Annotated in this window: 59 protein-coding genes and 4 tRNA genes (1 of these 63 running past the window's edge); 40 read left to right on the top strand and 23 right to left on the bottom strand. The window is 67.4% G+C overall.

The genetic code is table 11. The features are described 5' to 3' along the window. Together OC534_RS13420 and OC534_RS13415 are read left to right on the top strand one after the other, a co-directional pair. On the top strand, window positions 1–1510 hold the 3' portion of the coding sequence (locus tag OC534_RS13420) for an FMN-binding glutamate synthase family protein (RefSeq protein ID WP_136006342.1). The gene continues 113 nt to the left of window position 1, outside the view; the window shows 1510 of its 1623 coding nt (coding positions 114–1623); the start codon falls outside the window, past its left edge; its stop codon occupies window positions 1508–1510. A gap of 9 nt (window positions 1511–1519) precedes the next feature. After that, window positions 1520–1978 carry a GNAT family N-acetyltransferase gene (locus OC534_RS13415; RefSeq protein ID WP_136006344.1) on the top strand — a complete coding sequence of 153 codons (459 nt, stop codon included), beginning with the start codon at window positions 1520–1522 and terminating at the stop codon, window positions 1976–1978. Window positions 1979–1990: 12 nt separating this feature from the next. Here the strand turns inward: OC534_RS13415 and OC534_RS13410 are convergent, their stop codons facing one another. Beyond that, window positions 1991–3232, bottom strand: coding sequence for a TIGR03862 family flavoprotein (locus tag OC534_RS13410; RefSeq protein ID WP_262071961.1), 1242 nt, complete (start codon window positions 3230–3232; stop codon window positions 1991–1993). 9 nt (window positions 3233–3241) lie between these two features. After that, on the bottom strand, window positions 3242–3670 hold the full coding sequence (locus OC534_RS13405) for an FKBP-type peptidyl-prolyl cis-trans isomerase (RefSeq protein WP_136006349.1): 429 nt from the start codon (window positions 3668–3670) through the stop codon (window positions 3242–3244). A 64-nt stretch (window positions 3671–3734) separates the two neighbouring features. Between OC534_RS13405 and OC534_RS13400 the strand changes: the two genes are divergently transcribed. From OC534_RS13400 to OC534_RS13385, 4 genes are all read left to right on the top strand, one after another. Beyond that, entirely contained in the window at window positions 3735–4100 is a 366-nt protein-coding gene (locus tag OC534_RS13400) for a DUF6164 family protein (protein ID WP_136006351.1), read from the top strand. 46 nt (window positions 4101–4146) lie between these two features. Then, on the top strand, window positions 4147–4893 hold the full coding sequence (locus OC534_RS13395) for a sulfurtransferase (protein ID WP_153164318.1): 747 nt from the start codon (window positions 4147–4149) through the stop codon (window positions 4891–4893). 94 nt (window positions 4894–4987) lie between these two features. Further along, on the top strand, window positions 4988–5983 hold the full coding sequence (locus OC534_RS13390) for an LLM class flavin-dependent oxidoreductase (protein ID WP_136006355.1): 996 nt from the start codon (window positions 4988–4990) through the stop codon (window positions 5981–5983). A 94-nt stretch (window positions 5984–6077) separates the two neighbouring features. Continuing rightward, window positions 6078–6578, top strand: a complete 501-nt coding sequence (locus OC534_RS13385; RefSeq protein ID WP_136006357.1) for a pyridoxamine 5'-phosphate oxidase family protein — start codon at window positions 6078–6080, stop codon at window positions 6576–6578. A gap of 43 nt (window positions 6579–6621) precedes the next feature. Here the strand turns inward: OC534_RS13385 and OC534_RS13380 are convergent, their stop codons facing one another. Continuing rightward, window positions 6622–7278, bottom strand: a complete 657-nt coding sequence (locus OC534_RS13380; protein ID WP_136006359.1) for an exopolysaccharide biosynthesis protein — start codon at window positions 7276–7278, stop codon at window positions 6622–6624. Then, the gene (locus OC534_RS13375) at window positions 7262–8572 is read right to left on the bottom strand and encodes a hemolysin family protein (protein ID WP_136006361.1); all 1311 of its coding nucleotides are present in this window, start codon (window positions 8570–8572) and stop codon (window positions 7262–7264) included. Before OC534_RS13375 ends, OC534_RS13380 begins: the two co-directional genes overlap by 17 nt. A 283-nt stretch (window positions 8573–8855) precedes the next feature. Here OC534_RS13375 and OC534_RS13370 point away from each other — a divergent pair, with 283 nt between their 5' ends. Together OC534_RS13370 and OC534_RS13365 are read left to right on the top strand one after the other, a co-directional pair. Then, complete coding sequence (locus OC534_RS13370) at window positions 8856–9482, top strand: DUF47 family protein (protein ID WP_136006363.1); 627 nt, start codon at window positions 8856–8858, stop codon at window positions 9480–9482. A gap of 13 nt (window positions 9483–9495) precedes the next feature. Beyond that, window positions 9496–10617 (top strand): inorganic phosphate transporter, encoded by a 1122-nt coding sequence (locus tag OC534_RS13365; RefSeq protein WP_136006364.1) that lies wholly within the window; start codon window positions 9496–9498, stop codon window positions 10615–10617. 61 nt (window positions 10618–10678) lie between these two features. Here OC534_RS13365 and OC534_RS13360 read toward each other — a convergent pair whose 3' ends face one another. Further along, window positions 10679–11230 carry a GNAT family protein gene (locus OC534_RS13360; RefSeq protein ID WP_136006366.1) on the bottom strand — a complete coding sequence of 184 codons (552 nt, stop codon included), beginning with the start codon at window positions 11228–11230 and terminating at the stop codon, window positions 10679–10681. 135 nt (window positions 11231–11365) lie between these two features. Then, complete coding sequence (gene parE / locus OC534_RS13355) at window positions 11366–13255, bottom strand: DNA topoisomerase IV subunit B (RefSeq protein WP_136006368.1); 1890 nt, start codon at window positions 13253–13255, stop codon at window positions 11366–11368. A 160-nt stretch (window positions 13256–13415) separates the two neighbouring features. On the opposite strand from parE, the gene OC534_RS13350 reads away from it, so the two are divergent. The 8 genes from OC534_RS13350 (at window position 13416) to truD (ending at window position 20111) form a co-directional block, all read left to right on the top strand. Continuing rightward, window positions 13416–13655, top strand: coding sequence for a hypothetical protein (locus tag OC534_RS13350; RefSeq protein ID WP_017355626.1), 240 nt, complete (start codon window positions 13416–13418; stop codon window positions 13653–13655). A 380-nt stretch (window positions 13656–14035) separates the two neighbouring features. Continuing rightward, window positions 14036–15691 (top strand): CTP synthase, encoded by a 1656-nt coding sequence (locus OC534_RS13345; protein WP_017355625.1) that lies wholly within the window; start codon window positions 14036–14038, stop codon window positions 15689–15691. Further along, complete coding sequence (locus OC534_RS13340; RefSeq protein WP_017355624.1) at window positions 15688–16113, top strand: hypothetical protein; 426 nt, start codon at window positions 15688–15690, stop codon at window positions 16111–16113. The genes OC534_RS13345 and OC534_RS13340 overlap by 4 nt, the downstream gene beginning before the upstream one ends. A 65-nt stretch (window positions 16114–16178) precedes the next feature. Then, the gene (gene eno, locus OC534_RS13335; protein ID WP_017355623.1) at window positions 16179–17465 is read left to right on the top strand and encodes a phosphopyruvate hydratase; all 1287 of its coding nucleotides are present in this window, start codon (window positions 16179–16181) and stop codon (window positions 17463–17465) included. 4 nt (window positions 17466–17469) lie between these two features. Beyond that, window positions 17470–17820 (top strand): cell division protein FtsB, encoded by a 351-nt coding sequence (ftsB, locus tag OC534_RS13330; RefSeq protein WP_017355622.1) that lies wholly within the window; start codon window positions 17470–17472, stop codon window positions 17818–17820. Further along, window positions 17817–18515: a 2-C-methyl-D-erythritol 4-phosphate cytidylyltransferase gene (ispD, locus tag OC534_RS13325; RefSeq protein ID WP_026070710.1), complete on the top strand. Its 699-nt coding sequence runs from the start codon at window positions 17817–17819 to the stop codon at window positions 18513–18515. The genes ftsB and ispD overlap by 4 nt, the downstream gene beginning before the upstream one ends. 64 nt (window positions 18516–18579) lie before the next feature. Further along, window positions 18580–19074, top strand: coding sequence for a 2-C-methyl-D-erythritol 2,4-cyclodiphosphate synthase (gene ispF / locus OC534_RS13320; protein ID WP_262071960.1), 495 nt, complete (start codon window positions 18580–18582; stop codon window positions 19072–19074). Then, the gene (truD, locus tag OC534_RS13315; protein ID WP_017355619.1) at window positions 19071–20111 is read left to right on the top strand and encodes a tRNA pseudouridine(13) synthase TruD; all 1041 of its coding nucleotides are present in this window, start codon (window positions 19071–19073) and stop codon (window positions 20109–20111) included. The genes ispF and truD overlap by 4 nt, the downstream gene beginning before the upstream one ends. 17 nt (window positions 20112–20128) lie before the next feature. Here the strand turns inward: truD and OC534_RS13310 are convergent, their stop codons facing one another. Next, window positions 20129–20668 (bottom strand): Smr/MutS family protein, encoded by a 540-nt coding sequence (locus OC534_RS13310; protein ID WP_136006373.1) that lies wholly within the window; start codon window positions 20666–20668, stop codon window positions 20129–20131. A 187-nt stretch (window positions 20669–20855) separates the two neighbouring features. Here OC534_RS13310 and surE point away from each other — a divergent pair, with 187 nt between their 5' ends. Genes surE through OC534_RS13290 form a run of 4 tightly spaced genes read left to right on the top strand, consistent with a single transcriptional unit; the run spans window position 20856 to window position 23716 of the window. Further along, the gene (gene surE / locus OC534_RS13305; protein ID WP_136006375.1) at window positions 20856–21635 is read left to right on the top strand and encodes a 5'/3'-nucleotidase SurE; all 780 of its coding nucleotides are present in this window, start codon (window positions 20856–20858) and stop codon (window positions 21633–21635) included. Beyond that, window positions 21632–22309 carry a protein-L-isoaspartate(D-aspartate) O-methyltransferase gene (locus OC534_RS13300; RefSeq protein ID WP_136006377.1) on the top strand — a complete coding sequence of 226 codons (678 nt, stop codon included), beginning with the start codon at window positions 21632–21634 and terminating at the stop codon, window positions 22307–22309. Before surE ends, OC534_RS13300 begins: the two co-directional genes overlap by 4 nt. A gap of 19 nt (window positions 22310–22328) precedes the next feature. Then, window positions 22329–22943, top strand: a complete 615-nt coding sequence (locus OC534_RS13295) for a DedA family protein (RefSeq protein ID WP_136006378.1) — start codon at window positions 22329–22331, stop codon at window positions 22941–22943. Further along, entirely contained in the window at window positions 22940–23716 is a 777-nt protein-coding gene (locus tag OC534_RS13290) for a peptidoglycan DD-metalloendopeptidase family protein (protein WP_136006380.1), read from the top strand. The genes OC534_RS13295 and OC534_RS13290 overlap by 4 nt, the downstream gene beginning before the upstream one ends. Window positions 23717–23876: 160 nt before the next feature. On the opposite strand, the gene OC534_RS13285 is transcribed toward OC534_RS13290, so the two are convergent. Continuing rightward, complete coding sequence (locus OC534_RS13285) at window positions 23877–24251, bottom strand: Mth938-like domain-containing protein (RefSeq protein ID WP_017357614.1); 375 nt, start codon at window positions 24249–24251, stop codon at window positions 23877–23879. 14 nt (window positions 24252–24265) lie between these two features. Beyond that, window positions 24266–24571 (bottom strand): ribosome assembly RNA-binding protein YhbY, encoded by a 306-nt coding sequence (gene yhbY, locus OC534_RS13280; protein ID WP_017357613.1) that lies wholly within the window; start codon window positions 24569–24571, stop codon window positions 24266–24268. Window positions 24572–24636: 65 nt separating this feature from the next. Here yhbY and rlmE point away from each other — a divergent pair, with 65 nt between their 5' ends. From rlmE to OC534_RS13205, 15 genes are all read left to right on the top strand, one after another. After that, window positions 24637–25269: a 23S rRNA (uridine(2552)-2'-O)-methyltransferase RlmE gene (gene rlmE, locus OC534_RS13275; RefSeq protein WP_017357612.1), complete on the top strand. Its 633-nt coding sequence runs from the start codon at window positions 24637–24639 to the stop codon at window positions 25267–25269. Window positions 25270–25322: 53 nt separating this feature from the next. Further along, entirely contained in the window at window positions 25323–27263 is a 1941-nt protein-coding gene (ftsH, locus tag OC534_RS13270) for an ATP-dependent zinc metalloprotease FtsH (protein WP_017357611.1), read from the top strand. A 145-nt stretch (window positions 27264–27408) separates the two neighbouring features. Beyond that, a complete protein-coding gene (locus tag OC534_RS13265) occupies window positions 27409–27594 on the top strand; it encodes a hypothetical protein (RefSeq protein WP_017357610.1) in 186 nt (61 codons plus the stop codon). A gap of 63 nt (window positions 27595–27657) precedes the next feature. Continuing rightward, window positions 27658–28557 carry a dihydropteroate synthase gene (folP, locus tag OC534_RS13260; RefSeq protein WP_262071959.1) on the top strand — a complete coding sequence of 300 codons (900 nt, stop codon included), beginning with the start codon at window positions 27658–27660 and terminating at the stop codon, window positions 28555–28557. Continuing rightward, window positions 28557–29510 carry a tRNA (adenosine(37)-N6)-dimethylallyltransferase MiaA gene (gene miaA / locus OC534_RS13255; protein ID WP_262071958.1) on the top strand — a complete coding sequence of 318 codons (954 nt, stop codon included), beginning with the start codon at window positions 28557–28559 and terminating at the stop codon, window positions 29508–29510. The genes folP and miaA overlap by 1 nt, the downstream gene beginning before the upstream one ends. Before the next feature lie 107 nt (window positions 29511–29617). Further along, window positions 29618–29902: an RNA chaperone Hfq gene (gene hfq / locus OC534_RS13250; protein WP_017357646.1), complete on the top strand. Its 285-nt coding sequence runs from the start codon at window positions 29618–29620 to the stop codon at window positions 29900–29902. A 26-nt stretch (window positions 29903–29928) separates the two neighbouring features. Beyond that, window positions 29929–31239 (top strand): ribosome rescue GTPase HflX, encoded by a 1311-nt coding sequence (gene hflX / locus OC534_RS13245; RefSeq protein ID WP_262071957.1) that lies wholly within the window; start codon window positions 29929–29931, stop codon window positions 31237–31239. Window positions 31240–31330: 91 nt separating this feature from the next. Then, window positions 31331–31825 (top strand): CinA family protein, encoded by a 495-nt coding sequence (locus tag OC534_RS13240; RefSeq protein WP_017357644.1) that lies wholly within the window; start codon window positions 31331–31333, stop codon window positions 31823–31825. Window positions 31826–31860: 35 nt separating this feature from the next. Beyond that, entirely contained in the window at window positions 31861–33540 is a 1680-nt protein-coding gene (ubiB, locus tag OC534_RS13235) for a 2-polyprenylphenol 6-hydroxylase (RefSeq protein ID WP_017357643.1), read from the top strand. Window positions 33541–33651: 111 nt separating this feature from the next. Further along, window positions 33652–34302, top strand: a complete 651-nt coding sequence (lexA, locus tag OC534_RS13230) for a transcriptional repressor LexA (RefSeq protein ID WP_017357642.1) — start codon at window positions 33652–33654, stop codon at window positions 34300–34302. A 203-nt stretch (window positions 34303–34505) separates the two neighbouring features. Further along, window positions 34506–35546, top strand: coding sequence for a recombinase RecA (gene recA, locus OC534_RS13225; RefSeq protein ID WP_026071041.1), 1041 nt, complete (start codon window positions 34506–34508; stop codon window positions 35544–35546). Window positions 35547–35657: 111 nt separating this feature from the next. Next, complete coding sequence (gene recX / locus OC534_RS13220; protein WP_136006396.1) at window positions 35658–36149, top strand: recombination regulator RecX; 492 nt, start codon at window positions 35658–35660, stop codon at window positions 36147–36149. A 76-nt stretch (window positions 36150–36225) separates the two neighbouring features. After that, on the top strand, window positions 36226–38874 hold the full coding sequence (alaS, locus tag OC534_RS13215; RefSeq protein ID WP_017357639.1) for an alanine--tRNA ligase: 2649 nt from the start codon (window positions 36226–36228) through the stop codon (window positions 38872–38874). 148 nt (window positions 38875–39022) lie between these two features. Beyond that, a complete protein-coding gene (csrA, locus tag OC534_RS13210; RefSeq protein WP_017357638.1) occupies window positions 39023–39226 on the top strand; it encodes a carbon storage regulator CsrA in 204 nt (67 codons plus the stop codon). 81 nt (window positions 39227–39307) lie between these two features. After that, window positions 39308–39400: transfer RNA gene (locus OC534_RS13205), tRNA-Ser, on the top strand. A gap of 74 nt (window positions 39401–39474) precedes the next feature. Here the strand turns inward: OC534_RS13205 and OC534_RS13200 are convergent. Further along, a complete protein-coding gene (locus tag OC534_RS13200; RefSeq protein ID WP_017357637.1) occupies window positions 39475–39924 on the bottom strand; it encodes a hypothetical protein in 450 nt (149 codons plus the stop codon). Between the two features lie 268 nt (window positions 39925–40192). Here OC534_RS13200 and OC534_RS13195 point away from each other — a divergent pair, with 268 nt between their 5' ends. Continuing rightward, the gene (locus OC534_RS13195) at window positions 40193–42292 is read left to right on the top strand and encodes a TonB-dependent siderophore receptor (protein ID WP_262071970.1); all 2100 of its coding nucleotides are present in this window, start codon (window positions 40193–40195) and stop codon (window positions 42290–42292) included. 57 nt (window positions 42293–42349) lie between these two features. On the opposite strand, the gene OC534_RS13190 is transcribed toward OC534_RS13195, so the two are convergent. Beyond that, window positions 42350–43051: a pirin family protein gene (locus OC534_RS13190; protein WP_136006399.1), complete on the bottom strand. Its 702-nt coding sequence runs from the start codon at window positions 43049–43051 to the stop codon at window positions 42350–42352. A 140-nt stretch (window positions 43052–43191) separates the two neighbouring features. Here OC534_RS13190 and OC534_RS13185 point away from each other — a divergent pair, with 140 nt between their 5' ends. Next, complete coding sequence (locus OC534_RS13185; protein WP_017357634.1) at window positions 43192–44127, top strand: LysR family transcriptional regulator; 936 nt, start codon at window positions 43192–43194, stop codon at window positions 44125–44127. A 115-nt stretch (window positions 44128–44242) separates the two neighbouring features. Further along, entirely contained in the window at window positions 44243–45388 is a 1146-nt protein-coding gene (locus OC534_RS13180) for an alpha/beta hydrolase (protein ID WP_262071956.1), read from the top strand. 73 nt (window positions 45389–45461) lie between these two features. Here OC534_RS13180 and OC534_RS13175 read toward each other — a convergent pair. From OC534_RS13175 to OC534_RS13130, 10 genes are all read right to left on the bottom strand, one after another. Then, window positions 45462–45538 (bottom strand) — tRNA-Arg (locus OC534_RS13175). 38 nt (window positions 45539–45576) lie between these two features. Further along, window positions 45577–45653 (bottom strand) — tRNA-Arg (locus OC534_RS13170). Between the two features lie 55 nt (window positions 45654–45708). Continuing rightward, a tRNA-Arg gene (locus tag OC534_RS13165) sits at window positions 45709–45785 on the bottom strand. Between the two features lie 61 nt (window positions 45786–45846). After that, window positions 45847–46686, bottom strand: a complete 840-nt coding sequence (locus tag OC534_RS13160) for an alpha/beta fold hydrolase (RefSeq protein WP_136005834.1) — start codon at window positions 46684–46686, stop codon at window positions 45847–45849. Further along, complete coding sequence (gene thiD / locus OC534_RS13155; RefSeq protein WP_017356708.1) at window positions 46683–47492, bottom strand: bifunctional hydroxymethylpyrimidine kinase/phosphomethylpyrimidine kinase; 810 nt, start codon at window positions 47490–47492, stop codon at window positions 46683–46685. The genes OC534_RS13160 and thiD overlap by 4 nt, the downstream gene beginning before the upstream one ends. 43 nt (window positions 47493–47535) lie before the next feature. Beyond that, on the bottom strand, window positions 47536–48207 hold the full coding sequence (locus tag OC534_RS13150) for a YoaK family protein (RefSeq protein ID WP_017356707.1): 672 nt from the start codon (window positions 48205–48207) through the stop codon (window positions 47536–47538). 30 nt (window positions 48208–48237) lie between these two features. Next, window positions 48238–48717 (bottom strand): hypothetical protein, encoded by a 480-nt coding sequence (locus tag OC534_RS13145; RefSeq protein ID WP_166473649.1) that lies wholly within the window; start codon window positions 48715–48717, stop codon window positions 48238–48240. A gap of 23 nt (window positions 48718–48740) precedes the next feature. Then, window positions 48741–50138 carry a PhoH family protein gene (locus OC534_RS13140; protein WP_153164272.1) on the bottom strand — a complete coding sequence of 466 codons (1398 nt, stop codon included), beginning with the start codon at window positions 50136–50138 and terminating at the stop codon, window positions 48741–48743. Between the two features lie 82 nt (window positions 50139–50220). Further along, the gene (locus tag OC534_RS13135) at window positions 50221–50700 is read right to left on the bottom strand and encodes a peroxiredoxin (protein WP_166472864.1); all 480 of its coding nucleotides are present in this window, start codon (window positions 50698–50700) and stop codon (window positions 50221–50223) included. Between the two features lie 79 nt (window positions 50701–50779). Continuing rightward, entirely contained in the window at window positions 50780–51340 is a 561-nt protein-coding gene (locus OC534_RS13130) for a glycine cleavage system protein R (RefSeq protein WP_017356703.1), read from the bottom strand. A gap of 164 nt (window positions 51341–51504) precedes the next feature. On the opposite strand from OC534_RS13130, the gene dapA reads away from it, so the two are divergent. Then, window positions 51505–52398, top strand: a complete 894-nt coding sequence (gene dapA, locus OC534_RS13125) for a 4-hydroxy-tetrahydrodipicolinate synthase (protein WP_017356702.1) — start codon at window positions 51505–51507, stop codon at window positions 52396–52398. 29 nt (window positions 52399–52427) lie between these two features. Next, the gene (locus OC534_RS13120) at window positions 52428–52946 is read left to right on the top strand and encodes a hypothetical protein (RefSeq protein ID WP_017356701.1); all 519 of its coding nucleotides are present in this window, start codon (window positions 52428–52430) and stop codon (window positions 52944–52946) included. A gap of 85 nt (window positions 52947–53031) precedes the next feature. Here the strand turns inward: OC534_RS13120 and fdxA are convergent, their stop codons facing one another. Both fdxA and OC534_RS13110 read right to left on the bottom strand, forming a co-directional pair. Next, window positions 53032–53355, bottom strand: coding sequence for a ferredoxin FdxA (fdxA, locus tag OC534_RS13115; RefSeq protein WP_017356700.1), 324 nt, complete (start codon window positions 53353–53355; stop codon window positions 53032–53034). A 108-nt stretch (window positions 53356–53463) separates the two neighbouring features. After that, on the bottom strand, window positions 53464–54336 hold the full coding sequence (locus OC534_RS13110; protein ID WP_262071969.1) for an SMP-30/gluconolactonase/LRE family protein: 873 nt from the start codon (window positions 54334–54336) through the stop codon (window positions 53464–53466). Between the last annotated feature and the right edge of the window lie 11 nt (window positions 54337–54347).

Genomic DNA, 54347 nt, shown 5'->3' with positions numbered 1-54347 from the left:
GGGGCTGGGGACCTGGGATCTCCTGCAGAAACGCAGCACGCTGCGACGCAACTACCCGGTGATGGCGCACTTCCGCTATGGGCTGGAATCGATCGGCCCGGAGATCCGCCAGTACTTCGTGCAGAGCGACCTGGAGGACGTGCCGTTCTCGCGGCAGCAGCGGGCGCTGATCTACCAGCGGTCCAAGAATGATATGGACGTGGTGCCCTTCGGGACGCTGCGCAGCACCTATGCGGTGGATTACGAGTGGATCAACCATTCGCTCGCGCCCACCGACATCGGCCACCACGACTTCCGCATCCTGATCGGGCCCAACTGTGCCAAGCCGTACTCGGCCAGTGTGTTCAACATCTCGGCGATGAGCTTCGGCTCGCTGTCGGCCAATGCGATCCGCGCGCTCAACGAAGGTGCGCGTCGCGGCAGTTTCTACCATGACACCGGCGAAGGCTCGATCTCGCCGTACCACCGGGAAATGGGCGGCGATCTGGTCTGGGAGATCGGCTCGGGCTACTTCGGTTGCCGCGACGATGCCGGTGGATTCAGCGAAGAGAAGTTCGTGGCCAACGCCAACCACGACCAGGTCAGGATGATCGAGATCAAGCTCTCGCAGGGCGCCAAGCCCGGCCACGGCGGCGTGCTGCCGGCGGCGAAGGTCAGCGAGGAGATCTCCATCACCCGTGGCGTGCCGATGGGGGTGGACTGCGTGTCGCCGTCCCGGCATTCGGCCTTCAACACGCCGGTGGAGCTGCTGCAGTTCGTGGCACGGCTGCGCGAGCTGTCCGGCGGCAAGCCGGTGGGGTTCAAGCTGGCCATCGGCCATCCGTGGGAATGGTTCGGCATCGCCAAGGCCATGCAGGAGACCGGCCTGCTGCCGGACTTCATCGTCGTCGATGGTGCCGAGGGTGGCACCGGCGCGGCGCCGGCCGAGTTCATCGACCATGTCGGAGTGCCGATGCACGAAGCGCTGCTGCTCGTGCACAACACCCTGGTCGGCCTGGACCTGCGCGATCGCATCCGGATCGGTGCGGCGGGCAAGGTCACCAGCGCCTTCGAGATCGCGCGCACCATCGCGCTGGGCGCGGACTGGTGCAATGCCGGGCGCGGCTTCATGTTCGCGCTGGGGTGCATCCAGTCGCTGAGCTGCCACAGCGACAAATGCCCCACCGGGATCGCCACGCAGAATCCGCACCGCTGGCGTCACCTGGACGCGGCCGACAAGGCGTCGCGGGTGCACAACTACCACGAGAACACCCTGCGCGCGCTGCGCGACCTGTTGTGTGCGGCAGGCCTGAACGATCCGTCCGAGCTGGGGCCGGAACACATCCTGCGCCGGGTATCGCCGGTCGAGATCCGCTCGCTGGCCTCGTTGTATCGCTATCTTTCGCCCGGCGAGCTGCTGCGCCGGGTGCCGGACCACGCGGTCTTCCACGACTACTGGGCCGATGCACGCAGCGATTCCTTCCAGCCGCCGGCGCGCATCCAGGCGCTGCGGTCCAGCAAGTCGCGCTGAGGGATGACCATGCAACTGCGCAGCGGTCGTGCGGACGAAGCCGATATTCTGTGGGCACTGCGCACGCGGTGCGTGCGCGAAATCTGCAGTGCGGCCTATCCACCCGAGGTGATCGCGCCGTGGGCGGCCTCGCCTCCGCCGGCGCACTACCGCGCACTGATCGGGCAGGGCGGCTGCATCGTCGCCGAGGACGCGGAGGGCCACCTGCTCGGCTACGGGGTGATCGACCAGGCCGGCAATGAGATCGATGCGTTGTTCGTCGATCCCGACCAGGGTGGGCGGGGCATCGGCCGGGCACTGATGGACGCGATGGTGGCGCTGGGCGATCCGTCGCGCCCGCTGGTGTTGTCAGCCTCGCTCAACGCTGTGCCGTTCTACCGGCGCGCGGGCTTCCAGCCGCTGCGCGAAGAGGCTTACGCGCACCCCAGCGGAGTGTCGCTCGCCTCGGTGCGCATGCAGCGCGGGTAGGGCCGTCCGGCGCTATCCCAGGTAGTCGATCACGCCGCGGCCGGCGCGCAGCCCGCTGGCGTAGCAGGCGGTCAGCAGGTAGCCGCCGGTGGGGGCTTCCCAGTCCAGCATTTCGCCGGCGCAGAAGGTGCCGGGCAGATCGCGCAGCATCAACTGCGCGTCCAGCGCCTCCAGGCGGACGCCACCGGCGGTGCTGATCACCTCGGCCAGCGGGCGCGGGCGAAGGGGCGACAACGGCAGCCGCTTGAGCGCCGCCGCGATACGCTCCGGCGGCAACTGTCCCGCCTCCTTGCCCAGCACCTCGAACAGCAGCGCCGATTTGACCCCGCCAAGACCCAGCTGGCGGCGCAGATACTCGCCGAAGCTGCGGCCCTGGCGTGGGCGCAGCAGCTTCTCCAGCACCTGCGCCTCGGTCTGCCCGGGCAGCAGGTCCAGGTGCAGCTGCACCTGCCCATCGCGGGCCAGCGCATCGCGCAGGTCGGCGGCCAGCGCATAGATCAGGCTGCCTTCGATGCCGTTGGCGGTGATCACGCACTCGCCCTGCAGGGAGCGCGGCTGACCGTGGAGGTCAATCCAGTGCGCCACCACCGGCTTCAACGGGGCACCGGCCTGGCGTTCGCTGAAGTACGCGGTCCAGTCCAGGTCGAATCCGCAGTTGGCCGGTTTCAGGGGGACGATGTCGATGCCGCGCGCGGCCATCGGCGCCGTCCAGGCGCCGTCGGAACCCAGTTGGGGCCAGCTCCCGCCCCCCATCGCCAGCACCACGGCGTCCGCCGTCACGGTGTGCGTGCCGTCCGCCGTATCGAAACACAGGTCACCGTTGGCATCCCAGCCGGTCCAGCGGTGCTGCACATGCAGACGCACGCCTTGTTCCTTGAGCCGTCGCACCCAACCCCGCAGCAGCGGCGCGGCTTTGCGATCCACCGGGAAGACCCGGCCCGAGCTGCCCACGTAGGTTTCCACGCCGAAGCCCAGCGCCCAGGCGCGCAGCGCATCGGCATCGAAGTCGGCGAGCCAGTCGCCGACTTCGGACGCGCGCTCGCGGTAGCGTGATACGAACAGGTCGTGCGGATCGGAGTGGGTCAGGTTCAAGCCGCCCTTGCCGGCGATCAGGAACTTGCGTCCCGGCGAGCCCTTGGCTTCGTACACGTCCACCTGATGCCCCGCGGCGCGCACGGTTTCAGCGGCCATCAGGCCTGCCGGCCCGCCGCCGATGATGGCTACCCGTCGCGGGGCACTGCGTTCAATGCTCATGCGCAACGGTCAGCGCGGAGTGACGTCGAGCAGTTCGACATCGAACACCAGCGAGGAGCCCGGGGCAATCGGCCCGGCGCGACGGGCGCCGTAGCCGTACTCGGCCGGAATCATCAGCGTCCGCTTGCCGCCCACCTTCATGCCGGCAAAGCCCTCGTCCCAGCCCTTGATGACCTCGCCCTTGCCGAGCGTGAAGCTGAAGGGCTCGCCGCGATCGACCGAGCTGTCGAACTTCTCGCCGTGCTTGTCGGCGGTGCGTTCGTCGTAGATCCAGCCGGTGTAGTGCACGCTGATGCGGCTGCCGGGCGTGGCCTCGGCACCGGTCCCGGGCTGGGTATCGATCTTCTGGAACTGCGCGATGCTGCCACCGGGCGGCGGGCCGGGCGGGGTGCAGCCGGCCAGCAGTGACAACATCAATGGAATGAGCAGGCGGCGCATGGCAGCTCCAGGTCAGGAAAACGGGACGCAAGGGTAGCGCATCGCCGGGCGGTATCATGGGGGCATGTCGAAACTGCTGCTCAACCTGCGCCATGTCGCGGACGATGAAATCCAGGACGTGACCGCCCTGCTGGACCAGGCGGGCATCGCCCATTACCGCACCGAGCCCAGCCCGTGGGGAATCTCATGGGGCGGCATCTGGATCCGCGACAACGAGGACCATCCGCGTGCCAAGGCCCTGATGGCCGGGTACCAGCAGGCGCGCGGCGAGCGGGTGCGTGCCGAACGCCAGGCGGCGCTGCGCGACGGCAGCGCGGAGACCTTCGCGACGCTGGCCCGTCGTCGGCCGCTGTTCGTGGTGGCGGTGCTGCTGGGCATGGTGGCGGCGGCGGCCCTGGTGCTGCTGCCGTTCATGCTGCTGCGCGGCTGAACACGGCGCGGCGCCACAGGGGCGGAGGGGGCGGTAAAATGGCGGCATGATCGCCAATACCGCCGCCTACCACTTCACTTCCATTGCCGACCCGGACGCGCTGTGTGCGACCCTGCTGGCGCGTGCCACCACCGCCGACCTGCGCGGCACCGTGCTGGTGGCGGGCGAGGGCATCAACCTGTTCCTGGCGGGCCCGGAAGCCGGCATCGACGCCTTCTACGCCGCGCTGCGCGAGGACCCGCGTTTCGCCGATCTACGCGTGAAGACCAGCTACAGCCGGATGCAGCCGTTCGCCCGGCTCAAGGCCAAGGTCAAGCCGGAGATCATCAGTTTCCGCATCGACGACGGCCAGCCGCTGGCCTATCCGCGGGCGCCGTCGGTGGACCCGGCCACGGTGCAGCGCTGGCTGCGCCAGGGCCACGACGACGCCGGCAAACCCGTGGTGATGCTGGACACCCGCAACACCCAGGAGATCGCGTACGGCACCTTCCAGGATGCGCTGGTGCTGCCGATCACCAAGTTCACCGATCTGCCGGAGGCGTTGGCGCCGCACCGTGAGGCGCTGCGTGACAGCACTGTGGTGAGCTTCTGCACCGGCGGCATCCGCTGCGAGAAGGCGGCCCTGTGGATGCGCAACGACGGCATGGACAACGTGCTGCAGCTCGACGGCGGCATTCTCGGGTACTTCGAGGCCGTGGGCGGGGAGGGCTACGAGGGCCGCTGTTTCGTGTTCGATGAGCGGGTGGCGCTGGATGCGGACCTGAAGCCGCTGGTGGACGCGCCTGCCGGTTGACGGCTGAACGCGAAAATCAGCGTCCCGCTGCCGGGCATGGCGACGGGGGGAATCGGCCCCATCTCAGGGGCATACCCTTTGATGGAACGCGTCCATGCACCTGTCGATACTTGATCTGGCCCCGGTCTGCGAAGGCAGCGATACCACGCAGGCCTTCGCCAACATGCTGGACCTGGCCCAGCACGCCGAGGGCTGGGGCTACCACCGCTACTGGCTGGCCGAGCACCACAACATGCCCGGCATTGCCAGCGCCGCCACGGCTGTGCTGATCGGCCATGTCGCCGGCGGTACCCGGCGCATCCGCGTGGGAGCCGGCGGCATCATGCTGCCCAACCATTCGCCCCTGCAGGTGGCCGAGCAGTTCGGCACGCTGGCCTCACTGTATCCGGACCGCATCGATCTCGGCCTGGGCCGCGCCCCGGGGACCGACCAGCCGACCGCCCGTGCACTGCGCCGCTACTTCGACAGCGCCGACCAGTTCCCGCAGGACGTACGCGAGCTGCTCCATTACTTCCAGCCGGCCCAGCCCGGCCAGGCCGTGCGCGCGGTTCCCGGCGCAGGCATCCCGGTGCCGGTCTGGCTGCTCGGGTCCAGCCTGTTCAGTGCGCGCCTGGCGGCGGCGATGGGGCTGCCGTTTGCGTTCGCCTCGCATTTCGCGCCGGATGCGATGGATGAGGCACTGGCGGTCTACCGCCGCGAATTCCGCCGTTCCGAGCACCTCGATGCCCCTTACGCCGTGCTGGGCCTGAACGTGGTGGCTGCCGATTCGGAGGCCGAAGCGAAGCGTCTGTTCACCACCCAGCAGCAGAGCTTCGTCAACCTGCGTCGCGGCAGGCCGGGCCTGATCCCGCCGCCGATCGACGACATCGAGGACTTCTGGCAGCCGCACGAAAAGCTCGGCGTGGAGAACGCGCTGGCCTGCGCGGTGGTGGGCGACCTGGACCAGGTGCGCGAGGGCATGGCGGCCTTCGTCGCGCGGCACAGGCCGGACGAACTGCTGCTCACCGCCAACATCTACGACCATGCCGCGCGCAGGCGTTCGTTCGGGTTGGCGATGCAGGCGCACCGCGACGGGAGTGCCACGCCGTAGGGCGTGCCCCCGCGAAGGCGGCGTGACCGGCCGGTTCACGCCGTCGTAGCCGGCAATCCGGTGTGATGGAGCTCCTTTTTGCAGGAGTCCTCCCATGCCAGAACACGACCGCCAACAGCACATCCGGCAACTGGCCGAGATGATCCGCGGCATCGACATCGCGATGTTCACCACCGTCGGTGTCGACGGCCGCCTGTACAGCCGTCCGCTGGGTACCCAGGAGGTCGAGTTCGATGGCGACCTGTGGTTCGCGACCGCGGCCGACAGCCCGAAGGTGGCCGAGATCGCACTGAATCCGCGGGTCAACGTGGCCTATGCCTCCACCTCGGGCAACACCTATGTGTCGGTGGCCGGCACCGCGCGGGTGATCGATGACCGCGCCAAGGCCGAGGAACTGTGGTCGCCGGCGATGAAGCTGTTCTTCCCCGGCGGTCCGGACGACCCGAACCTGCGCCTGATCCACGTCAGCGCCGAATCGGCCGAGTACTGGGATGGCCCGGGCGGCCTGCTGGGCAGCGCCCTGAGTTTCGTGTTGTCGGCGATGAACGACGAGCCGGGCGCGTTGTCCGACAACGGCGTGGTCGATCTGCGCTGAGCCAGGGCTGACGAGGTGGGTCCCGACCGCGGGTCGGGACACCTCAGAACCACTTGTTGAACAGCTCCACCGTGTAGCTCACCAGGTGCCCCGAGCTGAAGCCAAAGAACAGCACAGCGGCCACCGCGCCGATCCAGTTGGCCAGCATCAGCGCGCCGTCGCGCTCGAGCAGGGCCAGGGCGAACAGCAGCAGCTGGAAGCCGAACAGGTAGTTGGTGAAGGGGATCGGCAGCGACAGCATCACCCCCACCAGGATCAGCAGCAGGCCGGTGAAGGCATGGGCCGGCAGCGGCGACAGCAGGCCCGGCAGGCGCGGTTTGAGCAGCCGGTCCAGGCGGCGCAGCGCGCCGTCGATGCGGGCCAGGAAGCGGTGCATGGTGCCGCGCTTGGGGCCGCGGTTGGCGATGAAGCCCGGCAGCCAGGGCCGCCGCAGCCCGCACAGCATCTGGACCCCGATCAGCAGGATCAGCGGGCCGCTGACCGCCCCGCCAATGCCCGGGATCGGGATGAAGGCCGGCAGGATCGCCACGAACAGGAACACGCCGAACGCGCTCTGCTGCAGGTTCTGCAGGATCTGGCCCAGCCGCAGGCGCTCTTCCGGGTCGCCGTGGTCGAACATAGCCAGCAGGGTGCGGATGCCCTCGTTGCGATAGTCGGGCCGGTCCTGGTCCGGCGGAGTGGGATCAGCCGGTGAGTTCATCGGTCTCTTCTTCGGACAGCGTGCGCAGCAGCAGTTTGTCCACGCGTGCGCCATCGAGGTCGACGATCTCGATGCGCCAGCCGGCCCAGTCGAAATACTCGCCCGCGTGCGGGATGCGCCCGAAGAAATGGATGCACATGCCGGCCAGCGTGTAGTAATCGCCGTCTTCGGCATCGGGCAGTTCGGCATTGCCCATCAGTTCGCGCAGGTCCTCGATCGACAGCGACCCGTCCACCAGGTACGAGCCGTCCTCGCGGGTCACCACCAGGGCGTCTTCGTCCACGTTCTCCACCGACTGCAGCCGGCCGACCACCGCACCCATCAGGTCGCTGATGGTCACCAGGCCCTGGATCTCGCCGTACTCGTCCACCACCAGCGCCATCGACTGCTGTTCCTCGCGGAAGATCTCCAGCAGCTTCATCGCGTGGGTGGATTCGGAGACGTACAGCGGCTCGCGAAGGTGCTGGAACAGCGAGTGGTCGTCGCGCACCAGGCGCGTCACCAGGCTTTTCACCTCGAGCACGCCGACGATGTCCTGGTCGTTGTCGCGGTACACCGGGTAACGCGAGAACTCGTTCTCGCGCATGGTCGCAATGTTCTTCTCCGGGGCCGCCACGGTGTCCAGCCAGGCGATCCGGTTGCGCGGCGTCATCAGGCTGTCGGCCGTGCGGTCGCCCAGGCGCATCACCCGGTTCATCATGTCGCGCTCGTGCGCATCGATCACGCCGGCCTCGTGGCTCTCGGCCACCAGCATGCGGATTTCTTCTTCGGTCACGGAGGCCGCTTCGTCTTTGCCCAGACCAAGCACCCGCAGCACCAGCCGGGTGCTGTGCGAGAGCAGCCACACCGCCGGGAAGGCGATGCGCGACAGCCAGCCCATCGGCCAGGCGACCAGGCCGGCGATATCTTCCGAGCGGGTGATCGCGAGCCGCTTGGGCACCAGTTCACCGAAGATGAGCGTCAGGAAGGTGATCAGGGCCACTGCCAGCGCCTTGCCCACTTCGCTGGCATAGACAAACCCCGGGAACAGGCCGTGCAGCCATTGGGCGATGGCCAGGCCGATCGCCTCGCCACCGAAGACACCGGTCAGGATGCCGATCAGCGTGATGCCGATCTGGACCGTGGACAGGAAGCTCTCGGGCTTTTCAGACAGCTCCAGCGCCCGTGCGGCGCGTTTGCTGCTGGCGGCCATCTGCTTGAGCCGGCTCTTGCGCGAGGTCATGACCGACATTTCGGACATGGCGAAGAAGCCGTTGAGCAGGATCAGGGCCAGGACAATAATCAGTTCAAACACGGGCGTCGTCCCCGGTTGGTGGCAGGGAGGGCGTGTTCAAGCGATGTCGGCTACCGGGGCGCGGGAAGGCGCGGCGGTGCGGAGGGGGGTAAGGGTCGTCGTCCATAGAGTGCACCCGAAGGTGCCCGTGCATCTTAACAAAAGGCCGGGGCAGTGACGCAAACAGAGTCGTTCAGGCGGGGCCACCCTGGCGTGAAGATCGGGGGGGAGTACCCGCAATGGACATCAAACCGTCATAATTCCGCCCGGTGCCGTCCTTCCTCGACGGCGAATAGGTTTCTCAATGTTCTCTCTGCAGACCATTTTCGGCTCCGGCAAACAGTTCTACACCCTGCTGGACGAGGCTGCGCAGGCCGCCCAGGACAGCGCCAAGGCGCTGCACGCGATGCTGCGCGCGGCCGACCGCCAGCCCGCGCTGGACGCCTTCAAGCTGGCCCGCCTGCGCGAACGCGCCGCGTCGGACAAGATCAGCCAGGCGCTGGTGGACAGCTTCATGACCCCGATCGAGCGCGAGGACATCGAAGCGCTGGGCTCGGCGCTGTACAAGATTCCCAAGCAGATCGAGAAGTTCGCCGATCGCTACTCGCTGGCCACCACCCACCTGGAGCACATCGACTTCGCGCCGCGCGCGGCGATGCTTGAGCAGGCCGCCAGCGTGGTCGTGGAGATGGTCAATGACCTGCGCCACATGAATCTGGACCGGATGACCGCGCTCAACGAGAAGCTGCGATCGCTGGAGAACGAGGCCGACCGCCTGATGCTCGAGCTGTACCGCGACATCTATTCCGGCCGTCTGGACAACCTGCAGATGTTCCTGCTCAAGGAGTTCTTCGAGATCCTGGAAAAAGCCATCGACCGTTGCCGCGAGGCCGGTGTGGTGGCGTACCAGATCGTGCTGAAGAACAGCTGACGGACGCCACAGCATGCTGACCCTTGTCCTGGTGGTGATCCTGGCCGCGCTCGTCTTCGAGTTCATCAACGGCTTCCACGACACCGCCAACTCCATCGCCACCGTAGTGGCGACCAAAGTGCTCTCGCCCGGCTGGGCGGTGATGCTCGCGGCGTTCATGAACCTCATCGGCGCCCTGACCGGCACCGCCGTGGCGCTGACCATCGCCTCGGGCCTGCTCAACACCAACGTGGTGGAGGTGACCCCGCAGGTGATCCTGTGCGCCCTGCTGGGTGGCATCATCTGGAACCTGATCACCTGGTGGAAAGGCCTGCCGTCGTCGTCCTCGCACGCGCTGATCGGCGGCCTGTGCGGTGCCGGCCTGGCCGCGGCCCACAACAACTGGGACGCCCTGATCTGGTCCGAGCGGATCGGCACCTGGGCCCAGAACAAGGGCCTGCTGTGGAAGGTGTTCCTGCCGATGATCACCTCGCCGATCGCTGGCTTCCTGCTCGGCATCGTGGTGATGCTGCTGCTGTGGGCGATCATCGCGGGCATGGCCAAGGTCGGCGGCTGGCTCGGGCGCATGGCCCGTCCGCGCATCGTCAATGCCTTCTTCGGCAAGGCGCAGATCGTGTCGGCGGCCTACATGGGCTTCGCCCACGGCCACAACGACGCGCAGAAGACGATGGGCATCATCGCCATGACCCTGATCGGCGCCGAGGCGACCGGTGCGCTGAACGACCTGCCGTCCTGGCTGGCCTTCATGCACCCGGACGCGCACGCCGGTGACGGCATCGCGATGTGGATCGTGCTGACCTGTGCGGTGGTGATGGCCGCCGGTACCGCCTCGGGCGGCTGGAAGATCATCAAGACCCTGGGGCACAAGATGGTCAAGCTGCATCCGATCCACGGTTTCGCCGCGGAAACCAGCTCGGCCACCATTCTGACCCTGGCCGCGCATTTCGGCATGCCGGTGTCGACCACGCACAGCATTTCCACCGCGATCATGGGCGTGGGCTACGCCAAGAACCCGCGTTCGCTGCGTTTCGGTGTGATCGAGCGCATCGTGTGGGCCTGGATCCTGACCATTCCGGCGGCAGGCGGCTGTGCCTACCTGATCCTGAAACTGTTCGAGCTGGTCGGCTGGGCGTAAGCGCCGGGCCCTGCCTGGCTGGAAGGGAAAGCCCGCCGACCGGCGGGCTTTTTCGTGCGCGTCAGGCTGCGCGGTCGCGTGCCAGCAGGCCGTACAGCGCCGAATCGGACAGCTCGCCTGCGATGCACCAGCGTTCGCGCAGCAGGCCTTCGCGTTGGAACCCGATCCGCTCCAGCACCGTCGCCGATGCGGCATTGCGCGGATCGATCTCCGCTTCGAGCCGGCGCAGGCCGCGTTCGTCGAACAGGTAGGTCGCCAGCCGCGTCAGCGCCTCGCGCATGTACCCCTTGCCCTGGACCTGCGGGGCCAGGTTGTAGCCGATCTCGGCGCGGCCGGATGCGGCGTCGATCGCGAATACCACACAGATGCCCAGCAGCGGCCCGTGCGCGCTGTCGCGGATGGCCAGTTTGAGCTGCGTGCCGACCGCCATCGCGGCGAGGTCGTCGGCAATCTGCGCCTGCGCCTGGGCGAGGTCCGTCCACGGCGCGTGGTTCCAGTAGCGCATCACGTCGGGATCAGACTGGATCGCGAACAGGGCAGGGGCGTCGTCCGCGCGGATCGGGCTCAATACCAGGCGGGCGCTGTCCAGGCGCAAGGTCGAATCGAAATGCATGTGGGCTCCACCAGACGAGGGACCGCCACGCTACCCGATCGCCCGGCGCGGAGGATGAAGGGGCGATGTCCGGGCCCGTCCCACAACGAAACAGCCCGCCGGACGGCGGGCTGTTCCAGGGGGCGTGCTGTCGGATCAGGCGTCCAGCGAAGCCAGGTCGCCCTTGTTCTCCAGCCACTGCTTGCGGTCGCCGGCGCGCTTCTTGGCCAGCAGCATGTCCATCAGCGAGTGGGTCTGCTCGCCATCGTCGATGGTCAGCTGCACCAGGCGGCGCGTATCGGGGTGGATGGTGGACTCGCGCAGCTGCTGCGGGTTCATTTCGCCCAGGCCCTTGAAGCGGGTCACGCTGACCTGGCCCTTGATCTTCTCGCGTTCGATCTTGTCCAGCAGGGTGCGCTTTTCTTCCTCGTCCAGCGCGTAGAACACCTGCTTGCCCACGTCCACGCGGAACAGCGGCGGCATCGCCACGAATACATGGCCGGCATCGACCAGAGCCGGGAAATGCTTGAGGAACAGCGCGGTCAGCAGGGTGGCGATATGCAGGCCGTCGGAGTCGGCATCGGCCAGCACCACCACCTTGCCGTAGCGCAGGCCGCTGATGTCGTCCTTGCCCGGGTCGCAGCCGATCGCGATGGCCAGGTTGTGCACTTCCTCGGAGGCCAGCACGCTGCCGGAGGAGACTTCCCAGGTGTTCAGGATCTTGCCGCGCAGCGGCATGATCGCCTGGAAGTCCTTGTCGCGCGCCTGCTTGGCGCTGCCGCCTGCCGAGTCGCCTTCGACCAGGAACAGTTCGGTGCGCGACAGGTCCTGGCTGATGCAGTCGGCCAGCTTGCCGGGCAGGGCGGGGCCCTGGGTGACCTTCTTGCGGGTGACCAGCTTCTCGGTCTTCAGGCGCGCGCTGGCGCGCTCGATGGCCAGTTGGGCGATCTTCTCGCCGATGTCCACGTTCTGGTTGAGCAGCAGGCTGAAAGCGTCATGCGCGGCACCTTCGACGAAGCCGGCGGCCTGGCGCGAGGACAGGCGTTCCTTGGTCTGGCCGCTGAACTGCGGATCGGTCATCTTCAGCGAGAGCACGAACGACACGCGGTCCCAGACGTCTTCCGGGGCCAGCTTGACGCCACGCGGCAGCAGGTTGCGGAAGTCGCAGAACTCGCGCAGCGCCTCGGTCAGGCCGGTGCGCAGGCCATTGGCGTGGGTGCCGTGCTGGGCCGTCGGGATCAGGTTGACGTAGCTCTCCTGCACCAGCTCGCCTTCCGGCAGCCAGGCCACGGCCCAGTCCACCACCTCGGTGTCCTTCTTCAACTGGCCCACGAACAGGTCGGCCGGCAGCATCTCGCGCTCGCCCAGCTCGGCCTTCAGGTAGTCGCTCAGGCCATCCTCGTAATACCAGGTGTCCTGCTCGTCGGTGGCCTCGTCGCGCAGTTTGACGGTCAGGCCGGGGCACAGCACCGCCTTGGCGCGCAGCAGGTGGCGCAGGGCACGCAGGTTGTACTTGGGCGTATCGAAGTACTTCGGGTCGGCCCAGAAGCGCACCCGCGTACCGGTGTTCTTCCGGCCGACGCTGCCGACCACTTCCAGCGGGGTGGCGCGGTCGCCGTTGCGGAACGTGATGCGGTGTTCGCTGCCATCGCGCTTGATGTGCACTTCCACCAGGGTGGACAGCGCGTTGACCACGCTGACGCCAACGCCGTGCAGGCCGCCGGAGAAGGTGTAGTTCTTGTTGTTGAACTTGCCGCCGGCATGCAGCCGGGTCAGGATCAGTTCGACGCCGGGGATCTTCTCCTCCGGATGGATGTCCACGGGCATGCCGCGGCCGTCATCGCTGACCTCGCAGCTGCCGTCCTTGAACAGGGTGACCTCGACCGTGCGGGCATGGCCAGCCAGCGCCTCGTCCACGGCATTGTCGATGACTTCCTGCGCCAGGTGGTTCGGGCGCGCGGTGTCGGTATACATGCCTGGGCGGCGCTTGACCGGGTCCAGGCCGGACAGGACTTCAATATCGGCGGCGTTATAGCGGGCGTTCATCTGTCTTCATAAAGCGCAAAGCGACGGCGAAGTTTGCGGTCTGGACGGCTTTTTTGCACGCCGCACGTTCAGGGGGCGGCCGACCGGGGCGCGATAGACTGTGCAGGCTGGAACCGGACCCCCGGCGCCCGCACCCAAGCCGATACCGCGAGGAGCACCCATGAAGAAGTTGCTGACCATCGTTGCCATTGCCGCCGCCGTCGTGGCCGTGCCGCTGGCGCTGGCCCAGAACGCCGGACAGGGCCAGCCCGCGCCGCAGCAGGGCGAACAGGCCGACAAGGCGCAGGCCGAGGCCGAGGCCAAGGCCAAGCGCCGGGCCGCTGCCACCGCCGAGATGAAGGCCAGGGGCGAACAGGCCCCGCAGAAGGAAGAGGAAGAGGAAGCGAGAAAGAAGCGCTGACCCATTCCGGGCCGACACAGGCGCCCCGGCATTGCCGGGGCGTCTTTTTTTTGTGAAGGCGGGCACCCGGGCCTTGGGCTTGGGGCCTCCAATCTGTAAACTATGGCTTTCCGGGAGCAGTGCGTGTCATCCATCAGCGAATGGACTGGCCTGATCGTGCGCGATCGCCAGCAGGGTAGGCAGGAGGTGACGGTCCGCACGGCGACCGGCACGGCCCTCCCGACCTCGCCGACCGGACCCCGAACCGTTCCCCCGATCCTGCCCCCGGCGCGTGTCGTTTCCGCAGCCTGCGGCTGGATCTCTCCGTCTTTCCCCTTTGCGTCGTCCGTCGCCCTGCGCGCCGGCGTCGTTTCCCCCTTCCTGACAGGACACCCCCAGCCATGACTCCCTTGATCTTCGTAACCGGCGGCGTAGTGTCCTCGCTCGGCAAAGGCATTGCCGCCGCGTCGCTCGCCTCCATCCTTGAAGCCCGTGGCCTGCGGGTCACCATGATGAAGCTCGATCCGTACATCAACGTCGATCCGGGCACGATGAGCCCGTTCCAGCACGGTGAGGTGTATGTCACCGACGACGGTGCCGAGACCGATCTGGACCTGGGCCATTACGAGCGCTTCGTCCGCACCCGCCTGAGCCGCAAGAATTCGGTCACCACCGGCCGCATCTACGAGAACGTGATCCGCAAGGAGCGCCGTGGCGACTACCTGGGCGCCACCGTCCAGGTCATCCCGCACATCACCGATGAGATCCGCCGTTGCATGGATGAAGCCACCGAAGGCTTCGACGTGGCCCTGGTCGAGATCGGCGGCACCGTCGGCGACATTGAATCGCTGCCGTTCCTCGAGGCGATCCGCCAGGTGCGTACCGAGCGTGGCCCGGAAAAGGCGCTCTTCATGCACCTCACCCTGGTGCCGTACATCGCCGCCGCCGGCGAGCTGAAGACCAAGCCCACCCAGCATTCGGTGAAGGAACTGCGTTCGATCGGCATCCAGCCGGACGTGCTGCTGTGCCGCTCCGAGCAGGTGGTGCCGGAGTCCGAGCGCCGCAAGATCGCCCAGTTCACCAACGTCTCCGAACGGGCGGTGATCAGCGTGCCGGACGTGGATGTGCTGTACCGCATCCCGATGGGCCTGCACGAGCAGGGGCTGGACGAGATCGTCATCAACCAGTTCAAGCTCGGCGACAAGGCCGGTCCGGCCGACCTCTCCGAGTGGGAGGCCGCCGTGGATGCCACGCTGCATCCGCTCGATGAAGTCACCATCGCCGTGGTCGGCAAGTACGTGGACCACCAGGACGCCTACAAGTCCGTGGGCGAGGCGCTCAAGCACGGCGGCCTGCGCCAGCGCACCAAGGTCAACCTGAAGTGGCTGGAAGCGCAGGACCTGGAAGGCACCGACATGGGCGCCCTGAAGGACGTCGACGGCATCCTGGTCCCGGGCGGTTTCGGTGACCGTGGCTTTGAAGGCAAGGTGCTCACCTCGCAGTTCGCCCGCGAGCAGAACGTTCCGTACTTCGGCATCTGCTACGGCATGCAGGCCGCCGTGGTCGATTTCGCCCGTCACGTGGCCGGGCTGGAGGGCGCCAACAGCACCGAGAACGACCGCCAGTCGCCGAACCCGGTGATCGGCCTGATCACTGAATGGCGTACCGCCACCGGCGATGTCGAGAAGCGCGACGAGCGCTCCGACCTCGGTGGCACCATGCGCCTGGGCCTGCAGGAGCAGCGCCTGAAGCCGGGCACGCTGGCCCGCGAGCTGTATGGCAGGGACGTGGTGTCCGAGCGTCATCGCCACCGTTACGAGTTCAACAACCGCTACCGGACCCAGCTGGAGGACGCCGGCCTGGTGATCGCCGGCAAGTCGATGGACGACACCCTGGTTGAAGTGATCGAACTGCCGCGCGACCAGCATCCGTGGTTCCTGGCCTGCCAGGCGCATCCGGAATTCCTGTCCACCCCGCGCGATGGCCACCCGCTGTTCATCGGCTTCATCCGCGCCGCGCGTGAGCGCAAGGCCGGCGGCGCCCCGCTGCAGGCATGACGATGGACCCGTGGGCGGCGCTGGAAGCGCGCCGCCAGCGGCGGCACTGGCATGCCTGGCCGTGGGGCTGGGCGGCGCTCGTGCTGGGCGTCGGTGCGTGGGGCTGCGCCTTCATGCTGACCATCCTGGTGATGGCCAGCGTGGGCATGCCCGGCGACGGCAGCCACGCCATGCAGGCCACGCAGCCGTACCTGCTGTTCACTCTGGCGCTGTCGGCGGCGGTGGTGCTGGCCGCGCTGGTCTCCATCGTGCTGTCGTTCCGGCTACGCCGCCAGCGGGCCGGTGGCGCGGTGGGGTTGGCGTTGCTCGCGCTGCTGGCGGCGGTTCTGCTGCTGCCCGCGCTGCTGGCGCGCACCGCGTCCACGCAGGTGCTGATCGGTGACAGCACGCCGATTTGGCAAGCGGGGGGCGGGCAGGGATAATCACGCGGCACGTTTTCGGCGCTGTCCTTTGGCGTTTCCCCTTTCTGACTGGTAACCGGCCCGCTATGACCACGATCCGCAGCATCCACGCCCGTGAAATCCTCGACAGCCGTGGCAATCCCACGCTGGAAGCCGACGTTGTCCTGGAGGACGGTTCGTTCGGCCGCGCCGCGGTTCCGTCGGGCGCCTCGACCGGCACCAAGGAGGCGGTGGAACTGCGTGACGGCGACAAGACCCGTTACCTGGGCAAGGGCGTGCGCAACGCCGTGTCCAACGTCAACACCACCATCGCCACCGCGCTGAAGGGCTTCGATGCCGCCGACCAGGAAGCCCTGGACCGTCGCCTGATCGACCTGGACGGCACCGAAAACAAGGGGCGTCTCGGTGCCAATGCGCTGCTCGCCGTGTCGATGGCCAATGCCCACGCCGCTGCGGCGTCCAGGAAGCAGGCGCTGTGGCAGTACCTGGCGCAGGGCCGTGACGTGACCCTGCCGGTGCCGATGATGAACATCATCAACGGCGGCGCGCATGCGGACAACAACGTGGACTTCCAGGAGTTCATGGTGCTGCCGGTCGGTTTCCCCTCGTTCTCCGAAGCGCTGCGCGCCGGCACGGAAATCTTCCATTCGCTCAAGTCGGTGCTCAAGGGCCACGGCCTGAGCACGGCGGTCGGCGACGAAGGCGGTTTCGCCCCGGACTTCCGCAGCAACGTCGAAGCGCTGGACACCATCCTCGAAGCGATCGGCAAGGCCGGCTATACCGCCGGTGAAGATGTGCTGCTGGGCCTGGACGTGGCCTCCAGCGAGTTCTACGAGAACGGCAAGTACAACCTGGTCGGCGAGAACAAGCGCCTGACCTCCGATCAGTTCGTCGACTTCCTGGCCGACTGGGCCGCGCAGTACCCGATCATCACCATCGAAGACGGCCTGGCCGAGAACGACTGGGCGGGCTGGAAGCTGCTGACCGACCGCATCGGCAGCAAGGTGCAGCTGGTGGGCGACGATCTGTTCGTGACCAACCCGAAGATCTTCAAGGAAGGCATCGAATCCGGCACGGCCAACGCGATCCTGATCAAGGTCAACCAGATCGGCACCCTGACCGAAACCCTGGAAGCCATCGCAATGGCGCACAGCGCCAACTACGCGGCGGTTGTGTCGCACCGTTCGGGCGAAACCGAAGACACCACCATCGCCGACATCGCCGTGGCCACCACCGCCACCCAGATCAAGACGGGCTCGCTGTGCCGCAGCGATCGCGTGGCCAAGTACAACCAGCTGCTGCGCATCGAGGAAGCTCTTGGTGCCGGCGCGCGTTACGCCGGTCGCGACGCGTTCGTGTCGCTGAAGCGCTGATCCCATGCGCGACTGGCGCTGGCTCCTGCTGGTGCTCGCGGTACTGCTGGCATGGCTGCAGTACCGCTTCTGGTTCGGCCCGGGCAATTCGGGGGAAGTGATGACGCTCGAAGCCCAGGTCGAATCCCAGAGGCGCGACAATGCCGGCCTGCAGCAGCGCAACGACGCGCTGGCTGCCGAGGTCAAGGACCTCAAGGAAGGCGAGGCGGCCATCGAAGAGCGTGCGCGCAGCGAACTGGGCATGATCAAGCCTGGTGAAAAGTTCTACCGTGTGGTCGAAGACGCCCCGGTTGCGCCACCGCGCGCACCCACGGTGGTGGCCGACCCGGACGCCCCGCATCAGGAAATACCCTGATGGGCACCGTATGGGCAGTGGTTCCCGCCGCCGGGCGCGGCACGCGCTTCGGCGGCGCCACCCCCAAGCAGTATCTGCTGGCGGGTGATCGCGTCCTGCTGGCGCATACCCTGGAGGCGCTGTTGTCGCATCCGGTGGTCGCCGGGGTGATGGTGGTGATCGCCGACCGGGACCAGGACTGGCCCGGTTGGACCTCGCTTGCCGACAAACCGATCCTGACCTGCGTGGGCGGCGCCACCCGTGCCGGCTCGGTGCTGGCCGGCCTGCAGGCGCTGCCCGACAGCGTGCGCGCCGACGATTTCGTGCTGGTCCATGACGCCGCGCGTCCCAACCTGGCCGCGGCCGATCTGGGCCGGCTGCTGGAAGTAGGCCGCAACGATCCGGTCGGTGCGATTCTGGCCGCACCGGTACGCGACACCCTCAAACGGGCCGGCGATGACGGTGGCATCGATGCCACCGAGCCGCGGGCGCGCCTGTGGCGCGCCCTGACCCCGCAGCTGTTCCGCCGCCATCAGTTGGCGCGCGCGCTGCAGGAGGCCGCCGATGCCGGCATCGAGGTCACCGACGAGGCGATGGCGATGGAGCGGCAGGGCCTGCGTCCGTTGCTGGTGGAAGGCAACGAAGACAACTTCAAAGTCACCACCCCGTCGGATCTGTCCCGTTTCGAATTCGTGTTGTCGCGTCGCGGAATCTGATTCCGCACGCAGCTTTCATCTTGCCAAGCCGGGCATAGCCCGGCGCTACTGTCAGGTTCACGCCATGAACACCCCGTTTCCTCCCGTCCGCATCGGACAGGGCTATGACGTCCACGCCTTCGGCGCGGGCGACCACATCATGCTTGGCGGCGTCCGCGTGCCGCACACCAGCGGCGTGCTCGCGCACAGCGACGGCGATGTGATCCTGCATGCGCTGTGCGACGCCATGCTGGGCGCGCTGGCATTGGGCGATATCGGCCAGCACTTCCCGCCGTCGGACATGCGCTGGAAGGATGCCGACAGCAGCCGCTTCCTGGATCACTGCAACAGCCTGCTGCGCGAGCGCGGCTGGCAGGTTGGCAACACCGACATCACCGTGATCTGCGAACGGCCCAAGGTCGGCCCGCATGCGCTGGCCATGCGTGAACGCATCGCCGGCCTGCTCGGGATCGCGCTGGATGCGGTCAGCGTCAAGGCCACCACCTCCGAGCAGCTCGGCTTCACCGGGCGCGGTGAAGGCATCGCCGCCCAGGCTGCCGTGCTGCTGGTGGCGCTGTGATTCCGTTGCCGTTGGCGTTCGGCGCGCCCTTGTTGACCGCGAACATCCGGACCACGCCCGAAGACTTCCAGGTCGACGAGCTGCCGGCGTTCGAGCCCAGCGGGGAGGGCGAGCACCTGCTGCTCACCCTGCGCAAGCGCGGTGCCAATACCGTGCACGTGGCCAAGGTGCTGGCCCGTTGGGCCGGGCTGCCGGACATGGCGGTCAGCTACGCCGGCATGAAGGATCGCCATGCGGTCACCACCCAGCGCTTCAGCGTGCACCTGCCCAAGCGCGTCGCGCCGGATCCGGCGCTGCTGGCTTCCGATGAGATCGAGGTCGTCGACGCGACCTGGCACAACCGCAAACTGCAGCGCGGCGCGCTCGCCGGCAACCGCTTCAGGCTGGTGCTGCGTGAGGTGCAGGGCGATGCGGCGGCCATCGACGAGCGGCTGTCGCTGATCGCCGCGCGCGGGCTGCCGAACTGGTTCGGTGAACAGCGCTTCGGTCGTGACGGTGGCAACGTGCCGGCGGCACTGGCGATGTTCGGTGGGCGTCGCATGCGTCCGGACCAGCGCTCACTGCTGCTGTCCGCCGCGCGCTCGGCCCTGTTCAACCAGGTACTGGCCGAGCGCGTCGCACAGGGCAACTGGGATGCGCCGCTGGATGGCGAGGTGTGGATGCTGGACGGCAGTCGCAGCGTATTCGGACCCGAACCGTTCACCGACCTGCTGGCTGATCGTCTGGCCCGTTTCGACATCCATCCCAGCGGCCCCTTGTGGGGCGAAGGCGAACTGCGCAGCAGCGGCGCCGCGGCCACGCTGGAGCTGGCCGCGGTCGCCGACGAACAGTCCCTTGCCCTGCGTGCCGGCCTGGAAGGCGCGCGCCTCAAGCAGGAGCGTCGCGCGCTGCGCCTGCGCCCGGCCATGCTGCAGCATCGCTGGCTGCAGCCGGACGTACTGGAGCTGAGCTTTGCCCTGCCGCCGGGCTGCTATGCCACGGCCGTCCTGCACGAACTCGGCCCGGTGCACGATGCCAGCCAGGCCGACGCCCCGTAGCGCCGGGCGCTGCCCGGCTAGCGGTTGCTCAGCAGCACCAGCACCGCGCCGGTGCCCCCCTGTCCGGCGGGGGCGGAATGAAACGCCAGCACATCGTTGCGCAGGCGCAGCAGGCGATCGACCAGGTTCTTGAGTACCGGCGCACCGCCGTCGGACTGCAGCCCCTTCCCGTGGATGATGCGCACGCAGCCATAGTCGTGCGCATGCGCTTCCTGCAGGAACTGGCGCAGCATCGCGTCGGCCTGGGCAACGGTGGCGCCGTGCAGGTCCAGCTCGTCCTGGACGGAATACTGGCCGCGCTTGAGCCGCTGGAACATGCGCGCGGGCAGGGTGTCGCGCCGGTAGCTGGCGGTATCGCCGGCCTCCAGCGGGTTGCTGTCGCGCAGCAGCCGGGCAAACTCGCCGCGCGCCGCCTGGTCATCCTGCTCGGCCATGCGCGCGCGCGGTTTCGGCCGCGGCGTGGCGGGCGGCGGCGCGGCCGGCTTCTTCAGCGGTGTGACCGCCCCGATCGCCGAGCGGAACAGCGCCGCCGGATCTTCGTCTTCAGGATGTGACATGCGTACAGCGTAATGCGAGGCGATGGCCGCTGCCTACCGTCTGCGGGGTAGGACGATCTGCCCGCATGCGGCACAATAGCTGACGCACTTGCGCGGTCGATGCTCCCCGCACGGATGAGCATCGACCCCGCCAACGCTGGAAAGTGATGGAATCGAAGTCTTGAAAAATCAAGCGGTTAAATCGCAGATGCGGATCCTGGTCAGCAATGACGACGGTGTCGATGCCCCGGGCATCCGGATGCTTGCCACGGTGCTGCGCGAGGCCGGCCATGAAGTGATGGTGGTCGCCCCCGACCGTGATCGCTCGGGGGCCAGCAACTCGCTCACCCTGGACCTGCCGATCCGGCTCAAGCGCATCGACCACTACACCTGTTCGGTCGCCGGGACGCCCACCGACTGCGTTCACCTGGCACTGACCGGGCTGCTCGAGTACGAGCCGGACATCGTGGTGTCGGGCATCAACAACGCCGCCAACCTGGGCGATGACGTCATCTATTCCGGCACGGTCTCGGCGGCGATGGAAGGGCGCTTTCTCGGTCTGCCGGCGGTGGCGGTGTCGCTGGTGACGCACAACCACGAGGCGCGCAATTTCGAGACCGCCGCGCGCGCCGCGGTGGCGATCGTGGCGCGGCTCAAGGCCGATCCACTGCCCGCCGACACCATTCTCAACGTCAACGTCCCGGACCTGCCGTGGGACCAGGTGCGCGGCTTTGAAGTCAGCCGCCTGGGCAACCGCCACCGCGCCGAAGGCTGCATTCCACAGCGCGATCCGCGCGGCAACGAGGTGTACTGGATCGGCCCGGCCGGTCGCGAACAGGATTCCGGTCCCGGCACCGACTTCCACGCCGTGCGCAACGGCTTCATCTCGATCACGCCGATCCAGGTGGACCTGACCCGGTATCAGGCGCTGGAGAAAGTCGCCAGCTGGGTGGGCGGGCTCACCGCCGTCCTGGATCGCCCGGCATGACCCAGCGCCTGCGCCTGCAGCCTGAAGCGGTCGGCATCGGCATGACGTCCCAGCGCGTGCGCGACCGGCTGGTCGACCGCCTGCGTGACGCCGGCATCGCCGACGAGGTCACGCTCAACGCGATCCGCGTCGTGCCCCGCCATCTGTTCATCGATGAGGCACTGGCATCGCGCGCCTACGAAGACACCGCATTGCCGATCGGCCACGGCCAGACCATCTCCCAGCCCTGGGTGGTGGCCCGCATGACCGAAGCGGTGCTGCAGTCCGCGCCCAGAAAAGTGCTGGAAGTCGGCACCGGCTCGGGTTACCAGGCCGCTGTACTCGGTGCGGTGGGTCTGGAGGTCTACACCGTCGAGCGCATCGGCGACCTGCTGCGGCAGGCGCGCAAGCGCTTCCGGGCGCTGGGCATGAACATCCGCAGCAAGCACGACGATGGTCGCGCGGGCTGGGCCGAGCACGGGCCGTACGACGCCATCGTGGTCACCGCGGCCGCCCCGGCGCTGGTGGATGCGCTGGTCGAGCAACTGGCCGTGGGCGGTCGCCTGGTGGCGCCGGTGGGCGGGCCCGGCGCGCAGTCGCTGGTGCAGCTCACCCGTCGCGACGACGGCAGTGTTGAACACCAGGTATTGGCGCCGGTCACGTTCGTGCCGCTGCTGTCTGGCATGCTGGATTGATTCCAAGGAGCGTTGCGTCATGAAGATCTTTGGCCCGCTGTACGAGCGGGCGATGAAGTGGGCGGCGCATGAGCGTGCACCCACGTATCTCACGGTACTGAGCTTCATCGAGGCGATCATCTTCCCGGTGATGCCCGAGGTGATGCTTGCGCCGATGTGCGTGGCCCAGCCCAAACGTGGCTGGTGGTTCGCCACGCTCAGCCTGGCTGGCTCGATGGCCGGTGCGCTGGTGGGTTACGCGCTCGGGCATTACGCGTTCGAGGCGCTCAAGCCGGTGTTCGCCGCGTTGGGCATGCTGTCGAGCATCGAAGGCGGCATCGCGGTGGTGCAGGCCAAGATGGCCGAATCGCCGTGGGCGGTGTTCACCTTCCTGGTGCTCGGCGGGTTCATGCCGATTCCGATGAAGGTCTTCACGTGGGCTTCGGGTATTGTCGGCGTGCCGTTGCCGCAGTACTTCCTGAGCATGCTGATCGGGCGGGGCAAGCGGGTGTATGTCCTGGCGGCTGTCATCCGCATCGGCGGTCCGCGCGCGGAAGCCGCGCTGCGGCGTTGGATCGAACCGCTGGGCTGGGTCGCGACCGTGCTGGTGGTGGGCTTGGTTGCCTGGCTTGTATGGAGGTCGAAGTTCGCATGAGTGTTGATCGTATGAGCAAGGGAGCGCGCGCCGGCGCGCTGCTGCTGGTGGTGTCCGCGTTGAGCGCCTGTGGCACCGCCACCGTGGTGCGCCCCTCGGGCAGCGGCGGCACCACCGCACATCCCACGCCGCAGAGATCGGTGGCCAAGCCGGGACAGACGGCAGTGATCCGCCGGGGCGACACGCTGTACGCGCTGGCCCGCATCCACAACATCACCCCGCGTGACCTGGCGGCGTGGAACGGGCTGTCCGAGCCGTACACGATCTACCCTGGGCAGACGCTCCGGCTGTACCCCGGTGGCAGCGGCAGCCGTGCACCGACCACCGTCGTGACGGCGCCGCGCCCGGGCACCGCCCCGACGCCGGCCCCCGCGCCGGCGCCGACCACGGCGATCAGGAGCAACATCAGCTGGCGCTGGCCGGCCGATGGCGCGATCGTCGGCAAGTTCGTCGCCGGCGAGGCGACCAAGCAGGGCGTTGACATCGCCGGCAGCAGCGGCCAGCCCGTGCGCGCAACCGCCGGCGGCGTGGTGGTGTACTCCGGCGCCGGCCTGGTCGGCTTCGGTGAGCTGATCATCATCAAGCACAGCGACCAGTGGCTGTCGGCCTATGGTCACAACCGCAAGCGCCTCGTCAACGAAGGCCAGAGCGTCAAGGCAGGGGAGCAGATTGCCGAGATGGGCCGCACGGGTGCCCCGCGCGACATGCTGCACTTTGAGATCCGTTACAACGGCAAGCCGGTCGACCCGCTGCTGTACCTGCCGCCGAAGTAACCGCCGCGCCGAGCGCGGCAACCCCCGGTAGCGCCGACCGATGGTCGGCTGGCCGCGCGCAGCGCGGCAATGATCGACAACGGCCAACGAGGCCGTCCGCATCCTCGCCAACAAAAAAGGCCGCCTGGCGGCGGCCTTTCCTGAACGGATTCCAGCAGGTTCAGCCGGTCAGGATGAATGCGGCCGCCACCTTCCGACCCTCGCTGGCGAGGATGTTGAAAGTGCGCGCGGCAGCCGGGTTGTTCATCACTTCCAGGCCGATACCGCGGGTCAGGCAGGCCGCCATCACCGCTGCTGGCGGGAACACCTGCGTGTCCCCGGTGCCCAGCACCACCAGCGCAGGATTCAACGCCAGCACCGGCTGCAGGTGGTCGGGGGTCAGTTCGGCGATGGTGGCCACCGGCCACGCCTCGATCAGCGTGTCCGGCGCCAGGATGAAACTGGAGGCCAGCGTCCGCTCGTTCACTTTCGCCGTACGGCCGTCGGCGGCACGCAGGGCGTAGGCGTAGTCGGGGATTTCGTGGCTCAGCTGCATGGGGTCTTCCGGAATCAGCCGCGCGGCAGGACGATCTGACGCTGTTCCTTGCTCGGGCGGTACAGCACGGCCACGTGGCCGATGCGCTGCACCAGGGCACTGCCGGAGGCCGCGGCCAGCTCGGCAATCATGGCGTCACGGGCCTCGCGGTCCTCGGCGGACACTTTGACTTTGACCAGTTCGTGGCGTTCCAGGACTTCGTCCAGTTCGGCCAGGAAGGCCGGCGTGACCCCCTTGCCGCCGATCTGCAGCAGGGCTTTCAGATCATGGGCGTGGCCGCGGAGGAAGCGGGTCTGGGACGAGGTCAGGGTGATGGACATTCAGGAAACAAGCGGTTAACTGGGGCGATCAGGGTATCATGACCACCCCATCCGGCCCGCATCCAATGGCAACGCGCAGCAAAAGCAGTCAACGCTGGTTGAAAGAGCACTTCTCCGACCCCTTCGTGAAGAAGGCCCAGGCCGAGGGCATGCGCTCGCGTGCGGCCTACAAACTGGAGGAGCTGCTCGAGCGTGACCGGCTGCTGAAGCCGCACATGGTCGTGGTCGACCTGGGCGCGGCCCCGGGCGGCTGGTCGCAGCAGATCCGGCGCCAGATCGGCGACACCGGCCGGGTCCTGGCCCTGGACATCCTGGAGATGCCGCCGCTGGCCGGCGTGGAGTTCCTTCACGGCGACTTCAGGGAGCAGGCCGTCCTATCGCAGTTCGAAGCCATGCTGGGGGATCAGCCGGTAGACCTTGTGCTCTCGGATATGGCCCCCAATAAAAGTGGCATGGACGCGGTCGACCAACCGCGGATGATGCACCTGGCGGAGTTGGCGATGGATTTCGCCGACCAGCACCTCAAGCCGGGTGGCGCGTTCCTGATCAAGCTGTTCCAGGGCGTGGGCTTTGACGACTACGTGCGTGAGATGCGCCGGCGTTACGACAGAGTGGTGATCCGCAAGCCTGAAGCGTCCCGAAAGCGCTCGCCCGAGGTTTACGCCCTGGGCCAGGGAAAACGCGCCCAGATCAAGTAAGCTCAACCATACGAACCGCGTCAGGAATTAAAGGAACACCGGAGCCAATGAGGATGAACGACTTGACCAAGAACCTCCTGCTATGGGTGGTCGTCGCCGTCGTGCTGATGGTGGTTTTCCAGAGCTTCTCGCCTAAGAGCAGCGGCGCTGGCGCACAGGGCACGACCTACTCGCAGTTCCTCGACCAGGTGGACAGCGGCAACGTCCAGAAGGTCACGCTGGGCGGCGACGCCCGTGGCGCGACCACCGAGATCTCCTACACCACCCGCGGTGGCCAGTCGGCCACCATCAGCGCGCCGTACGATCGCGACCTGATCAATGTGCTGCGCGGCAAGGGCGTGGAAATTGCCCAGGAAGCGCCGTCGAGCGGCATTTCGTTCGTCTCCATCCTGATGAACTTCCTTCCGGTGATCCTGATCATCGGCTTCTGGATCTTCATCATGCGCCAGATGCAGGGCGGTGGCGGTGGTGCCAAGGGCGCGATGTCCTTCGGCAAGTCCCGCGCCAAACTGCAGGGCGAAGACCAGATCAAGGTCACCTTCGCCGACGTCGCCGGCTGCGACGAGGCCAAGGAAGAAGTCGGCGAGCTGGTCGACTTCCTGCGTGATCCGACCAAGTTCACCAAGCTGGGCGGCAAGATTCCGCGCGGCGTGTTGATGGTGGGCCCGCCCGGTACCGGCAAGACCCTGCTGGCGCGCGCCATCGCAGGCGAAGCCAAGGTGCCGTTCTTCTCGATCTCCGGTTCGGACTTCGTGGAAATGTTCGTCGGTGTCGGCGCCAGCCGCGTCCGCGACATGTTCGAGCAGGCCAAGAAGCATGCGCCGTGCATCATCTTCATCGACGAGATCGACGCCGTCGGCCGCCATCGTGGCGCCGGCCTGGGCGGCGGTCATGATGAGCGCGAGCAGACCCTGAACCAGTTGCTGGTCGAAATGGACGGCTTCGAGGGAGGCGAGGGCGTGATCGTCATCGCCGCCACCAACCGTCCCGACGTGCTGGACCCGGCGCTGCTGCGTCCGGGCCGCTTCGACCGCCAGGTGGTGGTGGGCCTGCCGGACGTCAAGGGTCGCGAGCAGATCCTCAAGGTGCATATGCGCAAGCTGCCGCTGGCCGACGACGTCGTGCCGATGGTGATCGCGCGCGGTACGCCGGGCTTCTCTGGCGCGGACCTGGCCAACCTCTGCAACGAGGCGGCGCTGTTCGCCGCCCGCGGCAACGAGAAGGAAGTCCGCATGGACCACTTCGACCGTGCCCGCGACAAGATCCTGATGGGCGCCGAGCGCCGTTCGATGGCGATGAGCGAGGAAGAAAAGACGCTGACCGCCTACCATGAAGCCGGCCATGCCATCGTCGGCCGCCTGGTGCCCGAGCATGATCCGGTCTACAAGGTCACGATCATTCCGCGCGGCCGAGCGCTGGGCGTGACCATGTACCTGCCGGAAGGCGACAAGTACTCGATGAACCGCGTGGCGATCGAATCGCAGCTGTGCTCGCTGTACGGCGGCCGCGTTGCCGAAGAGCTGATCTTCGGTGCCGACAAGGTCACCACCGGCGCATCCAACGACATCGAGCGTGCCACCAAAATGGCCCGCAACATGGTCACCAAGTGGGGCCTGTCCGAGCAGCTCGGCCCGATCGCCTATGGCGAAGAGGACGATGAGGTGTTCCTGGGCCGTTCGGTCACCCAGCACAAGAGCGTGTCCGACGATACCGCGCGCCGCATCGATGAAGTCGTGCGCAGCATTCTGGACAAGGCCTACGCCCGCACCACCGAGCTGCTGACGGCCAACCTCGACAAGCTGCACACGATGTCCCAGTTGCTGCTGCAGTACGAGACCATCGACGCGCCGCAGATCGATGCGATCATGGAAGGCCGCGATCCGCCGCCGCCGGCCGGTTGGGGCAAGTCCAACAAGGACGGTGGCAGCAACAATGACAAGGGCGGCGACGCCCGTCCGCTGCCGCCGATCGCCGGTCCTGCCGAGCAGCACTGAGCGGGCAATGCCTGAACGACGAAGGCCGGGGAAACCCGGCCTTCGTCGTTTCCGTACAGGCTGCGACAGAGCCGCGCAGGGCCGTCGCCCGACCCGGGCGCGGGTCATAATGGCGACCCGTTTTCGCTTCCGTCCCGGAGTCGCCATGTCCATCCCCCCGCCGCAGCCGATCTCGCACACCGCCGAAATGGTGATCGCCACGATCGTGGGCGTGGGCATCGGCCTGGCCCGCGACAACCTGCTGCTCGGTGCCGGCATCGGCATCGCCGTCGGCGTGCTGTTGAGCATCGCCAAGACCCTGTACGTGGAGCGCAGGCGCCGCCAGCGCTGACCCCGGCAGCCGGCCCTGCGGGCCGGCGTAAACTACCCGCTGGCGTACTTTGTGGAACGGCCCATGTTCGATATTTCTCCCCAGCTGGACTGCGCTGGCCGCGTACTGCGGCTGGACCGTCCGCGCGTAATGGGCATCGTCAACGTCACCCCGGATTCCTTCTCCGACGGTGGCGCGCACAACACGGTGGACGCTGCGGTGGCGCATGGCCTGCAACTGGTGGCCGAGGGCGCGGACCTGCTGGATATCGGCGGCGAATCGACCCGGCCCGGCAGTGCGCCGGTGCCGCTGGACGAGGAGCTGCGCCGGGTGGTGCCGGTCATCGAGGCGCTGGCGCGCCAGACCCCCGTGCCCATCAGCATCGACACCTTCAAGCCAGACGTGATGCGTGCGGCGGTGGCGGCGGGCGCCGGCATGATCAATGACATCCGTGCACTGCGCCAGGAAGGGGCGCTCGCGGCGGCCGCCGACCTCGACGTGCCGGTCGTGCTGATGCACATGCAGGGTGAGCCGGGCAGCATGCAGGACACGCCGCACTACGACGATGTCGTGGCCGAGGTCCACCGCTTCCTGGCCGAGCGCCTGTTCGCCGCTGAGATGGCGGGCATCGCCAGGAAGCACCTGGTCATCGACCTGGGCTTCGGCTTCGGCAAGTCCACCGAGCACAACATGACGCTGCTGGCGCGCTCTGAGCGGTTCCTGGAGCTGGGCGTGCCGATGCTGGCCGGCCTGTCGCGCAAGCGCAGCATCGGCGAACTGACCGGCCGCGAGTCGCCGCGCGAGCGCGTGGCCGGTTCGGTCGCCGCGCACCTGATCGCGGCCCAGCGCGGCGCGATGCTGCTGCGCGTCCACGATGTCGCCGCCACCGTCGATGCGCTCAAGGTATGGGAGGCCGTGGCCGCAGTGCCGGCGGTGCGCCTGGAGGCAAAGCCGGCGATGCCGCGCTGGCCGGACGAGGACTGATGGCCGCCGATACCCGCCCCCTGGCGATCGCCCTGATGGGGCCGACGGCCTCGGGCAAGACGGCCACCGCCATCGCGCTGGCCCGCCAGCTGGACGGTGAGATCGTCAGCGTCGATTCGGCGCTGGTCTATCGGGGTCTGGACATCGGCTCGGCCAAACCCGATGCCATCGAGCGGGCGCAGGCACCGCATCATCTGCTGGACCTGCGCGATCCGTGGCAGACGTACTCGGCGGCCGAGTTCGCCGCCGACGCCGGCCGGGCGGTGGCCGACATCGTGGCGCGCGGCAAGCTGCCGATCCTTGCCGGCGGTACCGGGCTGTACTTCCGCGCCCTGCTGCAGGGCCTGTCGCCGATGCCGCAGGCCGATCCGGCCGTCCGCGCCGGCATCGCCGCCGAGGCGGCCGAGCACGGCTGGGCGGCGATGCACGCGCATCTGGGCGAGGTCGATCCTGCCGCCGCTGCGCGCATTCATGCCACCGACCCACAACGCATCCAACGTGCGCTCGAAGTCTTTCGCCTGACCGGCCGCCCGATCAGCGAGTGGCAGAAGCTGCCAGGCGTGGACCGCCTGCCGGTACGCGCGTTGAAGCTGGTGCTGGCGCCGCGCGAGCGCAGCGTCCTGCACCAGCGGATTGCGACCCGCTTCGACGCCATGCTCGCCCACGGCTTTCTCGATGAAGTGCGCGCCCTGCGCGCGCTGCCGGCGATGGCCCAGGTGGCGACGCCGCTGGACCTGCCGGCGATCCGTGCGGTCGGCTATCGGCAGGCGTGGGAGTACCTGGACGGGCAGGGCAGCGCCGCCGAGTTCCACGACCGGGGCATTTACGCCACCCGCCAGTTGGCCAAACGGCAGCTGACCTGGCTGAGGGGCGAACTTGATGCCCGCTGGTTCGACCCGCATATCGACCGTGCTTCTCTGGCGGACGCGGTTTCGACCTTTGTCGGTCGCTGACACCACGCCTTCACGCGCCCACCCCGTGTACCATCAAGGATTCCAGTGGGCGGCGGGGGCCGCGTCAACTGCTGGACAACCATAAAAACAATAATCAGGAGTGTGCAATGTCCAAGGGGCAATCGCTGCAGGATCCGTTTCTGAATGCACTTCGGCGGGAGCGCGTGCCGGTATCGGTGTATCTGGTCAATGGCATCAAATTGCAGGGCACGATTGAATCGTTCGACCAGTTCGTGGTCCTGCTGCGCAATACGGTCAGCCAGATGGTGTACAAGCACGCCATTTCGACCGTGGTGCCGGCGCGCAATGTGCGGGTCGGGCCGGGCGGTGGTTATGTGCAGTCCAACGAAGGTGGCGCCGAAGGCGCCCAAGGTGAAGAAGACGTTGAGTGACAGGTTGAGCAATACGGGAGAACTGCGTGTTTGATCGTTCCAAGCGAGGCGAACACGCGCTCCTGATCCAGCCGCATGCCGGCCGGCTCGAAGAAGACGTGCTGGAAGAGTTCACCGATCTGGCCCGCTCGGCCGGGGCCACCATCGCGGCGACCCTGACCGCGCGCATCGATCGCCCCAACCCGTCGATTCTGATCGGGTCCGGCAAGCTGGACGAGATCAAGGCGGCGGCCGAGGCCACCGGGGCGGATCTGGTGCTGGTCAACCATGCGCTGTCGCCGTCGCAGGAGCGCAACCTGGAGCGGTTCCTGGAGCGCCGCGTGATCGACCGCACCGGGTTGATCCTGGATATTTTCGCCCAGCGTGCGCACAGCCACGAAGGCAAGCTGCAGGTCGAGCTGGCGCAGCTGCGCCACATGGCCACGCGGCTGGTGCGCGGCTGGACCCACCTGGAGCGTCAGCGTGGTGGTGCCATCGGCCTGCGCGGCCCGGGCGAAACCCAGCTGGAAACCGATCGCCGCCTGCTGCAGAAGCGGGTCGAACAGCTGCAGAAGCGGCTCGAGAAGGTCGAAGTGCAGCGCACCCAGATGCGCCGTGCCCGCGTGCGCAGCGAACTGCCGCGTGTGGCGCTGGTGGGGTACACCAATGCCGGCAAATCGACGCTGTTCAATGCGCTGACCGGCGCTGAAGCCTACGCCGCCGACAAGCTGTTCGCGACCCTGGATCCGACCGTGCGCCGCATTGCGGTCCCCGGTGGCAACGTGGTGCTGGCCGATACCGTGGGCTTTGTGCGCGATCTGCCGCACGAGCTGGTGGCCGCGTTCCGCGCGACCCTGAGTGAAGCGCGCGAGGCCGACTTCCTGCTGCATGTGGTGGACGCGGCCGATCCGCATCGCGAAGAACGCATCGCCCAGGTCGACGACGTGCTCAACGAGGTGGGCGCGGGCGAATTGCCGCAGCTGCTGGTGTTCAACAAGATCGACCGCATCGAGGGCAGCGAGGTGCGCCACGACGCACAGGACGGCATCCCCGACACGGCGCGCCGCGAACGTGTCTGGATCTCGGCCCGTGACGGCCTGGGACTGGACCTGCTGCAGTCGGTGCTGGGCAAGCGCCTGGGCCTGCAGCATGTGACCGGCGACCTGCGCCTGCCGCCCAGCGCCGGCCGCCTGCGGTCGCGCCTGCACCGTCTGGAGGTGGTCCGCAGCGAGCAGGCCGACGAGGACGGCTGGCTGATCAGCGTGGAGATTCCGATCGCCGAGGCCGAAAAACTGGCCGCAGGCGAGGGGGGCGAGCCGATCCGCGCGCTGCTGCCGGAAAAGGTGCCCGAATGGTGACGGCGCGACACACCGTCGCACCGTCATGGCACGACAGCACGCCGGTTTTCGGCTAAAACGGGGGCTGTGCCCCTGTTGATCCTGGACCCCCATGACCGTTCCCTCCGATGCCGACCTGGGCGTTCTCGCCCGTGACGTCGGCCAGCGCCTGCAGCAGGCTGCGCTGCAGCTGGTCACCGCCGAAAGCTGCAGTGGCGGCTGGATCGCCAAGGCCATGACCGATGTGGCCGGCTCGTCGGCGTTCTTCGACTGCGGCATGGTCGTCTACAGCTACGAAGCCAAGCAGCGCCTGCTTGGCGTGCGCGCGCAGACACTGGAGCAGTTCGGCGCGGTCAGCCGGGAAACCGTGCTGGAAATGGTCTCTGGCGCGCTGGTCAATTCCGGCGCGGGCATGGCGGTGGCCGTCACCGGTATCGCCGGTCCCGGCGGCGGCAGCCCCGACAAGCCGGTGGGGAGTGTCTGGATCGGCTGGAAGCAGCGTGGCGGCTATGCGCGCGCGCAGCTCTTCCAGTTCGACGGCGACCGCGAAGCCATACGGCGGCAGACCGTGCACCAGGCGCTGACGGGAATCTTCCCGCCGGTGTGACATCCTGAGCGCGTGTGCCGACAGGAGTGAGCGCAATGTGGGAAACGCTGGGAACCGTGCGCGACCTGGGGCGATTGCAGGAAATCGCCTCGGTCCTGATCCGCTATGGCTTCGGCGACCTGGTACGCCGGATCGGCCTGGCCGACGTCCTCGAACGGGCCGGGCGCCTGCTGCACTGGAACGACACCCAGCAGATGCTGCGCATGACCGCGCCGGTGCGGGTGCGCCGCGCGATGGAAGACCTCGGCCCCACCTTCGTCAAACTCGGCCAGGTGCTGGCCACCCGCGTGGACCTGTTCCCGCCCGACTGGATCGCCGAATTCTCCGAGCTGCAGAACGCGGTGCCGGCGCTGCCGTATGCGCAGGTGCGCGATCAGCTCGAACGCGATCTGGGCGCCCCGGCCAGCGAGGTGTTTGCCTGGCTCGATGAAACCCCGATGGCCGCCGCATCGCTGGCGCAGGCGCATCGCGCGACCCTGCATGATGGCTCGGCCGTGGTGCTCAAGATCCGTCGACCCGGTATCCGCGAGGTGATCGAGGCCGACCTGCGCCTGCTGGCGCGTCTGGCGGAGATCGTCGAAGCGCGGCTGCCGGACCTGCGCCGCTACCGCCCTTCGGAAGTGGTGCAGCAGTTCCAGACCTCGTTGCGGCGCGAACTGGATTTCGCCGCCGAATGCCGCAATGCCGAGCGCATCGCGCGCAATTTCCACGGGCGGCAGGACATCTTCATTCCGGCCGTGCACTGGCAGTGGACCTGCGAGAGCCTGAACGTCCAGGACTTCGTGGATGGCATCCCGGGGCGGGATCTGGCGGGCGTCGATGCCGCCGGCCTGGACCGGGTGCAGCTGGCGCGCACCGGCGCCGGGATCATCCTCAAAATGGTGCTGCAGGACGGCGCGTTTCATGCCGATCCACATCCCGGCAACATCATCTACCTGCGTGACGGCCGGATCGGGGTCATCGACTTCGGTATGGTCGGCGCATTGTCCGAGCAGCGTCGCTTCCAGGTCGCGCAGCTGCTGCATGGGCTGGTGACCCAGGAGCCCGAGCCGGTCATGGACGTGCTGCTGGACTGGGCCGGTGGCGTGGACGTGGACGAAGCCCGCCTGCAGCAGGACATCAGTACCTTCGTCGACCAGTACCGTGGCGTGCCGCTGAAGGACCTGCACATGGGCCTGATGCTGGGCGATGTGACGCAGCTCCTGCGCCAGTACGCCCTGACCCTGCCGGCCGACCTCGCGCTGATGATCAAGACCTTCCTGACCCTGGAAGGCATGGGCCGCCAGCTCGATCCACAGTTCGACATGGCGACCGCCGCGCGCCCGTACCTGGAACGGGTGATGTGGCAGCGCTATGCGCCGGCGGCGATGCTCAAGCGTGGCAAGCGCAGCCTGCTCGGGGCGATGGACCTGATGGGCGACCTGCCGCGCGATGTCCGCCGGCTGCTGCAGATGGCGCGCAACGGGCGCCTCCAGGTCAAGGTCGAGACCCGTGCCCTGGAAGGGTTTGGCGACCAGGTCAACCGGGCCGCCAACCGGCTGGTGATGGGTATCGTGACGGCGGCGTTGATCATCGGCTCCTCGATCGTGATGCACAGCGTGGGCGGGGTCTCCAGCCGCTGGCTGCTGGCGCTGGGTGTGGCCGGCTTCGTCGGTGCCGGCTTCTGCGGCGTGTGGATCCTGTTCTCGATCTGGCGCTCCGGGCGCAATCCCTGACGCCCCGGACCGGACGGTGCCGCAGGCAACGCCGACCGTTGGTCGGCTGCCGGTCGCCCGGTCTGTGCAGGCACTTGCGCACCCCTGGCCTTAGTAGTAATACTACTAATCATGGACCTGACCGACACCCAGCAGGCGATCCTGCAGTTGATCGCCGAGCGTATCCAGACCGATGGCGCACCGCCCTCCCAGGCGGAAATCGCCCGTGCCTTCGGCTTCAAGGGCGTACGCGCCGCGCAGTACCACCTGGAGGCGCTGGAGCAGGCGGGGGCGATCCGTCGCATCCCCGGCCAGGCGCGCGGCATCCGGCTGGTGCAGGCGCCGCCGCTGCAGGACGGTCTGCCTGGTTCGCTGGCCGCAGCCGCGCTCCCGGACCATGTGCTGCGCCTGCCGGTCCTCGGCCGGGTTGCCGCTGGTCTGCCGATCGGGGCGGACATCGGCTCGGACGATTTCGTGGTGCTGGACCGGGTGTTCTTCTCGCCTGCACCGGATTACCTGCTGAAGGTGCAGGGCGACTCGATGATCGACGAGGGCATCTTCGATGGCGACCTGATCGGCGTGCATCGCACCCGTGACGCCCGGTCGGGGCAGATCGTGGTCGCCCGCATCGATGACGAGATCACGGTCAAGCTGCTGAAGATGGGCAAGGACCGCATCCGGCTCCTGCCTCGCAACCCCGACTACAAGCCGATCGAGGTGTTGCCCGACCAGGACTTCGCCATCGAAGGCCTCTATTGCGGACTGCTGCGGCCCAACCGCTAGGTCCTGATGCTGTTGAAACACGCGCGGTCTTTGTGGCGATTCTCTGGTTCCGCTGAGGTTGGTACGGATGTCCGATAATTTTTTTCCGAACGCCGGGCAGAATCTCAGCCTGTGCGATACGCCAACCTTAAAGTGACCCCGTGGCCAAGAAGACTCCCAAAGAAAGCACCTCCAACGACATGACCTCTGCAAGGACCAATACGATGGACGAGAACAAAAAGCGTGCGTTGACCGCCGCCCTGAGCCAGATCGAGAAGCAGTTCGGCAAGGGCTCGGTCATGCGCATGGGTGACCGCGTCATCGAAGCGGTCGAGGTCATCCCCACCGGTTCGCTGATGCTGGACATCGCGCTCGGCATCGGTGGCCTGCCCAAGGGGCGTGTCGTGGAGATCTACGGTCCGGAATCCTCGGGCAAGACCACCCTGACCCTGCAGGCGATCGCCGAGTGCCAGAAGAAGGGCGGTACCGCCGCCTTCATCGACGCCGAGCATGCGCTGGACCCGATCTACGCCGCCAAGCTGGGCGTGAACGTCGATGATCTGCTGCTGTCCCAGCCCGATACCGGCGAGCAGGCACTGGAAATCGCCGACATGCTGGTGCGTTCCGGTTCGGTGGACATCGTGGTGGTCGATTCGGTCGCCGCGTTGACCCCCAAGGCGGAAATCGAAGGCGAAATGGGCGACCAGCTGCCGGGCCTGCAGGCCCGCCTGATGAGCCAGGCGCTGCGCAAGCTGACCGGCAACATCAAGCGCTCCAATACCCTGGTGGTGTTCATCAACCAGCTGCGCATGAAAATCGGCGTGATGATGCCGGGCCAGAGCCCGGAAGTGACGACCGGCGGCAACGCGCTGAAGTTCTACGCCTCGGTGCGCCTGGACATCCGTCGTATCGGCGCCATCAAGAAGGGCGACGAGATCATCGGCAACCAGACCAAGATCAAGGTCGTCAAGAACAAGCTGGCACCGCCGTTCAAGCAGGTCATCACCGAAATCCTCTATGGCGAGGGCATCAGCCGCGAGGGCGAACTGATCGACATGGGCGTGGAAGCCAAGCTGGTCGAGAAGGCCGGCGCCTGGTACAGCTACGGTGAAGAGCGCATCGGTCAGGGCAAGGACAACGCCCGTGGTTACCTGCGCGACAACCCGCAGGTTGCCCAGCGCCTGGAAGCCGAGCTGCGCGAGAAGTTCCAGCCGGCCGAAGCGGTCCGCGAGGGTGGTGACGACGACGGCGACGACGCCGAGTGAGTTTCCTGCGGGGCAGGGCGGCGCCGTCAGTGACGCTTGCCCTGTCCCGCGGTTTCAGTATTCCCCCGACGGGGGGAGCGCCAGGGACGGCGCATTTCATCGAAGGTGGTCATGCACGATTCCGATGCCCCGGCACCCGGCCGCAAGCGCCGTGTCCGCGAACAGACCCCGGTCCAGCGAGCGCTGGGCCTGCTGGTCCGCCGTGAGCACTCGCGCAAGGAGTTGACCCGCAAGCTGCAGGCCCGCGGCATCGAGACCGAGGCGGCCGAAGCGGCCGTGGACAAGCTCAGCGAGGCCGGCTGGCAGGACGACACCCGGTTCGCCGAGAACCTGGTGCGCATCCGCGCCAGTACCGGCTACGGCCCCCTGCATATCCGCGCGGAGCTGGGCACCCACGGGCTGGACAGCGAGCAGGTCGCGGCCGCGCTGGCGACCTTCGAGGGCGATTGGACCGAGAACGCCCGCGATCTGGTCCGGCGCCGGTTCGGCGATGCCGGCCCGCAGGAGCTGCCACAACGGCGCAAGGCGGCCGATCTGCTTGCCCGCCGTGGGTTCGATGGCGACAGCATCCGCCGGGCGACCCGTTACGACCCAGAGGACTGAGCGGCCCGGGCCTGATACCCTTTGTGGTTTCGGCGGTCCTGCGAGGGACCGACCGGCCCGCACAAAGCCAGCCCCCATGAACGCATCCGTCAAATTCACTACCTCCCAGATCCGCAGCGACTTCCTTGAGTTCTTCAAGGGCAAAGGCCACACCATCGTGCCGTCGGCGCCGCTGGTGCCGGGCAATGATCCGACCCTGCTGTTCACCAACTCCGGCATGGTGCAGTTCAAGGACGTGTTCCTGGGCGCGGAAAAGCGCAGCTACGTGCGCGCTGCCGATGTCCAGCGCTGCCTGCGTGCCGGCGGCAAGCACAACGACCTGGACCAGGTCGGCTACACCGCGCGCCACCACACCTTCTTTGAAATGCTTGGCAACTGGTCCTTCGGCGACTACTTCAAGAAGGACGCCATCGCCTGGGCGTGGGAGCTGCTGACCCAGGTCTGGAAGCTGCCGGCCGAGCGTCTGCTGGTCACCGTCTACCAGACCGATGACGAGGCCTACGCGCTGTGGCGCGACATGGTCGGCATTCCGGAGTCGCGCATCGTGCGCATCGGCGACAACAAGGGCGCCCCGTACGCGTCGGACAACTTCTGGCAGATGGCCGACACCGGCCCCTGCGGTCCGTGCACCGAGATCTTCTACGACCACGGCGACCATATCGCCGGTGGCCCCCCGGGTTCGCCGGATGAAGACGGTGACCGCTACATCGAAATCTGGAACCTGGTGTTCATGCAGTTCGACCGCCAGCCCGACGGCACCCTCGTGCCGCTGCCGGCGCCGTGCGTGGATACCGGCATGGGCCTGGAACGCCTGGCCGCGATCCTTCAGCACGTTCACACCAACTATGAGATCGACCTGTTCCAGGCGCTGATCCGCAAGGCCAGCGAACTGACCGGCATGGCCGATCTGGAAAACAAGTCGTTGCGCGTGATCGCCGATCACATCCGCGCCTGTTCGTTCCTGATTGTCGATGGCGTGCTGCCGTCCAATGAGGGCCGCGGCTACGTGCTGCGCCGGATCATCCGCCGCGCGCTGCGCCACGGCTGGATGCTGGGCGTGCGCCAGCCGTTCTTCAGTAAGCTGGTGCCGACCCTGGTCGAGCAGATGGGCGAAGCCTACCCGGACCTGCCGGCACAGGCCGACACCGTCGTGCGCGCGCTGCAGGCCGAAGAGGAGCGGTTTGCCCAGACGCTTGATTCGGGCATGAAGATCTTCGACGACGTCGCCGCCCAGGTGACCGATGGCGTGATCCCCGGCACCGACGCGTTCCGCCTCTATGACACCTATGGCTTCCCCCTGGATCTGACCCAGGACATCGCGCGTGAGCGTGATCTGACCGTGGACATCGACGGCTTCGACGCGGCGATGAAAAAGCAGCGCGACGACGGCCGCAAGGCAGGCAAGGGTGGCGCAGGCGTGGTCCTGTCCGCCGAGCTGGTCGCCACTCTCAAACCCACTGTGTTTCTGGGCTATGACCGCCTGCAGGCCGACGGCCTGACCGTGGTGGCCCTGCTCAAGGACGGCCGCCCGGTGGACGCGGTGCAGGCCGGTGATGACGTCATCGTGCTGACCGACCAGACCCCGTTCTACGCCGAATCCGGCGGCCAGGTCGGCGACACCGGCACGCTGTCGGGCCCGGGCGTGCAGTTGCAGGTTGGCGACACCCAGAAGTTCGCGGGCCAGTACCACGGCCACGTGACCCGGGTGACGAGCGGCAGCCTGAAGGTGGGTGATGTGCTCAGCGGCGAGGTCGATGGCCAGCGCCGTGGCGCCACCATCCTCAACCACTCGGCGACCCACCTGTTGCACGCCGCCCTGCGCGAGGTGCTGGGTACCCACGTGCAGCAGAAGGGCTCGCTGGTTGCGCCGGACCGCCTGCGGTTCGACTTCTCGCACTTCCAGCCGATCAGCGCCGAGGAGCTCGCGGTGATCGAGCGCAAGGTCAACGAACAGGTGCGTGCCAACAACGCCGCCGAAGTGCACAACATGGGCATGCAGGAAGCTCTCGATTTTGGCGCGATGGCGTTGTTCGGCGAGAAATATGGCGAACACGTGCGCGTGCTGAAGATGGGCGACTACTCGACCGAACTGTGCGGTGGCACGCACGTGGGGCGCACCGGCGACATCGGCCTGTTCAAGATCACCGCTGAAGGCGGTGTGTCCTCGGGCGTGCGCCGCATCGAGGCGGTGACCGGGCAGGGCGCGCTGGACTACGTGGCCAACGAGGAAGCGCAGCTTGCCGAAGCGGCGGCGCTGCTGGGCGGCACGGCCAGCGATGTGGTCGAGAAGATCCGCCAGCTCGGCGAGCGGCAGAAAAAGCTTGAACGCGAACTGGAGGGCCTGAAGGCCAAGCAGGCCGCTGGCGCCACCGCCGACCTCGGCGCATCGGCGGTAGAGGTCAATGGCGTCAAGGTGCTGGCCGCGCGTCTGGAGGGTTTCGATGCCAGGTCGCTGCGTGATGCCGTGGATCGCCTCAAGCAGCAGCTGGGCGATACCGTCATCGTGCTGGCCGGCGTGCAGGACGGCAAAGCCGCGCTGGTGGCAGGTGTGAACGGCAGTGCAACGGGCAAGGTCAAGGCCGGGGAACTGTTGTCGCACATCGCAAGTCAGATCGGGGGCAAGGGCGGCGGTCGCCCGGATCTCGCCCAGGGTGGTGGTGAGGACGGGCCCGCCCTTGCCTCGGCGCTCGCCGCCGTAGTGGATTGGGTCACCCCGCGTATCTGAACGCCGTAAGCCTCGACTGTCCTGCTCCTTGATGGCGTGGGACGGCTGACGGTACTATGGCGAATCCTTTCCCTTTGTCGTGGGGCGTTCCTTGGCTGGGCGCCAAGCCGGTGGGGAAGTACCACCGGTTCCATGGAGACTTGCAAAAATGTTGATCCTGACTCGCCGCGTAGGCGAAACCCTGATGATCGGTGACTCGGTCAGCGTGACCGTGCTCGGCGTCAAGGGCAACCAGGTCCGTATCGGTATCACCGCTCCGAAGGACGTTGCCGTGCACCGCGAAGAGATTTACCAGCGCATCCAGCGCGGCGACGAGCCGAATGCCGCTGGAAGTGAAAATTCTTCCGATTAAGGCTTTACCTGAGGGCGCGGAAAACGTTATTATTCGCGCCCCCGCTGAGATGAAACATCACAGCGGCGGAACAAGAACACTGGAGCGGTGCCCGAGTGGCTGAAGGGGCTCCCCTGCTAAGGGAGTATAGGGTCAAAAGCTCTATCGAGGGTTCGAATCCCTCCCGCTCCGCCAGTTATGCAGAAGGCCTTCGTACGCAAGTACGAAGGCCTTTCTGTTTGGGCGGCCGCTGCATCACCCGGCAGGTCTCAGTCGGGGACGAAGGCGCGCTCTTCGTACGCGATGCGCTCCAGCCGTTCACCCGTCCACAGCAGATACTCGATCCGGTCGGGATGCCCGTAGCCGTCGTTCTGCGTGACGATCAACAGGCGACTGTCGCGCCGGTGAGCCAAGCGCCCGTTGTTGAGGGTCTGGCCCGGGTGGACCTCGCCACTGACGCGGTCGATCAATACGTATTCGATGCAGCCGCTGCCGCAGCCGGCCAGGTAGACGGTGAAGCGGTCCGCGAAGTCGAGGTCGCCGTCCTGGCCGTCGCCGCGCAGGTACATGTCCATTTTCCAGGTCACCCCGTCGTGCGGAGGCCGGGTTGGTGCGAAATGGTCGATCCGGGTCAGTTCGACCGGGTAGTCCTCCAGTTGCGGTGGGGCGGCCGCGACGGCGAGGGCCAGCAGCAGCGATGTCGCAAGCGCGATGTACATCCGTGTTTCTCCAGTCAGGGCATCCAGCGGCGCCAAGCATCGCATGTCCGCAGGCTGTAACATGTGGCTGCCGCGGAAGCGCCGTAGCGCCTTCCTCCCCCCATCTACCTCCAGCCGCCGCCAGAGGATGTCGTTCCTCACTGGAGGCGTTGCCGTGTCCGTTGTCGTGTCCCGTACTGCCCAGGCCCGTTCGGGCCGTATTCCTGCCGAACGTCCGTCGGCACCCTCCCTGTCCCTGCTCACCGTGGCCCTGAGTGGCGTGCTCGGGCTGGGTCTGTTTGCCCCCGCCGTGCAGGCGGAGGAGGCGCCGCCGGAGGATGCTGCTGCCCAGACCCTGCCGACGGTGCAGGTCACCGCCAATCAATTGGGCACAGTGACCGAAGGCAGTGGCTCCTACACGCCGGGCACGATCGCCACCGCCACGCGTCTGGTGCTCAGCCCGCGCCAGACGCCGCAGTCGATCAGCGTGATCACCCGTCAGGAAATGAACGACTTCGGGCTCAATGGCATCGACGACGTCATGAAGGTCACCCCGGGCATCAGCATCGTCACCTACGACAGCGAGCGCACCGAGTACTACGCACGCGGCTTCGCGGTGCAGAACTTCCAGTACGACGGCATCCCGATGGCGCGCGATTCGGCGTACTCGGCGGGCAACACGCTCAGTGATACCGCCATCTACGACCGCATCGAGGTGCTCAAGGGCGCGACCGGCCTGCTGACCGGCATGGGGGACCCCGGCGCGACGATCAACCTGGTGCGCAAGAAGCCGACCCGCGCGCCGGCCGGCAGTGTCACGCTGGGGGCCGGTTCGTGGGACAGCTACCGGGCCGACGTGGATGTCGGTGGTCCCTTGACCGGGAGCGGCCGCGTGCGCGGACGCGCGGTGGCGGCGTACCAGGACAAGCAGTCCAACGTCGACCATTACCAGCGCAGCAACGAGGTCTTCTACGGCATTCTGGAAGCCGACATCGGCGACAGCACGCTGCTGACGGTCGGGGCCGACTACCAGGACAGCGATCCCAAGGGCTCAAGCTGGGGCGGCATTCCACTGCTGGACAGCGCGGGCAAGTTCAACCGCATGCCGCGCTCATTCAACAATGGCGCACGCTGGAGCCGCTGGGGCCAGTACGCCCGCACCGGCTTTGCCACGCTGGAGCACACCTTCGGCAACGACTGGGTCGCCAAGCTGCAGCTCAACCACCAGGTCAACGGTTACGACGCCTCGCTGGGAGCGGCGGCCGGCGGCAATCCCGATCCCGTCACCGGCGAGGGCGTGAGCATGTGGCTGGGCCAGTACATCGGCAAGACCACCAGCAATGCCGCCGATCTGTACGTGAGCGGCCGGTTCGAATGGTTCGGTCGCCAGCACGAACTGGTGGTGGGCGGGAGTGTGTCGCGCAAGCGCTGGGTCAACAACGGGTATTCGCCCCAGCCGGGTTACGTGAGCGACGTTGCCGACTATTACGCCTGGACCGGCGATGTGCCCGAGCCGGACTGGCAGTGGAGCTACGGGGACAACCAGGTTACCCGGGAGAGCGGTGCCTATGTGGTGGGCCGCTTCGACCTGGCCGACCCGCTGAAGCTGATCCTCGGCAGCCGCATCGCCAACTACACATCCCCGGATACCGACGAGAGCGGCGTGGTCGTGCCGTACGCCGGCGTGGTGTACGACCTCAGCCGCACCGTCTCGGTGTTTGCCAGCTACAGCACCATTTTCAAGCCGCAGGGCAACCAGGACGAACAGGGTCGGGTGCTGGACCCGTTGGAAGGGCGCAGCTACGAGGCCGGCCTGAAGGCGGAGTTCTACGAGGGGCGTCTCAACGCGAGCGCGGCGGTGTTCCAGCTGGAGCAGGACAACTACGCGCAGCCCACCGGCGGCAGGACACCGAGCGGTGGCATCGCCTATGAAGGGCTGATGGGCGTGCGGACCAGGGGCTATGAGCTGGAGATCTCCGGTCAGCTCGCGCCGGGCTGGCAGGTCCAGGGCGGCTACGCGCACAAGATCGCGCGGCAGCAGTCCACCAAGGTCTCCACGCTGGAACCGGAAGACCAGTTCAGCGTGCACAGCACCTACCGCCTCACCGGTGCGGGGCAGGGCTGGAGCGTTGGCGGTGGTGCGCGCTGGCAGGGCAGTACGTTCGGCACCATCACCCCCCCGGCCACCGGCGGAAGCCAGGTCCATCGCACTGAGCCGTACTGGCTGCTGGATGCGATGGCGCGCTACCAGTTCAACGACCAGCTGTCGGCGACGGTCAACGTCAACAACCTGCTCGACAAGCGTTATTACACGATCTTCAGCTGGTACAGCACCTACACCTGGGGCGAGCCGCGCAACGTGCGCCTGACGCTCAACTACAGGTTCTGATCCGCGCAACGCACGACACCCCGGGCAACCGGGGTGTCGGCGTTTCAGTGGGGGGGATTACAGCGGCAGCTCAAAGACGATCACTTCGGCATCGTTGCCATTCTCCAGCGTGACCTGCGCCTCGTCGCTGATCTGCAGCGCATCACCGGCTTCCAGGGTGATGCCGTTGACCTGGAGCTGGCCACGGGCGACCTGCACATAGGCGCCGCGACGCGGGGCCAGCGGCAGGTGCACGCGGTCATCGCCATCCAGGATGGTCGCGTAGATGTTGGCATCCTGGTGGATCAGCAGCGAACCGTCGCGGCCATCGCGCGAGGCGATCAGGCGGAGCTGGCCGCGCTTGGTGTCCGGCGCGAAGTGGGTTTCCTGGTAGCTCGGGGCGATGTTCTCCTGGTCGGGGAACAGCCAGATCTGCAGGAAGTGCACCGCCTCGTCGGCCGAGTGGTTGAACTCGCTGTGGCTGACGCCGCTGCCCGCACTCATCCGCTGCACGTCGCCATAGCGCAGCACCGAGCCGGTGCCCATCGAGTCCTTGTGCTCCAGCGCGCCGCCAAGCACGTAGGAGATGATCTCCATGTTGCTGTGGCTGTGGGTGCCGAAGCCCTGGCCGCCCTGGACGCGGTCTTCGTTGATCACGCGCAGAGGGCCGAAGCTGACATAGCGCGGGTCATAGTAGTTGGCGAAGGAGAAGGTGTGCATGGAGTTCAGCCAGCCGTGGTCGGCCTTGCCACGGGTGTTGCTCTTGCGGATCTGCAGCATGGGAATCTCCTGGGTGTTCGATGGTTTCGATGGCGGTCCGGGGCGGCGGCTGCCGCTCCCTTTCCTGTTGCGGCCAGTATCCGCTTGCGCCACGGACTTGAAAAACGGATAGTTTTGCAAGCCATCATCGAAAAATTCGAATGCTTAAGCTCAGCCTCGATGCCCTGCAGATCCTGGATGCCATCGACCGCCGCGGCTCGTTCGCCGCCGCCGGCAAGGCGCTGCACAAGGTGCCATCGACGATTTCCTACACGGTGTCCAAGCTGGAGGAGGACCTGGGCGTCCAGCTGTTCGACCGGATCGGCCCGCGCGCGCACCTGACCGCGGCCGGTGAGGCGCTGCTGGAGGAGGGGCGGCACCTGCTGCGCGCCGCGCGCGAGCTGGAAATGCGGGTGCGCCGGGTAGCGTCCGGCTGGGAGGCCGAACTGACCGTGGCGGTGGATGCGATGTTCCCCCCGGCGCTGCTGGCCGAGGACGTGCGGGCGTTCACGGCGGTGGCCGAACAGACCCGGGTGCGGCTGGTCAGTGAGGCGTTGTCCGGCACCTGGGAGGCCCTGCTGGACCGCCGGGCCGACCTGCTGGTCGGCGCGGCGGGCGAGGGGCCGAGCGGGGGCGGATACGTGGTCGAGCCGATGGGCGTGGTGCGCTTCGTCTTTGCCGTGGCGCCCTCGCACCCGTTGGCGACAGCGCCTGAGCCGCTCGGACGGGAGGTGCTGGCGGCGCATTGCGCGATCGCGGTGGCGGACTCGGCGCGCCGGCTGCTGCCGCGCACGGTCGGCCTGCTGATGGGCCAGGACACAGTGACCGTGCCCGATACGGCCAGCAAGTTCCGCCTCCAGTGCGCCGGTCTTGGCTTTGGCTTCCTGCCCGAGCCGTACGTGCGTCAGGCGGTGCGCGAGGGGCGGCTGGTGATCCGGCAGGTGGACGAGCCCAAGCCGGATGAAACCTTCTGGCTGGCCTGGCGGACCGGCGAGGAGGGCGCGGGGCTGCGCTGGTGGCGCGAGCGCATGCAGCGGCCCCAGGTGATCGAGGGCTGGTGGCCGACGATGGCGACGTGGCTCGGGCACGGCGCCTGAGCCGCCGGCCAAGCTGAACCGATGGTGCGCTGTCATGCCACCGTCATCCCGGTGCGATAGAGCGCCTGCGGCGCAGCCAGTACGCTGCCCGGCCCGTTGATGTCCGTCCACGCCCATGAAACGCCTGCTGCTGTTGCTGCTGGCCGGGGCCGGCCTGTGGCTGGCTGCCTGCTCCTCGCTGACCTCGTCCGCGTCCACGTCGCTGAGCGATCGTCTGGTCGCCCCCGGCGGCGTGTCCACGCTGCTGGATACCGCGCGCATCGCCGACGCGGTGGCGTCGGTGCCGAACCGACACGGTTTCGTCACCGGCCGCGCGGGCGTGCCGATCTTCTGGCGGGCGTTCGATCCTGGCCAGTACGGCGCGCGCTACCACTACCTGGCCCAACAGCACGACAACGGCCTGCCGCTGCAGACCGGCCTGCAGCTGGCGGTGCCGCATCCGTTCCGGCCGCAGGCGCCGCGCGGCACCGTCGTGCTCCTTCATGGGTGGATGATGAACGGCGATGCGATGCTGCCGTGGTCGCTGCAGCTGGCGCAGGCCGGCTACCGCGTGGTCACCATCGACCTGCGCAACCACGGTCAGTCCGGCGCCGGTCCGGCCGGCTATGGCACGTTCGAATCGGACGATGTGGTCGATGTGATCGGCACGCTGCGCCAGCGCGGCGAAGTCGCGGGTCCGCTGTACCTGTTCGGCGTCTCTTACGGGGCGGCCACGGCGTTGTTCACTGCCGACAAGCTGGGCGACCAGGTCACCGGCGTGGTGGCGATGGAGTCCTTTGCCAATGCCGGCGACGCGATCCGCAGCATGATTCCGCACCTGATGTCGCTGCAGCCGAGTGGCTGGAAGGCGCAGGCGGTGGCCGCGTACGGGCGCTGGCGCTACGGGGGGCAGGACATCGACCAGGTGATCGCCGCCGCCAGCCAGCGGCTGGACCTGGACCTGGACCGCGTCGATGTGGCCCGCGCACTGTCCGGCACGCAGGCCTGCGTCCTGCTGCTGCATGGCCAGGATGACCAGCATGTCCGGGTGGAGCAGGGGCGTCGGCTGGCATCATCCAGTCCGCGCGCGCACTACATCGAGATGCGCGGCGAGGACCACATCACGCTGCCGCTGCGCGTGGATCTGCTGGGCGGTGTGGTGGACGACTGGCTGGCGCACGACGACCCCGCCGGCGGTGCGTGCCCGGCGCCCGCACTGCCGGGCGCGGCGGATCGCCTGGTGATGCAGGCGGTGCGGGTGCAGGCGATGTCGCGCGGATGAGCGTCGCGCGCCGGGTTGCGGGGAGACGGCCAAAAAAAACAGCAGCCGAGGGCTGCCGTTCTTGTCGATGCAATGGTGCGCCCGGAGAGATTCGAACTCCCGACCGCCTGGTTCGTAGCCAGGTACTCTATCCAACTGAGCTACGGGCGCATTTGCATTGTCTGATTGTAGTGCTGCACGCGATGCAGTGGTGCGCCCGGAGAGATTCGAACTCCCGACCGCCTGGTTCGTAGCCAGGTACTCTATCCAACTGAGCTACGGGCGCATGTGCATCGCGTTTTGTACTGCTGCTGCCAACGGCGGCGTTGTCAGCCTGTTGATGGTGCGCCCGGAGAGATTCGAACTCCCGACCGCCTGGTTCGTAGCCAGGTACTCTATCCAACTGAGCTACGGGCGCGTCAACAGGAGCGGAATTATGCGGATCGACGTCGCATTCGTCAACGCTTTTGTGAAGGTCTTCATTCAAATGAATGAAAAAGTGTGTCGGCAACGGCCTCCGGCGCCTTCATCCAGGCGAAGTGGTCGGCGCGTGCGCCCAGCGTGGCGGCGGACAGAACGGTCAGCGTCGATCGTACCTGCGGCAGCTTGGCCAGCAGGCCCTGCATCGACGTTGCCGGTGCCAGCCAGTCGTCGGCCATGATCACCGCCGTCGCCTGGCCGCGGACCGCGCGCATGGCGAGGTCGAGGTCCTGCGCGATGCCCTCGCCGCAGTAGTGGTTGCTCAGGCCCACGCGTGCCCAGTCGCGGATCAGGCCGCGCGCTTCGGTGCCGCCAAATCCCACGCGGCGTCCGTGCAGCACGCCCTGGCGCTGGGCCAGCCACGGCAGGAAGCGGTAGATCAGTGGCAAGGTCCAGCCGCGCGGCGCGGGGAAGGTGCGCCAGTATGGCGTGCCGCTGGCGACCAGCCAGAACCGGGCGACGACGTCCGGGTTGAGTCCGGCGAACGCGCAGGCAAGCTGGCCGCCGAGGCTGTGGCCGCCAATGATCAACGGTGCGCTGCCCTGGGCCTGCACCTGCGCCAGGCTGGCCGGCAGGTCGCGCTGGAGGATCTCGCGGTAGCCCCAGTCCTGCGTGCGCGATGGACGCAGGCTGCTGCTGCCGTTGCCGCGCCACTCATGCAGGTGCACGGCAAGGCCGCGCGCGGCGAGCGCCTCGGCCAGCGGCAGGTAGTGGCGTGCGGCCACGCCCAGTGCCGGCAGCCACAGCAGGCGCGCCTGCGGCGTGGCCGGGCGGCGCACCAGCAGGTCGGTACGATGGCCATCGTCGGACTGCACGGGCAGGGTCAGCGCATCGATCATGCAGGACGCGCCGCGCCGAAGTGATCGATCACCAGCACCTCGCTGCGGCCGGGGTAGTACCCGCTCTGCAGGCCGCGGGCCACGTAGTCGATGGCGGCCTCGCAGGCGTTCGGCACTGACAGCCCCTGGCACAACTGCGCGGCGATCGCCGACGCCAGCGTGCAGCCGGTGCCGTGGGCATCGACCGGCAGGCGCGCGTGGATGAAGTCATCGCGGGTGACGCCATCGAAGTAGCGGTCGATCACCCGTGCGCCCTCGTCCAGATGACCGCCCTTGAGCAGAACGGCGCCCGCGCCGAGCGCCAGCAGCGCACCGGCGGCATCTTCGGCATCGTCGGCGGTGACAATGCGACGCCCGAGCAGCAGTTCGGCCTCCGGGATGTTGGGCGTCAGCAGCGTGGCCAATGGGATCAGGCGGGTGCGCATGGCGTGCAGCGCGCTCTCCTCCAGCAGCCTGGCGCCGCTGGTGGCCACCATCACCGGGTCGAGCACCACGTGCGGCGGGCGGTGTGTTTCCAGTGCGTCGGCAACCCGCCCGATCACCTCGGCGTTGGCCAGCATGCCCAGCTTCACCGCGTGGATTTCGAAATCGGCGAAGCAGGCATCGATCTGCGCCTGCAGGAACTCCAGCGGGGGCACATGGACGGCAGTGACGCCGCGGGTGTTCTGCGCGGTCAGCGCGGCGATCACCGACAGGCCGTGCACGCGATGGGCGGCAAAGGCCTTCAGGTCGGCCTGGATGCCTGCGCCGCCCCCGGAATCGGAACCGGCGATGGTCAGGGCGGAAACGGGAGTGGATGGGCTCATGCGCTGATTGTGCAGTGTTTGCGGCAGCGGTGCTGGCGCGCGCTCAGGGCCGTTGCAGGCGTCGCCATTGTGCGTGCAGCACGTAACCCAGGCCGGTGCCGCCGGTCAGCAGTGCCGGGGCGAGCAGGGCGTCGTAACCAACCCGCAGGAACAGCCAGGCGCCGAGGATGCCGCCGGCGAGGAAACCGCTGACGATCAGTCCGCTGAGGGTCAGGCGACGGATCGGCAGTGGCAGGCCGCGCAGCAGATGTCCCAGCCCGATCCCGAGGTCGGTGAACATGCCGCTGAGATGGGTGGTGCGCACCACGGCGCCGCTGAAGGTCGTGGCCATCGCGTTCTGCAGGCCACAGGCCATCGCGGCGGCGAGCGCACCCCAGATCTGCTGCTGCTTGAACAGCGGAATGGCGATCAGCAGCAGCAGCGATTCCAGCGTCAGCACCACGCCGTAGCGGCGGCCGAGCTGCAGGGCGCTGTCCTGCACGATCATGCCGCTGAGCATGGCCCCCAGGCAGAACGCAATGAGCAGGCCCCACAGGTGCCCGACCACGCGCCAGTCGCCCTGTGCCAGGGCCATGCCGAGCTGGCTGGTGGTGCCGGTCATGTGGCTGACCGCCTGGTGCTCGAACCCGAGGAAGCCGACCACGTTGACCATGCCGGCCACACAGGACAGCGCGATCGCGCCGACCCATACCCACGTGGGCAGCCGGATGCTCATCGGCCGTGGACGGCGTTGATCACGGGATGCTCAGCGGCCCGCAGGGGGGCCGTTGAACTGCACATCGGAGAACTGGCCGCTGGCCGGATCGAACACCGCGCCCCAGAACTGCGCACCGCCATCGCAGACGCGGATCGCCTCGCGCGCCGGATCGATGTCGCTGCCGTCGGGCAGGTGGAAAGCGTTGAGGTAGATCAGCTGGCGCCCATCGCGTTCGATGCCGACGTACTGGCGATCGAAATCGCCGGCCCTGGGCACCTGCGCCTCCAGCGAAGGCAAGGCGGCTTCAAGCTGCTCGACCTGCTGCCGGCTGGGCGCCCAGTAGCCGGTGACCCGCCCCGGCTCGCGGCCGGGGCTGGTGCGCGAGCAGGTATCCAGCACCTGGGCGGCGATCACCGGGCGGGTGACCACCCAGGACTGGCCGGCCTTGACTGCGGTCGGGATGGTGCTGCCGGGGCGCGTGTTGGACGGCGTGCAGGCTGCCGCCAGCGCAGCAAGCGCCAGCGGCAGGGCGGCACGGGACAGGAAAGGGTTCACAACACCTCCGAGGCGTAGTCGGCCAGGCGCGAACGCTCGCCACGGCGCAGCGTGACATGGGCGCTGTGCGGCCAGTTCTTGAAACGGTCCACCGCGTAGGTCAGGCCCGAGGTGGTTTCGGTCAAGTACGGGGTGTCGATCTGTTCGACGTTGCCCAGACAGACGATCTTGGTGCCGGGGCCGGCACGGGTGATCAGCGTCTTCATCTGCTTGGGGGTGAGGTTCTGCGCCTCATCCAGGATCAGGTAGCGCGACAGGAAGGTGCGTCCGCGCATGAAGTTCAGCGAGCGGATCTTGATCCGGCTGGCGATCAGGTCGTTGGTCGCCGCACGCCCCCAGGCGCCGCCTTCCTGGGTGTGGGTGAGCACCTCCAGGTTGTCGGTCAGCGCGCCCATCCACGGCGTCATCTTTTCCTCCTCGGTACCGGGCAGGAAGCCGATGTCTTCGCCGACGCTGACCGTGGCGCGGGTCATGATGATCTCGCGGTAACGCTGCTGGTCCATCGTCTGTGCCAGGCCGGCGGCGAGCGCGAGCAGGGTCTTGCCGGTGCCGGCGGTGCCCAGCAGGGTGACAAAATCGATCTCCGGATCCATCAACGCGTTGAGCGCGAAGTTCTGTTCGCGGTTGCGCGCGCTGATGCCCCAGACCGCATGGCTGCCGTGGCGGAAATCATTGACCAGCGACAGGGTGACCTTGTCGCCATCGACCTTGGCCACGCGCAGCTCAACCTCGTCGTCGCCGGGCAGGTAGGCGTACTGGTTGGGATGCCAGCTCTCATCGTCACTGGCGAGGATTTCGTAACTGGTGCGGCCCTTGTCGCTCCAGCTGCGGAGGTTGTCGGTGTGCTTCTTCCAGAAATCCTCCGGCAGCTCGGTGGCGCCGGTGTAGAGCAGGCTGAAGTCGTCCAGCGCACGGTCGTTCTCGTAGTCTTCCGACACGATGCCGGCGATGGCCGCCTTGATCCGCAGGTTGATGTCCTTGGACACGAACACCACCGGGATCTCCGGGATCTGCTCCTTCAGGGCCAGAATCGCACCGAGGATGGCGTTGTCCGGGATCACCGCGCCGAAGCTCTTGCCCGCCTCGAAATGGCTGGTCTGGAAGCGCAGCAGGCCCACGCTCTGCTTGCCGCGCAGCTGCAGGCCGTTCGGGCGCTGCAGCGGGATGCCGTCGGCGAGATTGTCCAGGCCCGACGCCTGCACCAGCTCATTGAGGAAGCGGCTCACCTGGCGCGCATTGCGGCTCGCCTCGGTGGTGCCCTTCTTGCCGTTGTCCAGCTCTTCGATCACCTGCATCGGCAGGTAGACATCATGCTCCTCGAACTTGAACAGCGCGGTTGGATCGTGCATCAGCACGTTGGTATCCAGTACGTAGATGCGCTTGCCTCGGGTCATCGTCATTTCCTGGTGGCAGAACAGGGACAAGCCATCACGGCCTGCGGGGCAGGGTGATGGCCATTGGGGGGTGCCGGGTTGGTCACTGGGTTTTCGCGGCCTTCAGGGCTTCAAGGACGGATGCGGCGTGGCCGGCGACTTTCACCTTGCGCCACGACTGCACGATACGACTGTCGGGTGAGATGAGGAAGGTGCTGCGTTCGATGCCACGCACCTGCTTGCCGTACATGTTCTTCAGCCGGATCACGTCGAATGCGGTGCACAGCGCTTCGTCGGCATCGCTGATCAGCGGAAACGCGAATCCCTGCTTGGCGCAGAAGTTGTCGTGGGATTTGACCGAGTCGCGGGAGACGCCGAACACGCGCGCATCCAGGCGCGTGAAGTCCGGCAGCAGGGCATTGAAATCGATGCCCTCGGTGGTGCAGCCCGGCGTGCTGTCCTTGGGGTAGAAGTACAACACCAGCCACTGGCCGGCGAGTGCGGCGAGGGTGGTGTGTTCGCCGCCGGACAGGGCCAGCGGAAGCGCGAGGGTGGTGCTGTCCAGGGTGTCGCCGTCGTTCATGAGGTCCTTTCCGGATCCTGGGGTGCGTCTACTACAACTGCATGAAACACCGCGCGCTCGTGACGAACGCGCGAAGCCGTCAGAACTTCATCGGGTCCATGATCGCGTCCAGGTTGAGGTGGTCGCAGAACTCGAGGAAATCGTCGCGCAGTGCGGCGATGTGCATGTTGGCGGGCACGCCGATGGTGACCTGTGCGGAGAACATTTCCGCACCGGTCTGCATGGCGCGGTAACGCGTGCTCTGCAGGTTCTCGATGGTGATGCCCTGGCGGTCGAAGAAATCGGCCAGCTGGAACAGGATGCCAGGCTTGTCGGCGGCAATCACTTCCACGATGTAGGGCAGCAGGTTGGACTGCGCCTGCTTGGCACCGGTGCGGTACCAGACCAGCTTCAGGCCTTCCTCGCGCTCCAGGCGGGTGAGCATCGCTTCGAGCTTGGCGACCGAGTCCCACGAGCCGGTGGCCAGGGCGGTGACCGAGACATCACGGCCCACGGTGGCCAGGCGCGCGTCGACCAGGTTGCAGCCACTATCGGAGATCCGCCGGGTCACGGGCAGCAGGGGGGACTCCGGATGCGTCGTATAGGCGTTGATCAGGAGATGGTTTTCGGTCGGCGCAGGCCGCGGCGTGGTGTCGGTCAAGGTGGTTCCGGTAATGCAGGGTGAGTCTGAACGGCACCGGCGACGGCCCGTTCACCTGGGTCCAGCATACTTGCCCGCGCTTTCGACCCGCAAGTAACATGCAAAGTACATCCGGCCGGCGTTTAGCCCGGTCCGCCTCCCCCTCTCTTCAGAGCATCGTTTCCTTGTCCCTTTCCGGTCTCATCACCGCGCTGGCGACGCCTTTCCAGGCTGACGGCGCATTGGATCCCGACGGTTGGCAGCGCCTGCTGCACCTGCAACTGGAGGGTGGTGTCCGCGGTGTGGTCGTGGCCGGCTCGACCGGCGAAGCGGCCACCCTGTCCGACGACGAATACGACCTGCTGCTGCGCAGCGCGGTCAAGGCCGTGGGCGGCCGCATCCCGGTGCTGGCCGGGACCGGGTTGTCGGGAACCGCCAAAACCATCGAGCAGACCCGCCGTGCAGCCGCCAACGGCGCCACCCATGCGCTGGTGGTGACGCCGCCGTACGTGCGCCCGACCCAGGCCGGCCTGATCGCGCATTACCGTGCGGTCGCCGACCAGGGCGGCCTGCCGGTGGTGCTCTACAACGTGCCGGGGCGGACCGGTTGCGACATGTTGCCGGAGACCGTGGCCGAACTTGCCCGGCATCCGAACATCGTCGGCATCAAGGAAGCGGTGGGCGACACCGGCCGCGTCAACGCGCTGCTGGCGCTGCGTTCGCCCGACTTCGCCATTCTCAGTGGCGATGACGGTACTGCCGCGCGTTCGATCCTGTCCGGCGTCGATGGCCTGATTTCGGTGGGTTCCAACGTCCTGCCCGGTGCATACCGCCGCATGTGCGACCTTGCCGCCGCCGGCGAGCGCGAGGCGACCGAGTCGTGGGATGCACGACTGGAGCCGTTCCATGAATTCTGCGGTGTGGAATCCAATCCGATCCCGGTGAAGGACCTGCTGCGCCGGATCGGCATCGGCGACGGACTGCGTCTGCCCCTGCTGCCCTTGTCCGAAGCCCACCATGCCGCCGCCGGACATCTGGCCAGCGACATCGGCGCGCTCGAAGCACTATCCAGCCACTGATCGACAGTGGCCTGACCCAGGAGATTCATATGCGTCAATCCGTTTCCGCCATTCGCGTGCTGTCCTTCGCGATTCTGGCCACCGCTACCCTCGTGGGCACCACCGGCTGCTTCAAGCGCGGCGCGAAGGGCGACTACGCGCTGGCGCCCGAAGTGCGTCCGCTGGAAATCCCGCCGGATCTGACCGTGCCCAGCACCACCGGCGGCGCGCAGGTGCCGGCATTGGCCTCGCAGGCGGTCAAGCCGGCCCCGGCGGCGTCCGCGCAGGCGCCGGCCAACAATGCCGGCTTCACCGTGGCTGGCAGCAAGGAAGACGTGTTCGCCAGGCTCGGCACCGCCCTGGAGTCGGTTGACGGCGTGAAGATCGCCAGCAAGGCCCAGCTGCTGGGCTCCTATGACGTGGCCTACGAAGGCAGCGACTTCCTGGTGCGCGTGGTGGCCGTGGATGCCGGCGCGTACATCTCGGCCGTTGACCCGCGGGGCCTGCCGGCTACCGGCGCTGCCCCGGTCAAGCTGCTGGGTGAGCTGAAGGCCAAGCTGGCACCGTAAGGTGCCGGCCGGTGAGGCCGGGCGCTGCCCGGCTGCACCCGGCGGTGGTCGAAAACAAAAAAGGCGCCGTGGGCGCCTTTTTTCGTTACCGCTCCAGCAACTTGAGCTTGTCCGGCTTGCCGTCCCACTCGCCGGCATCGGCGGGTGGGTCCTTGCGCACGGTCAGCACCGGCCAGGCCTTGGCCAGCTCTGCATTGAGCTCCACGAACACTTCCTGCCCGGCGGGCACGTCGTCTTCGGGGAAAATGGCGTTGACCGGGCATTCCGGCTCGCAGAGGGTGCAGTCGATGCACTCGTCCGGGTCGATCACCAGGAAGTTGGGACCCTCATGGAAGCAATCCACGGGGCACACTTCCACGCAATCGGTGTGTTTGCACTTGATGCAGTTTTCGGTGACGACAAAAGGCATGGCTGGATCTGAATCCGACAGTGAGCCGGACAATTCTAGAACAGGTTGGCCGCTGGCGCGGGATTCGATCTCACTTGGGCGTGCAACCGCCCGCGCACGCGGCGCCGCTCACCAGCGGAACGGGGTGTCGGGGAGGCCGGCGATGCCGGTGTCCACGGCGAACACGCTGCCGGCGTGCGGGGCGGCGGCGAGTTCGTCGGGGCCGTAGTCCAGGCGTGAGCTGGTGACCATCAGGCGGGTCAGGTCGGGCCCGCCGAATGCCACGCAGGTCGGGTTCTTCACCGGCATCGGCAGGATCCGGTCGATGCGGCCATCGGCGCCATAGCGCACCACCCGCGAGGCGCGCCACTGCGCGTTCCAGAGCCCGCCCTCCGCGTCGATGATGGCGCCATCGGGTTCCCAGTGCGGCGATTCCAGCGATGCGAAGCGGCGCGGATGGCGACAGCGGGCGCTGTCGGCGTCGTAGTCGCAGCACCACAGCTCCGGCCGCACCGAATCGCAGTAGTACAGGGTGCCGCCGTCGGCGCTGAAGCAGATCGCGTTGGGAATCACGACGCCGGGCAGGCCGAGATCGCGCAGGCCGTGGCGCGCGCTGTACTGGTAGAAGCGACCCAGCGGCGCTTGCGCCGGATCTTCGTTCATGGTGCCGAACACCAGGTTGCCGGCGCGGTCGGTGCGGCCATCATTGCTGCGGGTGCTGGCCACCTCGGGCTGCACATCGGCCAGCCAGTGCAGGGTGGGCTCGCCATTGGCGGTGTCCAGGTCCATCCGCTGCAGGGACCCGGCCAGAGCGAGCAGCAACTGGCCATCCGCGCCCTCGGCCAGGCAGCCGGGACGGTCCGGCAGCGCCCACTGGCGACGGGCGTCGGTAGCCGGGTGGTACTGCCACAGGCGTCGTTCGCTGATGTCCACCCAGAACAGGCATTGGCGACGGGGCGACCACAGGGCGCCTTCGCCGTGGGTGCAGCGGCTGTCGACCAGCGGGGTGGGGA

It is taken from the genome of Stenotrophomonas sp. Marseille-Q5258, assembly GCF_946900935.1.
Taxonomy (GTDB): domain Bacteria; phylum Pseudomonadota; class Gammaproteobacteria; order Xanthomonadales; family Xanthomonadaceae; genus Stenotrophomonas; species Stenotrophomonas nematodicola.
Note: the sequence above shows the minus strand (reverse complement) of the source record. Positions and strands in the feature narration are given on the sequence as shown.

Bases quoted from the DNA above. Each gene is read 5' to 3' on its own strand.
- OC534_RS13200 (WP_017357637.1), bottom strand. From the start codon at position 39,924: ATGTACATCGCGCTTGCGACATCGCTGCTGCTGGCCCTCGCCGTCGCG.
- recA (WP_026071041.1), top strand. From the start codon at position 34,506: ATGGACGAGAACAAAAAGCGTGCGTTGACCGCCGCCCTGAGCCAGATC.
- OC534_RS13310 (WP_136006373.1), bottom strand. From the start codon at position 20,668: ATGTCACATCCTGAAGACGAAGATCCGGCGGCGCTGTTCCGCTCGGCG.
- OC534_RS13345 (WP_017355625.1), top strand. From the start codon at position 14,036: ATGACTCCCTTGATCTTCGTAACCGGCGGCGTAGTGTCCTCGCTCGGC.
- OC534_RS13285 (WP_017357614.1), bottom strand. From the start codon at position 24,251: ATGCAGCTGAGCCACGAAATCCCCGACTACGCCTACGCCCTGCGTGCC.
- OC534_RS13350 (WP_017355626.1), top strand. From the start codon at position 13,416: ATGAAGAAGTTGCTGACCATCGTTGCCATTGCCGCCGCCGTCGTGGCC.
- OC534_RS13150 (WP_017356707.1), bottom strand. From the start codon at position 48,207: ATGAGCATCCGGCTGCCCACGTGGGTATGGGTCGGCGCGATCGCGCTG.
- hfq (WP_017357646.1), top strand. From the start codon at position 29,618: ATGTCCAAGGGGCAATCGCTGCAGGATCCGTTTCTGAATGCACTTCGG.
- OC534_RS13190 (WP_136006399.1), bottom strand. From the start codon at position 43,051: ATGCTGCAGATCCGCAAGAGCAACACCCGTGGCAAGGCCGACCACGGC.
- ubiB (WP_017357643.1), top strand. From the start codon at position 31,861: ATGTGGGAAACGCTGGGAACCGTGCGCGACCTGGGGCGATTGCAGGAA.
- OC534_RS13265 (WP_017357610.1), top strand. From the start codon at position 27,409: ATGTCCATCCCCCCGCCGCAGCCGATCTCGCACACCGCCGAAATGGTG.
- OC534_RS13385 (WP_136006357.1), top strand. From the start codon at position 6,078: ATGCCAGAACACGACCGCCAACAGCACATCCGGCAACTGGCCGAGATG.
- OC534_RS13290 (WP_136006380.1), top strand. From the start codon at position 22,940: ATGAGTGTTGATCGTATGAGCAAGGGAGCGCGCGCCGGCGCGCTGCTG.
- miaA (WP_262071958.1), top strand. From the start codon at position 28,557: ATGGCCGCCGATACCCGCCCCCTGGCGATCGCCCTGATGGGGCCGACG.
- ftsH (WP_017357611.1), top strand. From the start codon at position 25,323: ATGAACGACTTGACCAAGAACCTCCTGCTATGGGTGGTCGTCGCCGTC.
- OC534_RS13160 (WP_136005834.1), bottom strand. From the start codon at position 46,686: ATGATCGATGCGCTGACCCTGCCCGTGCAGTCCGACGATGGCCATCGT.
- rlmE (WP_017357612.1), top strand. From the start codon at position 24,637: ATGGCAACGCGCAGCAAAAGCAGTCAACGCTGGTTGAAAGAGCACTTC.
- OC534_RS13240 (WP_017357644.1), top strand. From the start codon at position 31,331: ATGACCGTTCCCTCCGATGCCGACCTGGGCGTTCTCGCCCGTGACGTC.
- parE (WP_136006368.1), bottom strand. From the start codon at position 13,255: ATGAACGCCCGCTATAACGCCGCCGATATTGAAGTCCTGTCCGGCCTG.
- OC534_RS13365 (WP_136006364.1), top strand. From the start codon at position 9,496: ATGCTGACCCTTGTCCTGGTGGTGATCCTGGCCGCGCTCGTCTTCGAG.
- lexA (WP_017357642.1), top strand. From the start codon at position 33,652: ATGGACCTGACCGACACCCAGCAGGCGATCCTGCAGTTGATCGCCGAG.
- OC534_RS13360 (WP_136006366.1), bottom strand. From the start codon at position 11,230: ATGCATTTCGATTCGACCTTGCGCCTGGACAGCGCCCGCCTGGTATTG.
- eno (WP_017355623.1), top strand. From the start codon at position 16,179: ATGACCACGATCCGCAGCATCCACGCCCGTGAAATCCTCGACAGCCGT.
- ispF (WP_262071960.1), top strand. From the start codon at position 18,580: ATGAACACCCCGTTTCCTCCCGTCCGCATCGGACAGGGCTATGACGTC.
- OC534_RS13380 (WP_136006359.1), bottom strand. From the start codon at position 7,278: ATGAACTCACCGGCTGATCCCACTCCGCCGGACCAGGACCGGCCCGAC.
- ftsB (WP_017355622.1), top strand. From the start codon at position 17,470: ATGCGCGACTGGCGCTGGCTCCTGCTGGTGCTCGCGGTACTGCTGGCA.
- OC534_RS13180 (WP_262071956.1), top strand. From the start codon at position 44,243: ATGAAACGCCTGCTGCTGTTGCTGCTGGCCGGGGCCGGCCTGTGGCTG.
- csrA (WP_017357638.1), top strand. From the start codon at position 39,023: ATGTTGATCCTGACTCGCCGCGTAGGCGAAACCCTGATGATCGGTGAC.
- folP (WP_262071959.1), top strand. From the start codon at position 27,658: ATGTTCGATATTTCTCCCCAGCTGGACTGCGCTGGCCGCGTACTGCGG.
- alaS (WP_017357639.1), top strand. From the start codon at position 36,226: ATGAACGCATCCGTCAAATTCACTACCTCCCAGATCCGCAGCGACTTC.
- recX (WP_136006396.1), top strand. From the start codon at position 35,658: ATGCACGATTCCGATGCCCCGGCACCCGGCCGCAAGCGCCGTGTCCGC.
- OC534_RS13185 (WP_017357634.1), top strand. From the start codon at position 43,192: ATGCTTAAGCTCAGCCTCGATGCCCTGCAGATCCTGGATGCCATCGAC.
- OC534_RS13120 (WP_017356701.1), top strand. From the start codon at position 52,428: ATGCGTCAATCCGTTTCCGCCATTCGCGTGCTGTCCTTCGCGATTCTG.
- yhbY (WP_017357613.1), bottom strand. From the start codon at position 24,571: ATGTCCATCACCCTGACCTCGTCCCAGACCCGCTTCCTCCGCGGCCAC.
- OC534_RS13295 (WP_136006378.1), top strand. From the start codon at position 22,329: ATGAAGATCTTTGGCCCGCTGTACGAGCGGGCGATGAAGTGGGCGGCG.
- OC534_RS13340 (WP_017355624.1), top strand. From the start codon at position 15,688: ATGACGATGGACCCGTGGGCGGCGCTGGAAGCGCGCCGCCAGCGGCGG.
- thiD (WP_017356708.1), bottom strand. From the start codon at position 47,492: ATGAGCCCATCCACTCCCGTTTCCGCCCTGACCATCGCCGGTTCCGAT.
- fdxA (WP_017356700.1), bottom strand. From the start codon at position 53,355: ATGCCTTTTGTCGTCACCGAAAACTGCATCAAGTGCAAACACACCGAT.
- surE (WP_136006375.1), top strand. From the start codon at position 20,856: ATGCGGATCCTGGTCAGCAATGACGACGGTGTCGATGCCCCGGGCATC.
- OC534_RS13390 (WP_136006355.1), top strand. From the start codon at position 4,988: ATGCACCTGTCGATACTTGATCTGGCCCCGGTCTGCGAAGGCAGCGAT.
- OC534_RS13415 (WP_136006344.1), top strand. From the start codon at position 1,520: ATGCAACTGCGCAGCGGTCGTGCGGACGAAGCCGATATTCTGTGGGCA.
- OC534_RS13410 (WP_262071961.1), bottom strand. From the start codon at position 3,232: ATGAGCATTGAACGCAGTGCCCCGCGACGGGTAGCCATCATCGGCGGC.
- OC534_RS13400 (WP_136006351.1), top strand. From the start codon at position 3,735: ATGTCGAAACTGCTGCTCAACCTGCGCCATGTCGCGGACGATGAAATC.
- OC534_RS13140 (WP_153164272.1), bottom strand. From the start codon at position 50,138: ATGACCCGAGGCAAGCGCATCTACGTACTGGATACCAACGTGCTGATG.
- OC534_RS13395 (WP_153164318.1), top strand. From the start codon at position 4,147: ATGATCGCCAATACCGCCGCCTACCACTTCACTTCCATTGCCGACCCG.
- OC534_RS13300 (WP_136006377.1), top strand. From the start codon at position 21,632: ATGACCCAGCGCCTGCGCCTGCAGCCTGAAGCGGTCGGCATCGGCATG.
- OC534_RS13135 (WP_166472864.1), bottom strand. From the start codon at position 50,700: ATGAACGACGGCGACACCCTGGACAGCACCACCCTCGCGCTTCCGCTG.
- OC534_RS13405 (WP_136006349.1), bottom strand. From the start codon at position 3,670: ATGCGCCGCCTGCTCATTCCATTGATGTTGTCACTGCTGGCCGGCTGC.
- OC534_RS13370 (WP_136006363.1), top strand. From the start codon at position 8,856: ATGTTCTCTCTGCAGACCATTTTCGGCTCCGGCAAACAGTTCTACACC.